The following is a 51439-nucleotide window of genomic DNA, read 5'->3' as shown; positions in this document are numbered from 1 at the left end:
ACAACAGCGGCTACCCCATGCCAGCCACACCCGACTCCCCTGGGTGTCCCGATCTTACGAATGACCCGAATCAACCCACGAAGAAAGGTATGGACCCTCATGGGCACCAAGTGGTCCGGTCTCGACTGGGAGCAGAAGGGCCTGTCGAACGAGCAGTACGCGATCCACGAGGACGCCGTCGCCGCCGGCCGGGCCGAGGAGCGAACTGCCGGACGGGACAAGGCACTTGAGCTGATCGACCGCTTCGTGGCCCAGCGTTGCACCGAGCAGGACGGCGCGACCGGCAGTTCGGAGAACTGGCGACCCCCGACGTGACCCGGGTCACCGCATTCCCGAGCGCGCTGTCCGGCTTCCGGGCAGATTCGCGCAAACGGCCGAACCGCAGGTCGGAGGCCTGCCGTCGACCCGGACAAGATCCATCCAACGGGGCGGATCGCGCACGTCATTACTCTGAGTAATTCACATGCCGTACGCAATCCGTCTTTTCCTCCGAGAATCGCCACTCGCGGCATTCCTTCAGACACGCACCGCCACATTCGGCTGAATTTGATCTAAGACAGGTGCATGAAGGCCTCAAGCCCCTTAGGGGAACAGGTATTTCTCAGGATGCGGACACTATTCACCGTTACCAAATGTCCGTTGTGTCCACACTCCCGCCACACATTCTTGGCCTTGGCATAACAAGAGCGTCACATCCTCCTTTCCCGCCTCCCGGTGCTCGCCACCTCGGGCCTAGAGTCACGGCCAGTCACCGCGCCGCAGGGCGCAATCAGCACGGCCGTGGACCTCCCAGTGCGGCCCGGCGACCCAACGGCACCTCTCTTGAGGGAGCCGCGCCAGGGAAAGGAAGAATCGTGCGACACCGTTCTTTGCTCGTCCTCACCACCGTGATCACCACGGGAGCACTGACCCTCACCGCTTGCGGATCGCGCGACGGAGACTCCAAGGACAACGGCGGCGGCAAGAAGACCGTCGTGGTCATCGGCGTGGACGCCCCGCTCACCGGCTCGCTCTCCGCTCTCGGCCAGGGCATCAAGAACTCCGTCGACCTCGCGGCCAAGACGGCCAACAAGAACAACGAGGTCCCGGGCATCGAGTTCAAGGTCGAGGCCCTCGACGACCAGGCCGTCCCCGCCTCCGGTCAGGCCAACGCCACCAAGCTCGTCGGCAACAAGGACGTCCTCGGCGTCGTCGGCCCGCTGAACTCCGGCGTCGCCCAGCAGATGCAGGGCGTCTTCGCCTCCGCCAACCTGGCGCAGGTCTCCCCCGCCAACACCAACCCCTCGCTCAGCCAGGGCGACAACTGGGGCAAGGGCGAGTTCAAGCGCGGCTTCAAGACCTACTTCCGCACCGCCGCCACCGACGTGGTCCAGGGCAAGTTCGCCGCCCAGTACCTCGCCAAGGACGCCGGCAAGAAGAAGGTCTTCATCGTCGACGACAAGCAGACCTACGGCGCCGGCCTCGCCGCGATCTTCGCCGACGAGTTCAAGAAGCTCGGCGGCGAGGTCGTCGGCACCGACCACGTCACCGTGAAGGAGACCGACTTCTCCTCCACCGCCGACAAGGTCAAGTCCTCCGGCGCCGACTCCGTCTACTTCGGCGGCCAGTACCCCGAGGGCGGCCTGCTCGCCGACCAGATCAAGAAGACCGGCGCCAACATCCCCCTCATGGGCGGCGACGGCATCCAGGACCCGGCCTTCATCAGCGCCTCCGGTGAGGCCAACGAGGGCGACCTCGCCACCTCCATCGGTTACCCGGTCGAGAAGCTGGACACCGCCAAGAAGTTCATCGAGGACTACAAGGCCGAGGGTTACAAGGACCCGTACGCCGCCTACGGTGGCTACTCCTACGACGCCGGCTGGGCCGTCATCCAGGCCGTCAAGGCCGCCGTCGCCGCCAACAGCGGCAAGCTGCCCGCCGACGCCCGCGCCAAGGTCGTCGAGGCGCTCGGCAAGGTCTCCTTCGAAGGCGTGACCGGCAAGGTCGCCTTCGACGAGTACGGCGACACCACCAACAAGCAGCTCACGGTCTACAAGGTCGAGGGCGGCAAGTGGGTCGACGTCAAGAGCGACACCTTCAACCAGTAAGCCCGTAGTCCCCAGCACCACCCGCACCACCTGAACCAATCGCCGCGCGAGGGCGCAAACAGCGCCCTCGCGCGGAGTCTTATCCGACACGCTCATCGGAGGCCCTGCGGTGCACGAACTGCCGCAACAGCTGGCCAACGGCCTGGCCCTCGGTGCTCTCTATGGCCTCATCGCCATCGGGTACACCATGGTCTACGGCATCGTCCAGCTCATCAACTTCGCCCACGGCGAGATCTTCATGATCGGCGGCTTCGGCGCCCTCAGCGCCTACGCCATCCTCCCGACCGGCACCTCCCTGCTGATCGCGATACCCGTCATGATCGTCGGAGGTGCCGCCACCTCCGTCGCCGTGGCCTGCGCAGCCGAACGCTTCGCCTACCGCCCCCTGCGCAGCGCCCCCCGGCTCGCACCCCTCATCACCGCAATCGGCCTCTCGATCGCGCTCCAGCAGCTCGTATGGCAGTTCTACCCGGACGCCAAGAAGGCAGTCAGCTTCCCCGAGTTCAAGGGCGCGGCCTTCAAGATCACCGACAGCCTGGCGATCCAGCGCGCGGACCTCTTCGTCCTCATCCTCGCCCCCCTCTGCATGCTCGCCCTCGGCATCTTCGTCCAGAAGAGCCGCAGCGGCCGCGCCATGCAGGCCACCGCGCAGGACCCGGACACCGCGAAGCTCATGGGCATCAACACCGACCGCATCATCGTCATGGCCTTCGCCATCGGTGCCGCGTTCGCCGCCGTCGCCGCCGTCGCCTACGGCCTCGACAAGGGCCAGATCAACTTCGAGATGGGCTTCATCCTCGGCCTCAAGGCCTTCACCGCAGCCGTCCTCGGCGGCATCGGCAACATCTACGGAGCCATGGTCGGCGGCGTCGTCCTCGGACTCGCCGAAGCCCTCTCGATCGCCTACATCGAAGAGATCCCCGGCATGCAGCAGCTCGGCGGTGGAGCCTGGTCCAACGTCTGGGCGTTCGTACTCCTCATCGTCGTCCTCCTCGTGCGGCCACAAGGCCTGCTCGGTGAGCGCGTCGCGGATCGGGCGTGACAACCATGACCACCAACACCACCCCGCAGACCGACACGGTCAAGCAGGCCCCCGCGCCCACCGCACTCCTCTACGCGGTCATCGGCGGCAGCCTCCTCACCATCGTCAGCGCCTTCCTCGCGTGGACGTGGACCGCCGAGTTCCCCGGCGACCTGACCTACTACGGCAGCCCCGCCGGCCTCCAGTACGTCACCCTCGCCGGAGCAGCCCTCACCCTCGCCTACGCGCTCTCCGCGCTCGGCATCAAGGGCCTCGGCTGGCTCGCCCCCACCGGCTCCCGCAAGGCCATCTGGTTCCTGGCCCTCGGCAGCCTCGCCGCCACCTGGTTCACGGTCATCTCCATCACCGTCGTCCTCGGCGGAGTGATCAACCTCGAACCCGGCGCCTACATCGCCCTCGTCGGCTCGCTCGTCCCGGCCCTCGCCGCGTACAAGCTCCCCGACGACACCCGCAAGGCGGCCCCCGCCAAGCAGCTGCCCTCCTGGGCCGAAATCCTCATCATCACCGGCGTCTTCGCCCTCGGCCTCTTCGTCATCACCTTCGGCATCGACACCGATGACAAGGAACCGCAGCTCTTCGTCGCCTACCTGATCACCGTCGGCTTCGTCGCCCTCGCCCTGAACAAGGCAGGCCTCTTCGCCCGCCTCGGCGGCATCACCGCCAAGCACCGCCAGGTCACCCTCATCGGAACCGCGGCCGCCGCGATCGCCTTCCCGTTCATCCAGCAGAGCGGCGACACCTACACCCTCATCGCGGTCAACATCCTGATCTTCGCGACCGTCGCCCTCGGCCTCAACGTCGTCGTCGGCCTCGCCGGCCTCCTCGACCTCGGCTACGTCGCCTTCCTCGGCGTCGGCGCCTACGCCGCGGCCCTGGTCTCCGGAAGCACCGCATCCGCCTTCGGCATCCACCTCCCCTTCTGGGCAGCGGTCATCGTCGGCGCCCTCGCCTCGCTCATCTTCGGCGTGGTCATCGGAGCCCCGACCCTGCGCCTGCGCGGCGACTACCTCGCCATCGTCACCCTCGGCTTCGGAGAAATCTTCCGCATCGCCATGGGCAACCTCGACGGCACCTCCGGCCCGGACATCACCAACGGCCCCAACGGCATCCCCAACATCCCCCACCTCGAAATCCTCGGGTGGAACTTCGGGGAATCCCACGTGGTCGGCGGCATCACCCTCGGCGCCTACGCCAACTACTACTTCCTGATGCTGCTCGTCATGGCCCTGGTCGTCGTGGTCTTCGCCCGCGCCGGCAGCAGCCGCATCGGCCGCGCCTGGGTCGCCATCCGCGAGGACGAGACCGCCGCCGAAGCCATGGGCATCAACGGCTTCAAGGTCAAGCTCATCGCCTTCGCCCTCGGCGCCACCCTCGCCGGCCTCGCCGGCACCGTCCAGGCACACGTCAACAGCACGGTCGTCCCCGAGAACTACGTCTTCGCCGGGCCCGTCCCGCCGAACTCCGCGTTCCTCCTCGCCGCCGTCATCCTCGGCGGCATGGGCACCATCCGCGGCCCCATCCTCGGCGCCGCACTCCTCTTCCTGATCCCGGCGAAGCTGGCCTTCCTCCAGGACTACCAGCTCCTCGCCTTCGGCATCGCCCTCATCCTGCTCATGCGCTTCCGCCCCGAAGGCCTCATCGCCAACAAGCGCGCGCAGCTCGAGTTCCACGACGACACCGCTGACCAGGCCCCCACGGACCTGGCCACCGCCAAGGCGGGGGCGTGAACGACATGACAACCACCACCGACACCACCACGACCACCAAGACCACGGTGCTCGAAGCCAAGGGCGTCACCATGCGCTTCGGCGGCCTCACCGCCGTCAAGGGCGTCGACCTCCAGGTCAACGCCGGCGAGATCGTCGGACTCATCGGCCCCAACGGCGCCGGCAAGACCACCTTCTTCAACTGCCTCACCGGGCTGTACGTCCCCACCGAGGGCTCCGTCAGCTACAAGGGCACGGTCCTGCCTCCCAAGCCCCACAAGGTCACCGAAGCCGGCATCGCCCGCACCTTCCAGAACATCCGGCTCTTCCACAACATGACCGTGCTGGAGAACGTCCTCGTCGGACGCCACACCCGCACCAAGGAAGGCCTCTGGTCCGCCCTCCTGCGCGGCCCCGGCTTCAAGAAGGCCGAAGCCGCCAGCGAAGCGCGCGCCATGGAACTCCTGGAGTTCATCGGCCTGGAGAACAAGGCCCAGCACCTGGCCAAGAACCTCCCCTACGGCGAGCAGCGCAAGCTGGAGATCGCCCGCGCCCTCGCCAGCGACCCCGGCCTCATCCTCCTGGACGAGCCCACCGCCGGCATGAACCCGCAGGAAACCCGCGCTGCCGAAGAACTCATCTTCGCCATCCGCGACATGGGCATCGCCGTCCTCGTCATCGAGCACGACATGCGCTTCATCTTCAACCTCTGCGACCGCGTCGCCTGCCTCGTCCAGGGCGAGAAGCTCATCGAAGGCACCGCGTCCGAGGTCCAGGGCGACGAGCGCGTCATCGCCGCCTACCTGGGCGAGCCCTTCGAGGGCGACCCGGGCGCCGCCGAGGACGCCGAGGTCGAAGCCGCCGAAGCCGCGGCGGCCGCCGCGACCGCGGACGCGGACGCCGAGACGGACGCCGAGGCCACCACCGACGCGGAGGCGGAGGCCGAGGCCGAGGCCGAGGAGGAGGCCGAGGAGGAGCCCGAGGCGGAGACGGACGCCGACGCCGACACCGACGCCCCGGCCGACACCGACTCGGACAGCACCACCCGCACCACCAGCACGGAAGGAGAGGCCAAGTGACCGCACTGCTCAAGGTCGAGGACCTCAAGGTCGCCTACGGCAAGATCGAAGCCGTCAAGGGAATCTCCTTCGAAGTCAACGAAGGCGAGATCGTCTGCCTCGTCGGCACCAACGGCGCCGGCAAGACGACCACCCTGCGCACCCTCTCCGGGCTCATCAAGCCCAAGAGCGGCAGCGTCACCTTCGACGGCAAGCCCCTCGCCAGCGTCCCCGCCCACAAGATCGTCTCCCTGGGCCTCGCCCACTCCCCCGAGGGACGCCACATCTTCCCCCGGCTGACGATCGCCGAAAACCTCCAGCTCGGCGCCTTCCTGCGCACCGACAAAGAGGGCATCGAGAAGGACATCGAGCGCGCCTACGAGATGTTCCCCATCCTGGGCGAACGTCGCAAGCAGGCCGCCGGCACCCTCTCGGGCGGTGAGCAGCAGATGCTCGCCATGGGCCGCGCGCTCATGTCCCAGCCCAAGCTGCTCATGCTGGACGAGCCCTCCATGGGCCTCTCCCCGCTGATGATGCAGAAGATCATGGCGACCATCAAGGACCTGAAGGCCGCCGGCATGACGATCCTGCTCGTCGAGCAGAACGCCCAGGCGGCGCTCTCCCTCGCCGACCACGCGCACGTCATGGAGATCGGCAAGGTCGTCCTCTCCGGCACCGGCCGGGACCTCCTCCACAACGAGGACGTCCGCAAGGCCTACCTCGGCGAGGACTGAGCCCTCCCGTACGCGTGAGGCCCGTCTCCCCTCGGGGGGAGACGGGCCTCACGCATGCGCCGGGCGGACCGGCGGCCCTACTTGCCGCTTTCCTTCTTCTTCGCCTCGGCGTCCTCGATGACCACCTCGGCGACCTGCTGCATGGACATCCGGCGGTCCATGGACGACTTCTGGATCCAGCGGAACGCCGCCGGCTCCGTCAGCCCGTACTGCGTCTGCAGGATGCTCTTCGCCCGGTCCACCAGCTTGCGGGTCTCCAGCCGCTGGGAGAGGTCCGCGACCTCCTGCTCCAGCGCGCGCAGCTCCGCGAATCGGGAGACGGCCATCTCGATGGCGGGCACCACGTCGCTCTTGCTGAACGGCTTCACGAGGTACGCCATGGCCCCGGCGTCCCGGGCCCGCTCGACGAGGTCGCGCTGCGAGAACGCGGTGAGCATGAGCACGGGGGCGATGGACTCCTCCGCGATCTTCTCGGCGGCGGAGATCCCGTCCAGGACGGGCATCTTCACGTCGAGGATCACCAGGTCGGGCCGGTGCTCGCGCGCGAGCTCGACGGCCGTCTGCCCGTCCCCGGCCTCGCCGACGACGGAGTACCCCTCCTCCTCCAGCATCTCTTTCAGGTCCAGGCGGATGAGCGCCTCGTCCTCGGCGATGACGACGCGGGTCGTCAGCGGCGGAACGTGCGACTGGTCGGCGTCGGGCGTGGGCGTCGACTCGTGCTCGGCGGTCACGGGGGCTCCTCTTTGCGGGGCATAACAAGCTCCCCCGAGCCTACCGAGCTCCTGTAAGGTGGTGTCACGCAGGGTTCCTGGAAACCTGCGTTTCTTAGGCCCCAGTACTCCAACTGGTTAGAGAGGCCGCTCTCAAACAGCGGACAGTGTGGGTTCGAATCCCACCTGGGGCACCTTTCCTTGAATTCCAAGGTCGCACCCCACCTCGCAGCCTCCCCCTTTCGGGGGAATGTGTCGCAATCCGCACGCACCTCCAGCGGATTTTCCCCACTGTCGGCCGTATGTACGATCTGGCGACTCGACGGCATGCACTGAACCTTCTCGGCGACGGCCGCAGCATGAACTCTGTCAGTAAGGAAACGGGGATATCCCGGTCTGCCATCCGCGCATGGAAGGGGCGCATCGAACCGCTCCCTCGCGTGGAACAGACACGGTGCTCGGGGCCGGGCGACGCGGCAGCGTACGCCTACCTTCTCGGCCTCTACCTCGGTGACGGCTGCATCAGTCGTCACCCGAAGGGTGGCCAATACCTACGCATCGCCTGCGCAGACGCATGGCCCGGCCTCATCGAGCAATGTCGGGCCGCGATCCTGACGGTGCGTCCATCCGACAAGGTGTACGTGTTGCAGCGCCAAGGTTGTGTCAACGTCACCAGCTACGGGCGGCACTGGACGTGCCTGTTCCCGCAGCACGGGCCGGGCAGGAAGCACGAGCGGCGCATCGTCCTCGAAGGGTGGCAGCAGGAGATCGTCGACGCCTACCCGTGGGAGTTCCTGCGGGGGCTGATCCACTCCGACGGGTGCCGCATCACCAATTGGACGGTCCGCAACGGCAAGCGGTACGAGTACCCGCGGTACTTCTTCACCAACAAGTCGGACGACATCCGCACGCTGTGCACGGACACGCTCACCAAGGTCGGGGTCGAGTGGACGGTCCTCGCGCGCGGAGGCAACCCGCTGAACGTGTCCGTCGCCCGGCGGGAGTCCGTGGCGCTGATGGACGCCTATATCGGGCCCAAGCACTGAGTCCGCGGGCCGGCCGGGTCGGCTGCCGGCCCGTCGGGTCGGCTGACGCACCGGTCCGTCGACGGGTGCGCGGGGGAGGTCGGTGTTGTCGCCGGGGGCCTGTGTGCTGACCGGATGGCCTCGGGCTAGGTTGAGGTCGATGACGATGAGGGGATCCCGTGATGAGTGAGAAGGCCCGGAAGCTGTTCGACGCGCTCGATCTGAACGAGGACGGTCGGCTGACGCGGGTGGAGGTGATCTCGGCCCTGCGGTCGAAGGGGCCGACGCTGGCGGCGCGTGGGGATCTGCCGTTCTGGGGTCTGGGGGACGCGGACGCGTCGTCGGCCTTGTTCGATGCGGCGGACGCGAACGGGGACGCGGTGTTGACCTTCGAGGAGTTCGCGGCCGTGGTCGACCGGCGCTTCGGCTGGTAGGGCCGGGGGCGGGTGACCGCGTCGGGCCGGTGGGTGGTGCCCGACGCGGTGCGTGTCGTGCGTGTGGTGCCGGAGCCGCGGCTGCCGCGGCGGGCGGGTTCAGCGGACCGCGTCGCCGATGTGGTGGATGCGGACGAGGTTGGTGGATCCGGTGACGCCGGGGGGCGAGCCGGCGGTGATGACGACGGTGTCGCCGGGGACGCAGCGGCCGATCCGCAGGAGCTCTTCTTCGACTTGGGCGACCATGGCGTCGGTGGAGTCGACGTGGGGGCCGAGGAAGGTTTCCACGCCCCAGGTGAGGTTGAGCTGGGAGCGGGTGGCGGGGTCGGGGGTGAAGGCGAGCAGGGGGATGGGTGAGCGGTAGCGGGAGAGCCGGCGGACGGTGTCTCCGCTCTGGGTGAAGGCGACGAGGAATTTGGCGTCGAGGAAGTCGCCCATTTCGGCGGCTGCGCGGGCGACGGCTCCGCCCTGGGTGCGGGGCTTGTTGCGGTCGGTCAGGGGCGGCAGGCCCTTGGCGAGGATGTCTTCTTCGGCGGCTTCGACGATGCGGGACATGGTCCGCACGGTTTCGACGGGGTATTTGCCGACGCTGGTCTCGCCGGACAGCATGACGGCGTCGGTGCCGTCGATGACGGCGTTGGCGACGTCGGAGGCTTCGGCGCGGGTGGGCCGGGAGTTCTCGATCATGGAGTCGAGCATCTGGGTCGCGACGATGACGGGCTTCGCGTTGCGCTTGGCGAGTTTGACGGCTCGCTTCTGGACGATCGGGACTTGTTCCAGGGGCATTTCGACGCCGAGGTCGCCGCGGGCGACCATGATGCCGTCGAAGGCGGCGACGATGTCGTCGATGTTCTCGACGGCCTGGGGCTTTTCGATCTTGGCGATGACGGGGAGGCGGCGGTCTTCCTCGTCCATGATTCGGTGGACGTCTTCGATGTCGTGGCCGCTGCGCACGAAGGAGAGGGCGATGATGTCGGCGCCGGTGCGCAGGGCCCAGCGGAGGTCTTCGATGTCCTTCTCGGAGAGGGCGGGGACGGAGACGGCCACGCCGGGGAGGTTGAGGCCCTTGTGGTCGGAGACCATGCCGCCTTCGATGACGCGGGTGTGGACGCGGGGTCCGTCGACCGCGGTGACTTCGAGGGTGACGCGGCCGTCGTCGACGAGGATGCGTTCGCCGGTGGTGACGTCGGTGGCGAGTCCCTTGTAGGTGGTGCCGCAGGTGTGGCGGTCGCCTTCGTGTTCTTCGACGGTGATGGTGAAGTCGTCGCCGCGTTCAAGGAGTACGGGTCCTTCGCGGAAGCGGCCGAGGCGGATCTTCGGGCCTTGAAGGTCGGCGAGGATGCCGACGCTGCGGCCGGTTTCGTCGGAGGCCTTGCGTACGCGCTGGTAACGCTCCTCGTGTTCGGCGTAGGTGCCGTGGCTGAGGTTGAGGCGGGCGATGTCCATTCCGGCTTCGACCAGGGCCTTGATCTGGTCGTATGAGTCGGTGGCGGGGCCCAGGGTACATACGATTTTCGCTCGACGCATGAGGCGAGCGTATTCCCCTACCAGAGAGTAGGTAATCGCTTCCGGGTGTCCACTCAACAACCTTTGAGCAAAAGGTTGTTGACAACTGTTGAATGTGCATGGGGGTGCTCTGATGAGCACCCCCGGGGTGTTGGTCGGGCGGGTTCTTCAGAGCCGCGGCGGGGTCATGGTGAAGCGGGCGTTCACCTGGGCGTGCACGGTCTGGCGCTGCGGTTCGAGGTCGAGCGGCGGGGGGCCGGCGTCCTCGGCGGCGCTGAAGGCCATGGTGCGCATGCCGCCGCCGGCGGCGGGGAAGGGGTTGGCGTCTTCGGCGCCGAGGTCCGCCAGTTCGACGAGGGCGGCGAGTTGGGCACCGAGCGCGTCGGCGTATTCGCGGGCGCGCTGGACGGCTTCGAGCACGGCTTGGCGGCGGGCCTGGCCGTGGGCGGGCGAGGTGGGTCGCAGGGCCCACCAGGGGCCGTCGACCTGGGTGAGTTCGAGGTCGGCGAGGCGGGTGGTGAGTTCGCCGAGGGCGGTGAAGTCGCTGACCTCGGCGGTGATGTGCACGCGGCCGTGGTAGGCGCGGACGCGTTCGGCGCGGCCGTGGCGGGTGAGTTCGGGGGTGATGGAGAAGGCGCCGGTTTCGAGTTTTTCGACGGGGTCGCCGTAGCTCTTGATGAGGTCGAGGACGGTGTTGTTGCGGCGGGTGAGGTCTTCGAGTGCGGAGCGGCGGTCGGCGCCGCGGGCACTGACGGTGACGCCGATCCGGGCGATTTCGGGGTCGACTTCGATGCGGGCTTCGCCGCGGACTGCGACGCGGGGTACTTCGGGGGTGCCGTAGGGCTGGTGCGATGCGTCCTGGGTCATGGATTCACTCTCGCACTGTCGCCCGTACGGGTGTGGTCATCGGATCGAAACCTGACGGGGGTGTTGTCGCGTGTTACCGGTGGGTCAGAATCTACGCGCGTTGTTCACGCCTCAAAAGGGGAGATGGCATGGCGTTCGACCGCAGGACTTTTCTGGGGACCACGGCCGCGACAGGTGCGGCCGTCGCGCTGGCGGGGGCCACGAGCACCCCGGCCGCCGCGCAGCAGCAGGAGCAGGAGCAGCAGGAGGTGAGGGGTTCGGCGCCGCGGACGTACGCGTTCACGGTGATGGGCACGACCGACCTGCACGGGAACGTCTTCAACTGGGACTACTTCACGGACAAGGAGTTCGACGACAAGGCGCACAACGACGTCGGCCTGGCGAAGATCTCCACGCTGGTGAACCAGGTGCGGGCGGAGAAGGGGCGGCGCAACACGCTGCTGATCGATGCCGGCGACACGATCCAGGGCACGCAGTTGTCCTACTACTACGCCAAGGTGGATCCGATCACGGCGCGGCGGGGTCCGGTGCACCCGATGGCGCAGGCGATGAACGCGATCGGTTATGACGCGGCGGCGCTGGGGAACCACGAGTTCAATTACGGGATACCGGTGCTGCGGAAGTTCGAGGAGCAGTGCGACTTCCCGCTGTTGGGGGCGAACGCCCTGGACGCGAAGACGCTGCGGCCGGCGTTCGCGCCGTACAGCATGCACCGGCTGCGGACGCCCTGTGGGCGGGACGTGAAGGTGGCGGTGCTGGGGTTGACGAACCCGGGGATCGCGATCTGGGACAAGGCGAACGTGCAGGGCAGGATGACGTTCCCGGGGCTGGAGGAGCAGGCGGCGAAGTACGTGCCGAAGCTGCGTTCCATGGGGGCCGACGTGGTGATCGTGTCGGCGCACTCGGGGTCGAGCGGTACGTCGTCGTACGGGGACCAGCTGCCGCACATCGAGAACGCGGCCGGGCTGGTGGCGGAGCAGGTGCCGGGGATCGACGCGATCCTGGTGGGGCACGCGCACACGGAGATTCCCGAGTACCGGGTGAAGAACAAGGCGACCGGCAAGGACGTGGTGCTGTCGGAGCCGTTGAAGTGGGGGCAGCGGCTGACGCTGTTCGACTTCGAGCTGACGTGGGTGAAGGGCCGTTGGTCGGTGGCGAAGGTCGCGGCGAAGGTGCTGAACTCCAATACGGTGGCGGAGGATCCGAAGATCACGGGGCTGCTGTCGGACGAGCACCGCAAGGTCGTGGCGTACGTGAACCAGGTGATCGGTACGTCCACGCAGGCGATGTCCTCGGCCGAGGGTCCGGTGAAGGACGTGGCGATCATCGATCTGATCAACCACGTGCAGGCGGAGACGGTGAGGGCGGCGCTGGCGGGTTCGCAGTGGGCGGCGCTTCCGGTGCTGTCGCAGGCGTCGTGCTTCTCGCGGACGGCGGCGATCCCGGCGGGTCAGGTGACGATCAAGGACGCGGCGGGGCTGTACCCGTTCGAGAACACGATGGAGGCGCGGCTGCTGACGGGTGCGCAGCTGAAGGACTACCTGGAGTACTCGGCGCGGTACTTCGTGCGGACGGCGCCGGGTGACGTGGTGGATCCGGCGAAGCTGACGAACGCCGAGAGCATTCCGGACTACAACTACGACGCTGTGTACGGGCTGGCGTACGACATCGACATCGCGCAGCCGGTGGGTTCGCGGATCACGGGGCTGACCTTCCAGGGGAAGGCCGTGGATCCGGCGGCGCAGTTCGTGTTCGCGGTGAACAACTACCGGGCGTCGGGCGGTGGGAACTTCCCGCACGTGCCGCAGGCCCGGCAGGTGTGGTCGAACTCGGACGAGATCCGGAACACGATCATCCAGTGGGTGAAGGCGAAGGGGACGATCGATCCGGCGCAGTTCGCCTCGGTGGACTGGCGGCTGACGCGGGGCGGCGTGCCGGTGTTCTAGTCCGTTAGCGGGGGTGCGGCCGGGACCTGCCGGGCGGGTTCCGGCCGCTGTGCGTGGGGCGGGTCCCGGCCGTCGGCGGGGGGGGTCAGCACTGCCAGAGGAATGCCGCGCGGCCGCAGGGGGTGCAGGTGTGTGCGTAGGCGCGGCCGGAGCCGAAGTTCATGGCGGTGATCGGGTCGGGGCCCTCCGTCAGCTCGGCGGTGAAGTCCATGGGGTGTGCGCAGTCGGGGCAGTCGGGTGTCTCGTCGTGTTGGAGCCAGTGGGGGGTGCCGCCGAGCCGGCCCAGGATCGTCGCGGTGGCGGGCGCCGTGTGGGCGGGGACCGCGGCGCGGACGGCTCCGAGTCCGAGGAGGTCCGGATCCGCCGCGTCGGGGGCCGGTACGGGTTCCAGGCGGTCGGCGGGGAGGAGCAGGGCGAGGTTGCCGCCCGCGGTGGGGCTCCACTGCTCGCACCGCCCGGGGCGGTTCGCGCACATGAAGAGGGCCAGGACGCCCGGGGTGGGGGCGGTGGGGCCGGGGAGGTCGCCGAGGTGGATCTGGGCGAGGAACTGCAGGGGCGCCGCGCATGCCGCGCAGGTCGGCCATGCGGTGCCGGCGGGGGCCCGGGGTGTGCCGCCGGTGCGGGTCACCGGGGCGTCCGGGGCGACCGGCCCGCCGTCGAGGAGGAGCGTCGTCATGCGGGGAATGTATGCGCGGTGGTGCGGCGGGCCGGGCGGTGGGGTCAGGGGTGTTCGACCAGCGGGAGGAGTTCGCCTGCGGGGCGGGGGCGGGTGTGCTCGCGCTGGTCGAGGCCGAAGGTGGTGAAGGCCGTGCGCGCGGGCTGCGGGTAGGGGTCCTTGCCGGTGAGGGTGTTCAGGATGGCGGCGCTGCGCCAGGCGGCGAGGCCGAGGTCCGGGGCTCCGACGCCGTGGGTGTGGCGTTCGCCGTTCTGGACGAAGATGCTGCCGGTCACGGTGGGGTCGAGGATCATCCGGTGGCGCTCGTCGATGCGCGGTCGGCCGGCGGAGTCCTTGCGCAGGTAGGGGTCGAGGCCTGCGAGGAGGCCGCTGATGGGGCGTTCCCGGTAGCCGGTGGCGAGGACGACGGCGTCGGTGGTGAGGCGGGAGCGGGTGCCCTGCTCGACGTGTTCGAGGTGGAGTTCGACTTTGGTGGTGGCGACGCGGCCGGCGGTGCGGACGCTGACGCCGGGGGTGAGGACGGCGTCGGGCCAGCCGCCGTCGAGGGTGCGGCGGTAGAGCTCTTCGTGGATGGCGGCGATGGTGGCGGCGTCGATGCCCTTGTGGAGTTGCCATTGGGCGGGGACGAGTTGGTTGCGTACGGGCTCGGGGAGGGAGTGGAAGTAGCGGGTGTAGTCGGGGGTGAAGTGTTCGAGGCCGAGCTTGGAGTACTCCATGGGGGCGAAGGCGGGGGTCCGGGCGAGCCAGGTGAGGCGTTCGCGGCCGGCGGGGCGGGAGCGGAGGAGGTCGAGGAAGACCTCGGCGCCGGATTGGCCGGATCCGATGACGGTGACGTGGTCGGCGGCGAGGATGCGCGGGCGGTTGTCGAGATAGTCGGCGGAGTGGATGACGGGGACGGTGGGGGCTTCGGCGAGGGGGCGCAGGGGTTCGGGGACGTATGGGGCGGTGCCGATGCCGAGGGCGAGGTGGCGGGTGTGGGTGCGGCCGAGGGCTTCGACTTCGCCGGTGGCGTCGAGCTGGGTGAAGTCGACTTCGAAGAGGTCGCGTTCGTGGTTCCAGCGGACGGCGTCTACCTGGTGGCCGAAGTGGAGTCCGGGGAGGCGGCCGGCGACCCAGCGGCAGTAGGCGTCGTATTCGGCGCGGTGGATGTGGAACTGCTCGGCGAAGTAGAAGGGGAAGAGCCGTTCCTTGTGCCTCAGGTAGCTGAGGAAGCTCCAGGGGCTGGTGGGGTCGGCGAGGGTGACGAGGTCGGCGAGGAAGGGGACTTGGAGGGTGGCTCCTTCGATGAGGAGTCCCGGGTGCCAGCGGAAGTCGTGGCGCTGGTCGTAGAAGGCGGTGGCGAGTTCGCCTGCGCCCTGCTGCGGCAGGCCGTGGGCGAGGGCCGCGAGGGACAGGTTGAAGGGGCCGATGCCGATTCCGACGAGGTCGTGGGGGGCATCGAGCTGGGCGGTCATCGGTGGGTGCTGCCTTCCAGGAGGGCGATGAGGGCGTTCATGTCCCCCGCGGTGGTGTGCGGGTTGAGCAGCGTGGCCTTGAGCCACAGGCGGCCGTCGGCGTGGGTGCGGCCGAGGACGGCGCGGCCTTCGTGCAGGAGGGTGCGGCGCAGGGTGGCGAGCTGGTCGTCGTCGGCGTGGGTGGGCCGGAAGAGGACGGTGGTGATGGTGGGGCCGGAGTGGAGTTCGAAGCCGGGGTGGGCGTCGAGAAGTCCGGCGAGTTCGTGGGCGAGTTCGCAGGTGCGGTCGATGAGGCGGGCGAGGCCGTCCCGGCCGAGTGAGCGCAGGGTGGTGGCGATCTTGAGGGCGTCGGGGCGTCGGGTGGTGCGCAGGGAACGGCCGAGCAGGTCGGGGAGGCCGGCTTCGGTGTCGTCGGTGGCGTTGAGGTAGTCGGCCTGGTGGGCGAGGGGGGCGAGCAGGGCTCGGTCGGGGACGGCGAGGAGTCCTGCGGCGACCGGCTGCCAGCCGAGTTTGTGGAGGTCGATGGTGAGGGAGCGGGCGCGGCCGAGTCCGGCGAGCTTGTCGCGGTGGCGGGGGCTGAGGGCGAGGAGGCCCCCGTACGCGGCGTCGATGTGGAGGTCGGCGCCGTAGCGGTCGCAGAGGTCGGCGATGCGGTGGAGGGGGTCGATCAGTCCGGCGTCGGTGGTGCCGGCGGTGGCGGTGACGAGGGTGGGGCCGGGGGTCGCGGCGAGTTCTTCGGCGAGGCGGGCGGGGTCGAGTACGCCTGTGGGGGTGGGGAGTGCGGTGGCCGGGCGCAGGCCGAGGAGCCAGGCGGCGCGCGGGATGGAGTGGTGGGCGTTGGCTCCGTGGAGGACGGTCAGGGCGGGGCCGTGGCGTTCGCGGGCGAGGAGCAGGGCGAGCTGGTTGGCTTCGGTGCCGCCGGTGGTGACGAGGGCGTCGGCGTGGGGGGTGTCGTAGAACTCGGTGGCGAGGGCCCGGGTGAGGAGGGCTTCGACGGCGGAGGCGGCGGGCGCCTGGTCCCAGGAGTCGAGGGAGGGGTTGAGGGCGCTGGCGGCGAGGTCGGCGGCGGCCGCGACGGCGAGCGGCGGGCAGTGCAGGTGGGCGGCGCAGAGCGGGTCGGCGGGGTCGGCGGCGCCCGCGGCGAGGGTGTGCACGAGGGTGCGGAGCGCTTCGTGGTCGCCGGTTCCGTGGGCGGGCAGTACGTCGCCCAGTGCGGCCCGGACGCGGGCGGCCTGGGCGTCGGGGCCGCCGGCGGGCAGCGGCCCGCCACGGTCCCGGGCGCCGGCCTGGAGGGCGTCGAGGACGGTGTCGAGGAGGGGCCGCAGGGCCGCGGGGCCGGTGGCTCCGCCGGCGAGCGGGGGCGGTGTGCCTGTGCCTGGGCCGGGCGGCGCGGTCATCGGTCCTCCGGTGCTGGGAGGGGTGCGGGGCGGGGCACCCTGCCAGTACAACGATCCGACCCGAATGGGGTAACCGCCGGGGTTTGTCCGGTGTTTCCGGTCGGTGCGGCGAGGCTGGGGGGGGGCAGCCTCGCCGCCGTTCGGGACGCGGGGTCGGACGTGGGGGCCGGGGCGGAGCCCTGGGAGCCGGGGGCCGGGGGCGGGGGCCGGTCAGCCCATGCGGATGCGGAGGGCGCGCGCGAGGTCGTCGAGCTGGTCGACGAGTTTGCGGCGCAGGAGGGGGAGGATGTCCGGGTCGGCGAGGCAGGCGTGGCCCGCCCGGAGGTTGGCCTCGTCGATCGCGTAGGCGGGGAAGGCCCAGCGGCCGGCTGCTTCGCCGATGGCGGGGCCGCGGCGCGCGGCGAGGGCGACGGCGTCGGGGTAGTAGCGGGGCACGTACTCCTCGACGAGTTCGCTCTGTTCGGGCTGCCAGAAGCCCTGGGCGGTGGCGCTGAAGAGGTAGTTGGACAGGCTGTCGTCGTGGAAGAGCCGCTCCCAGGCGGCGGCCTTGGCCTCCGGGGTGGGCAGGGAGGCGTGGCAGCGGGCCGCGCCTTCCTCGCCGGTGGCGCTGGGGTCGGCGGCGAGGGCGGCGTCGATGTCGCTCTCCTCGATGGTGCCGAGGACGGCGAGGCGGGCGAGGATGCGCCAGCGCAGCTCGGGGTCGAGGGCGGGGCCGCCGGGGACGGTGTCGTCGGCGAGCCAGGAGTCGATCGTGTCGGGCCGGGTGGCGCTGTCGATGAGGGTGCGTACGGCGGTCAGGCGCAGGCCGGGCTCCGAGCCGTCCTCGGTGCGGCGGATCAGGTCGCGGGCGATGGTGGTGAGGGTGGCCAGGGCGGCGGTCCGCTCCGCGGGGGCGACGTAGCGCACGGCGATCTGGGTGCGGGCGAAGGAGAGCACGCCCTGGACGATCGCGAGGTCGTGTTCGTGCGGCAGGTGTGCCTCGGCCGTCAGCAGGTAGTCCCGCGGGTCCAGTTCGCCGTCGCGGACCATGTCGCGCAGGGCGTTCCAGACGACGGCGCGGGTCAGGGCGTCGGGGATGCCGGACAGGCCGCGCAGGACCGTTTCGAGGGAGGTGTCGTCGAACCGGACCTTGGCGTAGGTGTAGTCCCCGTCGTTGAGGAGGAGCAGTGCCGGGCGGGGGCCGCTCACCGAGACGACCTCGTCGGAGGGGATGTCGAGGGCGAGGGGCTCGCGGGGTTCCAGGGTGCGGCCGTCGGCGGGGTCGCGGTCGTAGACGCCGACGGTGATGTGGTGCGGGCGGCTGCCGGCGCGGTCGACGGTGAGGGTCCAGCCGGCGGCTCCGTCGGCGCCGTGCGCGGCTTCCTCGATGCGCGGGGTGAGGGTGTCGATGCCGGTGGTGCGCAGCCAGATGTCGGCCCAGGCGCGGACGTCGCGTTCGGTGTGGGCGGCGAGGGAGTCGATGAAGTCGTCGAGGGAGGCGTTGGCGAACTTGTGGCGGGCGAAGTGGGTGTTGATGCCGGCCAGGAAGTCCTTCTCGCCGAGCCAGGCGACGAGCTGGCGCAGGGCGGAGGCGCCCTTGGCGTAGGAGATGCCGTCGAAGTTGAGGAGGGCGGAGGCGGTGTCGGGGACGTCGTCGGGGGCGGGGGCGACGGGGTGGGTGGAGGGCCGCTGGTCGGCGTCGTAGCCCCAGGGCTTGCGGGTGACGCCGAAGTCGGTCCAGGTGTCGGTGAAGCGGGTGGCTTCGGTGAGGGTCTGGTAGCCCATGTACTCGGCGAAGGACTCGTTGAGCCAGATGTCGTCGAACCAGGCGAGGGTGACGAGGTCGCCGAACCACATGTGGGCCATCTCGTGGGCGATGACCATGGCCCGCGACTGGCGTTCGGTGTCGGTGACGGCGGAGCGGTAGATGTACTCGTCGCGGAAGGTGACGAGCCCGGGGTTCTCCATGGCGCCGGCGTTGAACTCGGGTACGAAGGCCTGGTCGTACGAGTCGAAGGGGTACGGCTCGCCGAACTTCTCCTGGTAGCGGTCGAAGCAGTCCTTGGTGATGGACAGGATCTCGTCGGCGTCGGCGTCCATGTGGGGTGCGAGGGACCGGCGGCAGTGGATGCCGAAGGGCAGTCCGGCGTGTTCGGTGGTCACGCTGTGCCAGGGGCCGGCGGCGACGGCGGCGAGGTAGGTGGAGATGACGGGGGTGGGGGCGGAGGTCCAGACGCCGGCGCCGTCCCTGTCGCGGTCGCCGGGGCGGGGGGTGGTGCGGGTGGTGGTGCGGGTCGTGATGCCGTTGGCGAGGACGGTCCAGTGGGCGGGGGCGGTGACGGTGAACTCGAAGACGGCCTTGAGGTCGGGCTGGTCGAAGGCCGGGAAGACGCGCTGGACGTCGTCCATGAACATCTGGCTGTAGACGTACGTCTCCCCGTCCGCGGGATCGGTGAAGCGGTGCAGGCCCTCACCGGTGCGGGAGTAGCGCATGCGCGTGTCGAGGTGCAGCTCGTGGGGGCCCTGGGTGAGGCCGGTGAGCGGGAGGCGGTTGTCTTCGAGGGCGGCCGGGTCGAGGGGGCGGCCGTCGAGGGTGACGGAGCGCAGCTCCTGCGGTTTCAGCTCGACGAAGGTGTCACCGGCGGTGCGGGCGGTGAACCGGATGACGGTGGTCGAGTCGAAGGTTTCGTCGTCGTCGCCGGTGAGGTCGAGGGTGACGGCGTAGTGGTGGACGTCGAGGAGCCGGGCTCGGAGCTGCGCTTCGTTGCGCGTCAGTGCGGACATGGGGCCCATGCTGCCCCAGCGGGCGACGGGGCCCGGACTTCCGGTGGCGCCGGGGGCGCTGCCGTCTGCGCTGCCGTTTGCGCTGCCGTTTGCGCTGCGCGGGTGCTGCTCCGGTCCACGGCTCCCCTGCGGCGGCTACTCCTCGCCCGCGGCGATCGTCTCGTGGTGGCGGATGACCTCGGCGATGATGAAGTTGAGGAGCTTCTCGGCGAAGGCGGGGTCGAGCTTGGCGTTCTCGGCGAGCTGGCGCAGCCGGGCGATCTGGCTGGCCTCGCGGCTCGGGTCGGCGGGCGGCAGCTGGTGCCGGGCCTTGAGGTGGCCGACCTGCTGGGTGCACTTGAAGCGTTCGGCGAGCATGTGGACCACGGCCGCGTCGATGTTGTCGATGCTGTCCCGCAGGCGGGCGAGCTCGGCGGTGACGCTCTCGTCGATGCCGCCGTCGGCGCCCTTGCCGGTGCCCGCGCCCGGGCCCGCGCCGTTGTCGAGGTCGCTGATGTTCATGGTCCCCGAGAATACGTGGCGCCGGCCGGTGAGTCTCCGGGCAGCCGATCTGTGAGACGGGGTGGGTGGTGGGGCGCGGTTTGGCTGCCGGTTGGCTGCGCCGCTTGGGCGGGGTCGGGGTGGGGGCCGGTTGGGGTGGGGGCCCCTTTGGCTGCGCCGCGCTTGCGGGGTCGGGGTGCGGCCCCGTTGGCTGCGCCGCTTGGGCGGAGTCGGCTGGGGGCCGGTTGTGGTGGGGGCGGGCGCGCGCCGGGGCGTCTCCTCGGGCGCCGAACGTGACGACAGGTCGGACACCTCGGCGGCAGTGCGTTCGGCACCCTGCGGGGATCACCCCGACACACACCCACCCCCACCCCACCCGACCCGGCTGCCATCCAGTGCCGCCGCCCCATCCAGCCCCGCCGCGCCATCCGGCTCCGCCGCACCAATTCAGCCTCGCCGGCGTTTGAGGCGCGGGGTCCGGGGCGGAGCCCCGATCTGTCTGTAAGCCGCAGAGTCCTGGTGTGCCGCACCAATTCAGCCTCGCCGGCGTTTGAGGCGCGGGGTCCGGGGCGGAGCCCCGGTCTGTAAGCCGCACCGTCCAGCTCCGCCGCACAAGTCCAGCCCCGCCGGCGATTGAGGCGGGGGTGCGGGGCGGAGCCCCGATCAGTGAGCCGCGCCATCCGCCTCCGCCGCAGGACTCTGGCCTCCGCCGCGCAAATTCAGCCTCGCCGGCGATTGAGGCGCGGGGTCCGGGGCGGAGCCCCGGGCTTTGAGCCGCACCGCTTCAGCCTCGCCGGCGATTGAGGCGTGGGTGGCGGGAGGGTGCGACCCGGGCTTGCGTGGGCCTTGGTCTAGGGGGCGGGTCGCCTGGGACAGGGCCGCGCGGGGCGGTTCAACCCGCGCGGCCCGGCCGGCGTCCTTCAGGACGTACCCGTCGAGGTGGAAGGTGGTGCCCATGACGATGCGCCGGGTCAGGACGCCGGTGTCCGGCGCCACGCGCCACCTGGTGGCGGCCCGTGGGACCGGTCCTTCCGGTCGGATCGCGCCGTGCGCGCCCGGCCGGAAGGACGACGGGGTGCTACATGCTCGCCGCGGCGCTCTGGATCGCGGCGGCGAAGGTCGAGACCTCGGTGTAGACGCCGGGGTAGTTCGGGCGGGCGCAGCCTTCGCCCCAGCTGACGATGCCGACCTGGATCCAGGCGTTGTTGTTGTCGCGGCGGAACATGGGGCCGCCGGAGTCGCCCTGGCAGGTGTCGACGCCGCCCTGGGGCAGGCCGGCGCAGATCTCCTCACTGGGGACGAGGTCGCTGCCGTAGGAGGACTGGCAGCTGGCGTCGGAGACGAAGGGGACGGTGGCCTTCATCAGGTAGCGCTGCTGGCCGCCGCCCTCGCGGGTGGCGCCCCAGCCGGCGACGGTGAAGGTGCCGTTGTCGTAGGCCTTCGTGTCGGCGATCTTGAGGGTGGGGAGGTTGATGGGCTTGGCGAGCTTGATGAGGGCCCAGTCCTTGCCCTTGCCGTTGTAGCCGGGGGCCTGGAGGACCTTGGTGGACTTGACCTTGATGGCGCTGGAGCTGTTGAGGTCGACGACTCCGGCGGTGGCGGTGATGGAGGTGTTGTTGCCGGAGCCGTTCACACAGTGGGCGGCGGTGAGGACGATCTGCTGGGTGTAGAGGGCGCCGCCGCAGCCCATGGAGAGGCGCACCATGAAGGGGAACTCGCCCTGGGCGGCGCGGGTGCCGCCGACGACGGGGGCCGTACCGGCGGAGGCGGAGCCGGGTTGGAGGCTGACCGCCGCGAGGGCGACGGCTCCGACGGCGAGGCTGCGCTTCATGAACTGCACAAGGGTGGTCACAGTCAACACACTGCCTTTCGTGGGGGGTTGGGCCGTGCGCGTCATCGGGTGAATGACGGGTCCATGACACATCAGCGCTATGGACGCCATCAAGAACGCATTTTCGGCCAATCATTCGTTCGGACGGCAGGGATTGCGGTGAAGAGGACGCGATGACGCAGAACCGTGGGCCGGGAGCTCCGATCGAGCACGGATTTCCGCATCTGGCGACGGTGCGGGCCTCGATCACCGCGCTCTTCCGGTGCCTGTCGGCGGAGGGGATCCGCGCGTACGCCGCGAGCGTGACGCCCGCCGACGCCGCCTTCGACGCCGCCGACGACCTGCACCTGGGCGCGCAGCGGGTGGCCTCGGCGATGGTGCGCGCCCTCCGGCTGCCCGATGCGCGCATCGTGGTCGCCTTCCGGCCGATGGAGCAGGCGGCCACCGTGGAACTGGCCGCGGGTCCCGAGTACTTCGTCGAGGTCAGCGACCGCTTCCGCACCCACCGCCGGGACCTGGCGGCGGCCCTGTCCCACGAGGTCGCCCACGTCCTGCTGCACCGGCTCGGCCTGAGCCTGCCCGGCACCGAGGAGAACGAGATCCTCACCGACACCGCCGCCGTCTACCTCGGTGCGGGCTGGCTGCTGCTCGACGCCTACCGCGAGGACGCGCTCACGCACCAGAAGTTCGGCTACCTCACGCCGGAGGAGTTCGGCTACGTCCTCGCCAAACGGGCCGCCCTGTTCGGCGAGGACCCGTCCACCTGGTTCACCAGCCCGCAGGCGTACGAGGCGTACGTGCGCGGGCGCGCGCAGGCCGAGCGGGACCACCGGCGGCCCCCGCTGGCGGCCGCGGGCCCCCTGGCGCGCCGCCGCTACGCGAAGGCCCGGCGCACCGGGCTCGCCCCGGCGGACGGCCCGGCCTACCGCTTCGAGCGCGGTGACTCCGGGCCCGGGCCCGGACTGCGGGTGAGCTTCCCCTGTCCGGTGTGCGGGCAGCGGTTGCGGCTGCCGGTGCGCGGGCGCCTGCGGGCCCGGTGCGGGCTGTGCCGCACCGTCCTGGACTGCGAGACCTAGCGACCCGGGGGATCCTGACGATCTTCATTCACCGGTCGGCCACGAAAAGTTTCTTACCGGCCAGTAGACATGGGGGCGGATCTCGCCAACTCTGGTCGCGTACACGTCAATTCGTGACCGAGGAGCGCCCCCACATGCGCAGCACCCGCCGCACCCGTATGTCCCGTACCACCGCCGTCGGCGTGGCCGCGGCAGCCGCCGTCCTGACGCTGGTTCCGGCCACCACCGCCGATGCGGCCCCCGCCGCCGCTCCGGCGCCCGCGACCGTCTCCGCCTCCGCTCCCGGCGGCAACGCGGCGATCCTCGGCATCGACTACGCCACCTGGCAGCGGGACGTGGCCGCCGCCGTCGACGCGGCCCGCCCCGCCATCGAGCAGCGCATCGCCGCCTCGCCCGCGGGCGAGAAGCCGGCGCTCGTCCTCGACATCGACAACACCTCGCTGGAGACGGACTTCCACTGGTTCTGGACCTTCCCGACCCCGGCGATCACCAAGGTGCGCGACCTGACCCAGTACGCGAACGCCCACGGCGTCGCCGTCTTCTTCGTCACCGCCCGCCCGGGGATCATCCACTCCCTCACCGAGCGCAACCTCAAGGCCGTCGGCTACCCGGTCTCCGGGCTCTACGTCCGTGACCTGCCCGACCTGTTCGACGAGGTGAGCGCCTACAAGACGGGCAAGCGCGCGGAGATCGAGGGCCGCGGCTACACGATCATCGCGAACATCGGCAACAGCGCGACCGACCTCGTCGGCGGTCACGCCGAGCGGACCGTCAAGCTGCCGGACTACAACGGCAAGCTGTCCTGACCCGAGGGGTGCCGCCCCGAGGGTTCGAGCGCGCGGAGCGGCCGGCGATCGGCCGCAGGACCTGGAGCGGCGGTCTCGGGAGGGACGAGGGACAAAACATGAGGGGCCGGCTGCGGTTCAGCGAGTGGGTGTAGCGGGTAGTCATGTCCCACCGCAGGAAACGAAGACCCGGTCCCGACCCCTCGCCAGGGGGCCGGGCCCGCTTCGTTAGGGCCCCCGAATCAGAGCGCCGGCTCCCCTGGCTCCACGAGCTCCACCGTGCCGGAGCAGCGGGCCCGTTCGGCGGCCAGGACCGTCAGGTGGCTGGTGAGCGACTCCCGCGGGCCCGACCTGACCAGGCCCCGGTCGCCGGTGGCGACGGCGGCGACGAAGGCGTCCATGAGGCCGGCGTCGCCGCCGCCGTGGCCGCCCGCGGCGTCCATCGGGCCGCCGGCGGCGATGGCGACCCGCTCCTCGGTGCGGGTCAGGAAGTCGTAGACCGTGAGGGCGCGGCCGTCGCCCCGCAGTTCGCCGCGGGTTCCGAAGATCCGGGTCTGGCGGTCCGCCTGCTCGGTGAAGGCGGTCATGGTGAAGGTGGCCGTCGCCCCCGAGGCGAACTCCATGGCCACCACCTGGTGGTCGACGACGTCGTTGTCGCACGCGTACACGCACCGCCCGTAGGGCCCCTCCCGCAGGGCGGTCTCCAGGGCCCGTGGGGTGAACTCGTCGATCAGCACGCTCAGCGGCCACCTGTGGCGGCCGTCGGCCAGCCGGTCCCCGTACTCGCGTGCCGCGGAGTACGGGCAGTCGGGCTCCACCGCGCAGTCCAGGCAGCGGTCCGCCGCACCCGGCGGCCGGTTCTCGGGCCGAAAGTGGGAGAGGCGACCGAAACTGGAGACCCGGACGGGCGGGCGCCCCAGCACGTACTGGAGCCAGTCCAGGTCGTGGCAGGACTTGGCCATCAGCATGGTCGTCGCCTCGTCGGCGCGCCGCCAGTTGCCCCGTACGAACGAGTGGGCCTGGTGCCAGAAACCGACCGGCTCCAGGTGCTGGACGCTGACGACGTCGCCGATGCGGCCGGAGTCGACGAGGGCCTTGAGGGTCCGCGTGTAGGGCGTGTAGCGCAGGACGTGCCCGACGGAGAGGATGACGCCGGCCCGTTCGACGGCGTCGACGATGCGCCGGCACTCGTCCTCCGTGAGGGCCATCGGCTTCTCCAGCATGATGTGGTAGCCGAGCGCGGCGAACGCGAGGACCGGCTCCAGGTGGTCGCGGTCCAGGGTGCAGACGAGCACGGCGTCGGCGATCCGGCCGAGGGCGGCCAACTCCCGCCAGTCGCCGAGCGCGTGCCGGGCGTCGATGCCGTGGGCGGCGGCGAGCCGCTCCCGCCGGGGCGCGCGCGGTTCGGCGACCGCGACCACCCGGGCCCGGTCCCGATGGGCCAGCGCCCACCGGGCGTAGCCGCTCCCCCGCTCCCCCGCCCCGACGACGGCGAGCGTGATGGTGTCGGACATGGGACCAGCCCCGCTTCCCGAACCGATTGCCCTGCGCAGCAAGCGCTTTCCCCGCAGAAGCTAGCGGCCGGGCGTCCTGCCCGACACCCCCTTCACCCGTACGTGAGCCGCACGGCGGGGCCGAGCGGGAGGGCCTGACCCGGCAGGAGTACGGCGCCGGCAGGCCCGCGGCGAGCAGCGGATCGGGCAGGGGGGTCCCGTCGGGCCAGGGCGCGGCGTGCCGGCGAGGCGTACCGCAGCCGCGCGGAGCGTGGTCTGGCCGGCGTTCATCAGCGGGCCGGGCCCGCACAGTCGGCGCTGCCGCGCTCCGTTAACTCCATGGTCCAACGACCGTTTCGATTGCGTTAAGGGCTGTCAGTAGGCCCCTGACCTGGCTTTCGATCGTTACTAAACTCTGTTAAGTTTTCTTCTGCCGATAACTCCTGAGGAGGGGGAAATGGCCACAACTCTGGGCCCTGCCATGCCCGTAGCGGACGATCTCCGGTCCGTGATGCGCCTGTTCCCGACCGGCGTCACCGTGCTGTCGTCGGGACAGGGCGCGCACGCGGTGGCGATGACCGCCAACTCGTTCGTCTCCATCTCGCTCGAACCGCCCCGCGTCCTGGTCTCCGTCATGAAGTCCTCCCGGACCTACCCGGCGATCGACACGACCGGGGAGTTCCAGGTCCACCTGCTCTCCGACCGACAGGGCGACCTGGCGCGGCTGTTCGCCTCCCGCGACAAGCCGTTCGGTCAGGAGCTGGACGCGCACTTCACCACCGAGGGCGAGGGCGTGGACGCCCGCCCGTACCTGCCCGGCGCCCTGGCCTCCCTCGGCTGCCGGATCGAGGAGCGGTTCCCCGGCGGGGACCACACGCTCTTCCTCGGGCGCGTCGAACACGTGCGCCCCGGCGAGGACACCGGAGGGGCGCTCCTGTTCCACCGGGGCCGGCTGACCCCCGCCCCGGCGGGCGCGGAGTGAGCCCCGGGGCCGCGTCCGGACCGGCCGCGTCCGGACCGGCCGCGCCGTCGGCCGCGCACGCCGTGCCCGCGGTACGTGCCGTTCGCGGCGCGACCATGGTGGCCGAGGACACTCCCCGGCACATCGCCGCCGCCACCCGCGCGCTCGTCGGCGAACTCCTGGCCCGCAACGGCCTGGAGCGCGAGGCCGTCATCAGCCTGCTGTTCACCTGCAGCCCGGACCTCACCAGCGACACCCCGGCCCTCGCCCTGCGCGAGGAGGGCTGGGAGGTGCCCGCGCTGTGCGCGGCCGACACCGCCTGGGCCGGCGCGCCGGCCCGCACCGTACGCGTCCTGGCCCACGTCACCTCGTGCGGCCCGCTCGCGCCCGTCTACCTCGGCGACTCCGCGCCCACCCGTCCCGCGCAGTCCCCCGGGTAGTCAGTCCCCCCAGTCGTCCACCTCACCGACCACCCACATCACGATCGAGGTCGAGGCATGCCAGACCCGTACCTGTACCCGGATCTCAAGGCCGTGCTGGAAGAACTCCGGCAGGCCCTCGGCGCGGAGCGCGTGCGGCACGACGCCGCCGCCGCACCGCTGCCGCCGGACCCCAACGTCTCCGCGTTCGCCCCGCGCGACACCCGTGCCGTCCTGCGCCCCGGCTCCGTCGCCGACGTGCGCGCCCTGGTCGGCGCCTTCCACCACGCCAAGGCCTCGGGCGCCGAACTCCCCGGCCTCCAGCCCGTCTCCACCGGCCGCAACTGGGGACTCGGCTCCAAGGAGCCGGCCGCGGGCCCCGTCGTACGCGTCGAACTGGACGAGCTCGACGCCCTGCGCACGCTCGACACCGAAGCGGGCTACGCGGTCGTCGAGCCGGGCGTGACCCAGAAGGAACTCTCCGAACTGCTCGCCGGCACCGGGCGGATGCTGAACGTCACCGCGTCCTCCGGCCACACCAGCGTCCTCGGCAACACCGTGGACCGCGGGGTGGGCCTGCGCCACCAGCGCACCGAGGACCTGCTCGGCCTGGAGGTCGTCCTGCCCGACGGCGCGGTCGCGCACATCGGCTGGTGGCCCGGCGACGCCGCGCACGGCAAGGGCGACGGCTTCAACCCGCTGGGCCTCGGCCCCAGCCTGCTGCACCTGTTCACCCAGTCCGACCTCGGTATCGTCACCGCCGCCGTGGTCCGGCTGCTGCCCCGCCCGCAGCGCCAGAGCACCGTCCGCGCGGGGTTCCACCGCGAGACGCTGCACCGGGCCGTCGACGCGCTGCGCGTCTGGAAGGCGAACGGCCTCATCGCCGGCGTGATCAAGGTGTACGACACCGCCTCGACCGCCACGTACGGCGGCGGGGACACCGCCGGCGGCTACGTCGCCCACCTGAGCGTGGAGGGCACCGAGCGCTCGGCCGCCGCCCTCAAGGCGGCCCTGCTGGCCGAGATGGCCGAGACGGGCCTGTTCACCTCGGTCACCTCCAGCGACGAGGAGCCGCCCGCCGACGGGGACGTCGTCGCCCACGTGGTGCACGCGGCCTACAGCGGCTCGGTCGCGCACAACGAGCGGATGCTCGCCTCGGCCACCGGCGCCACCGCCGAGCGGGTGGACGCCGACGGCAACGGCTGGCTGTTCTTCCTGCCGTTCCTGCCCTTCGACGGCGCCGCGGTGGTCCGGGCCCTGGACATCCTCGACCGCATCCACCTGGCCACCGGTATCCGGCCCGGTTCCACGGTCAACGCCCTCGACGCCGACGTCATCGACCTCGTCGTGTCCTTCCCCTTCGACCGCGGCGCGCAGACCGGGGCCGCCCACCGGGCGCTCGACCTCGCCCACCTCTGGTTCGGCGAGGCGGGCCTGCGCCCCTACCGGCTCGACTCCGGCCATGCCCGGGCCGCCGCCGGTACGGCCGACACCCCCGAGACCGCCCTCCAGCGCGCCCTGCGCGCGGCCGTCGACCCGCACGGGGTCATGGCCGCCGGCCGCTACGCATGACCGCCGCCCCGTCCCACCCGCCCCGCACCCCTGATGAGAACGTGATGACGACGACGCCGTACGTACCCGACACCGCCGAAGCGATCCTGGACCGCGCCCGTGCGCTCGTGCCCGTCCTGCGGGAGAACTCCCCGCGCATCGAGGCCGAGCGCCGGCTGCCCGAGGACATCGTCGAGCTGCTGCGCGGGGCCGGGGTGTTCCGCGCCGCCATGCCCAAGACCTGGGGCGGCCCGGAGCTGACCTCGATGCAGCAGGCCGAGCTCCTGGAGATCCTCTCCGCCGGCGACGTCTCCGTCGGCTGGTGCGCGATGATCGGCATGGACTCCGGCATCTACTCCGGCTACCTCGACGACGAGGTCGCCCGCGGCATGTGGCCCACCCTCGACATGGCCAACTCCGGCTGGATCTATCCGCAGGGCAAGGCGGTCCGGGTGCCCGGCGGGTTCCGGGTCACCGGCCGCTGGAAGTTCGGCTCCGGCTCCTCGCACTGCGACTGGCTGGGCGCCGGCGTCCACGTCGTCGGCGAGGACGGCGAGCCGGAGGCCGACCCGGTGACCGGCGCCGCGCGCCACTGGCGGGTGATGATCGCCCGCCCCGGCGACTACGAGTTCCACGACACCTGGCACACCACCGGCCTGGCCGGCTCCGGTTCGCAGGACTACTCCTGCACCGACCTGTTCGTGCCCGAGGAGCGCTCCTTCTCCTTCTCCGAGCCCAAACGGACCGGCCCGCTGCACGCCACCCCGGACGCCATCCTGCGCAAGATGCCGGGCATCCCGCTCGGGATGGCGCGCGCCGCGCTGGACCACGTACGCGAGCTGGCCGCGCAGCGGACCGACCGCGAGACCGGCGTCCCGTGGCGCGAGGACTACCGGATCCAGTCGGCGATCGCCCGTCTGGAGGGCGAGCTGATCGCCGCCCGCGCCGGTGTGTACAGCACCCTGCGGGTGCAGTGGGACGCGCTCGCCTGCGGTGACGTGCTGAGCGACGACGCCCGCGTGGCCACGGCCATCGCCCGGCGCCACGCGTTCCGGACGGCGCGCTCCATCGTCCACGAGCTCTTCGACCTCGTCGGCGGGTCGTCCGTCTACAAGCCCAACCCGCTGGACCGGTGGCTGCGCGACGCCAACACCATGTGCCAGCACGCCGTCGCCCAGGACTCCGTCCTCCAGCTCACGGGCAACGTCCTGCTGGGCGGCTCCTCCACCTCCCCGTTCTTCTAAAAACAGAGACGAGAGAAGCGTCCGACCGTCATGGATTCCATACGTGTTGTGCTGTTCACCGAAGTCAACTCCAAACTCGGATCACCCTTCCTGAGCATCCTGCACGGCCACCCGAACGTGGAGCTGGCCGCCCTGGTCACCTCGCCGCCCGGGAAGCTGTGCGCGTACTTCACCGATGACGAGGAAGCCGTCGACGTCGCCGACCAGGCGCGCGCCCTGGGCGTACGCGTCCTGCGCCCGCGCTCGGTGAACGACCCCGACGCCGTGGAGGCACTCGCCGCCCTGGAGACCGACTACTTCCTCGTCGGCAACTTCCAGCAGCTGCTGAAGGCTCCGCTGCTGGCGCTGCCGCGCCGCACCGCGGTCAACTTCCACCCCTCGCCGCTGCCGGAGTTCGCGGGGCTGGCGCCCTTCTACTGGATGGTCCGCGAGGGGGCCGCGGAGAGCTCCGTCTCCGCCATCGAGATGGGCGTCGAACTCGACGACGGTGACCTGCTGATGCAGCACCACATCCCGCTCTCGGGCCGGGAGACCGGCCTGGAGCTGCGCACCATGCAGGAACGCGCCAACGTCCTGATGCTGCTCGACCTGATCCCGCACCTGGTGGAGGGCACCCTGGAGCGCACGCCCCAGGACCTGTCCCGCCGCTCCTACTACGGGCGGCCCCGCGACGAGCACTACCGGCTCGACTTCAGCCGGCCGGCCGCCGTGGTGGAACGCCACGTACGGGCCGCCTACCGCAACCCCGGTGCCTGGTTCACCGCCCCCGGCGGGCAGCGCATCCGGCTGCTGTCGGCGGCGTACGGGGAGGGCGGCGGCCCCGAGACGGGTGATCAGCAGCCCGGAACGCTGGTGCGCCACGGCGGCGGGCTGTACGTGGCGTGCGCGGACGGCGAGTGGCTGCGGCTGGTCACGGTGGAATGCGGTGGACGTGAGGTGGCGGTCGACGACCCGGCCCTCGCGCTCCTCGGCGAAGCGACGACGGTGGGTTGAGAGATGTCCTTGTTCGAAGCGACCCAGCAGGCCGAGGTGCCCACCGAGGTGCGGCGGGTCCTGCACGTTCCGGCCGGCGGCGGCAAGGCCACCTGGCTGTCCGGTGACGTCTACAGCGTCAAGGCGGGCGCGGTCGAGACCGGTGGTTCCATCGCCGTGCTGGAGGCGTCCGTACCGCCCGGTGGCGGGCCTCCGCCGCACCGCCACGCCGACGAGGACGAGGCCTTCTACGTCCTGGACGGCCGGCTGACCATCCGCGTCGGCGAGAACACGTACGAGGCGGCCACCGGCGACTTCGTGTTCGTGCCGCGCGGCACGGCGCACCAGTTCCACAACCACTCCCTGCACTCGGCGAAGCTGCTGCTGATCTTCACGCCGGGTGGGGTGGAGAACTTCTTCCTGGAAGCCGGTACGGAGCCCACCGCGGGTGTGCCGGTGCCGGTGGAGGACCCGCCGGGCGTGGCCGAGGTGGGGGCGCGCTACGGCGTGGTTCCGGCCAGTTTCGATTGAGCCGGGACGGTCGCGCCGCCTTTCTGAAACGAACGGTTGGGAATGGGGTAGCCTCGTGCTCATGGCAAGGCCCAAGGAGTTCGACCCGCAGACCGCCCTGGTGGCGGCCATGGAGCTCTTCCGCCGCCAGGGGTACGAGGCCACCTCGATCCAGGACCTGGTGGACGCGCTGGGCATCAACCGCTCCAGCATGTACGCCGCCTACGGCTCCAAGCACGACCTCTACCTCAAGGCGCTGGACCTGTACTGCGCCGTCGAGGCGGACCGGGCCCGGCACAGCCTCGCCGAGTCCGACGAGGGTCCCGCCCTGCCGGTCCTGCGCGCCTTCCTCCTCTCCTACGTCGACTCCGCGCTGGCCGATCCGCTGCGCGGCGGGTGCATGGTCACGCACGGCGTGCTGGAGCGGCTGCCGGGGGACGCGAAGGCCGCCGAACGGCTCGGCGGGGCGCTGGGCTCGCTGGAGGAGGCCTTCGCCTACCTCCTGCTGCGGGCCCGGGTGGCCGGGGAGCTCGCGCCCGGCACCGACGTGCGCTCCACCGCCCGCCTCCTCGTCACCCTCACCCAGGGGCTGCGCGTCATGGAGCGGGCGGCGGACCGGGCCTACCTGACCCAGGTCGTCGACGAGGCCCTCAAGGGCCTGTCCTGTACCGGCTGACACCCGTCCGACGTCCGGCCCCCCGGACCGACTGCCCTGCAACCCCTTTGTCGAACCGAGGAGTTGCGCGTACCCAAGTTCTGGAACGATCGTTTAGTTATAGAAAGGTGGTGACGGCCGTGCCCAAGGCCGTGTACGTCCTCGCCCTCGGCATCTTCGCCATGGTCACCAGCGAATTCGTGGTGGCCGGCCTGATGCCCCAGATCTCCGAAGGACTCGGGGCCACCATCCCCCAAGTCGGTTACCTGATCACCGCGTTCGCCGTGGCGATGGCCCTCGGCGGACCGTTCCTGGCCACCGCCGTCCTCAAACTCCCGCACAAGAGCGCCCTGATGGTGCTCTTCGCGGTCTTCCTCGCCGGCAACGTGCTGGCCGCCCTGTCCACCGGCTACGTGACGATGGCCATCGGGCGCGTCATCACGGGTGTCGCCTCCTCCGCCTTCTTCGGCGTCTCGCTCTCGGTCGTCGCCGTGATCACCAAGCCGGAGACGCGCGGCAAGGCGATCGGCGCCGCGATGAACGGGCTGATGCTCGGCACCCTGCTCGGCCTGCCCATCTCCACCTTCGTCGGCGGCCAGTTCGGCTGGCGGGCTGCGTTCTGGGCGATCTCGGGGCTGACCGTGCTCGCGGCCATCGCCACGATGGTCGGCGTCCCCTCCGTGACCGGCGCCGAGGGGGAGGAGGGCCCCTCCGTGCGCGAGGAGATGCGCGCCTTCAAGAACCCCCGGCTGTGGCTGGTGTTCTCCACCTCCACGCTGATCATCGGCGCCACCTTCTCCGCCTTCAGCTACTTCACGCCGATCCTCACCGAGCTCACCGGCTTCAGCGAGGGCTCGGTGCCCTGGCTGCTGGTCGCCTACGGAGCCGCGACCGTCGTCGGCAACACCATCGTCGGGCGCTTCGCCGACAAGCACACCATCGTGACCCAGCTCATCGGGCTCGGCCTCAACATGGTCTTCCTGGCCGGCTTCGCCGTCTTCGCGGAGGTCACCGCGCCCGCGCTGATCTTCATGATGGGCATCGGCCTGGTCGGCGTCACGATGAACCCCTGCATGATCACCCGGGTCCAGCGCACCGCGAACGCCCGCCCGCTGGTCAACACCGTGCACTCCTCCTTCATCACCCTCGGCATTGTCATCGGCTCCTGGCTCGGCGGTGTCGGCATCAACGCCTACGGGCTCCGGGCCCCGCTCGTACTCGGCGTGATCATGGCCTTCCTCGGCCTGTTCACCCTCCTGCCGGACCTGCGCGCCAAGAAGGACGGCGACGGCGGCGCCACCACGGCCGCCCCCGAGCCGCAGCCCGCCACGGCCTGAGCCCGCCCCCCTTTCCCCTCACCCCACTCCCCCGCACAGAAACGGAATCAATGTGACCACCACCCTCCACGGCACGGCCCTCGTGACCGGCGGCTCGCGCGGCATCGGCGCCGAGATCGCCCGTACGCTCGCCGCCCACGGCGCCGACGTGGCGATCACCTACCGCTCCAACAAGGAACAGGCCGAAGAGGTCGCCGATCAGGTACGGGCCCTCGGGCGGCGCGCCGTGGCCGTCGAGGCCGACGCCGCCGACGCCGGGGCCGTGACGGCCGCGGTGGAGCAGGTCGTACGCGAACTCGGCCCCGTGCGCATCCTCGTCAACAACGCCGGCTACGCGGACATGACCTGCCCGCCGCTCGCGGAGGTGTCGCTGGCCACCCTCGACCGGACGCTGGACGTCAACGTCCGCGGCGCCTTCCTGACCGCGCAGGCCGTCTCCGCGGCCATGCCCGACGGCGGCCGCATCGTCAACGTCGGCTCCTGCCTCGCCACGCAGGTCCCCGCCCCGGGCTTCACCCCGTACGCCATGTCGAAGGCGGCCATCCACGGCCTGACCGTGGGCCTCGCCCGCGACCTGGGCGAGCGCGCCATCACCGTCAACCAGGTGGCGCCCGGCTCCATCGACACCGACATGAACCCGGCCGACGGCCCCTCCGCCGACTTCCAGCGCGGCCTGAACGTCTTCGGCCGCTACGGCCGGGCCGCGGAGATCGCGAGCGCGGTCCTCTACCTGGCGAGCGACGAGGCCTCCTTCGTCACGGGCACCACGCTGACCGTCGACGGCGGCGCCAACGCCTGACCGTCAGGCGAAACACCCCCTGGACGCCGGGCCCCGCAGGCGCATCGAGCCCCCCGCTCCCCTGCGGGGCCCGGCCCCCGCCCCGTCCCTCCGGACCTCCACCGCACCGCCCCGTACCGCTCTCGCGCCACGCAAGGGAACCTGTCATGCCGCAACTGGACCGCCGCGGATTCCTCGCCGCCTCGGCCGTCGCCGCGGGCGCCGGGATCGCCGGCCCCCTCACCGCCACGGACGCTGCCGCCGCCCCCGCCCCGGCGGCGGCGGGCCCGAGGATCCTGCCCTCCGACGCCCGCTACCCCTCCCTCCGCACAGGCATCAACCGCCGCTACGTGGCCGCCCCCGAGCACGTCAAGATGGTCCGCTCGGCCCGCGACGCCGAGAACGCGCTCCGCGAGGCGATCGCCGGCGGCAAGCGGGTCTCCGTCCGCTCCGGCGGCCACTGCCTGGCCGACTTCACCTGCAACCCGGAGGTGGAGGTCCTCCTCGACTTCTCCGAGATGACCGGCGTCGGATACGACGAGCGCCGCCGCGCCTTCTTCGTGGAGCCCGGCGCCCACCTCATGGCCGTCTACGAGGCCCTCTACAAGGGCTGGGGCGTCACCCTGCCCGGCGGGGTCTGCCACTCCGTCGGCGCCGGCGGCCACATCAGCGGCGGCGGCTACGGACTCCTCTCCCGCGACTTCGGCCTGGTGGTGGACCACCTGTACGCCGTCGAGGTGGTCGTCCCGGGCAGCGGCGGCCGCCCCCGCACGGTCGTGGCCACCCGCGAGGCCGGCGATCCGCACCGCGAGCTGTGGTGGGCCCACACCGGAGGCGGCGGCGGCAACTTCGGGCTGATCACCCGCTACTGGTTCCGCACCCCCGGCACCGAACACGCGCCCCCGGAGCGGCAGCTGCCCGCCCCGCCGGCCCGGCTGCACGCCTCGGCGATCGAGCTGTCCTGGAGCGAGCTCACCGAGGACCGCTTCGTGCGGCTCCTGCGGAACTACGGCGCCTGGCACGAGCGCAACTCCGGCCCCGACTCGGCTGGCCGCCACCTGTCCACCCTCTTCAACGCCAACGCTCGCCGCTTCGGCTCGCTCGCCCACTACGCCCAGTCCTCCTCCCGGGCCACCCTCGACGCGTACCTGGCCGCCCTGCTGGAGGGCACCGGCCTGACCCCGCGCCCCGTCGGACGGCCCAGTGGCGAACTGGCGGCCATGCCGAACCTGTTCACCCCCCGCGAGCTGCCCTGGCTCGACGCGGCCCGCATGGTCGGCTCGCCCAATCCGGTCTGGGCCAACCCGCTGGCCCGGGTCGGCCTCAAGTCCGCCTACCACAAGCGCGACTTCACCGAGCGGCAGCTGAAGGCCGCGTACCGGCACCTGGCGCGGACCGACAACCCGGACACCTCCATGGTCCTGCTCTCCTACGGCGGCGCCATCAACGCCCACGGCGAGGCGGACACCGCCGCCGCCCAGCGCGACTCCGTCTTCAAGGTCCTCTACCAGTCGATCTGGTCGGCCCCGCAGGACGACGAGAAGGAGACGGCCCGGCTGCGCGCCTTCTACGGCGACGTCTACGCCGAGACCGGCGGCGTCCCGGTGACCGGCGCCGGGACCGACGGCTGCTACATCAACTACCCGGACACCGACCTGGCCGACCCGGCGGTCAACACCTCCGGCGTCCCCTGGCACGAGCTCTTCTACAAGGGGAACTACGAGCGGCTGCGCGCGGTCAAGCGCGCCTACGACCCGCACGCCGTGTTCCGGCACAAGCTCTCGGTCGCGCCGTGACGACCGACGGCGGGCAGGTCTTCCGCGGCCGCCACCTGACCATGATGGCCATGGGCGGTGCGGTCGGCACCGGTCTCTTCGTCGGTTCGGCGCAGACCATCCGGGCCGCCGGCCCCGCCGCCCTCGTCAGCTACGCGCTGGCCGGGCTGCTGGTGCTGCTGGTCATGCGGATGCTCGGGGAGATGGTCGCCGCCCGCCCGATGGCCGGGTCCTTCGCCGACTACGCCCGCCTCGCCCTCGGCGACTGGGCGGGCTTCACGGTCGGCTGGCTCTACTGGTACGCCTTCGTGGCGATCGTGGCCATCGAGGCGATCGCGGGCGGGCAGATCGTCCACGCCTGGCTGCCGCAGGTGCCGGCCTGGACCTACAGCCTCTTCCTCCTCGGCGGGCTGACGGCGGTGAACCTCCGCTCCTCCCGGTCCTTCGGCAACGCCGAGTTCTGGTTCGCGGTCGTCAAGATCGGCGCGATCCTGGCCTTCCTGGCCCTGGGGACCGCGTACCTGCTGGGCGGGGGCCCGTCCGGTCCGCCGCTGGGGAACCTCACGGCGTACGGGGGCTTCGCCCCGCACGGTTTCGGCGCGGTCCTCACCGCCACCGTCGGCGTCGTCTTCGCCTTCGGCGGTACCGAGATCGTGGCGGTCGCGGCCGCCGAATGCCCCGACCCGGGCCGGGCCGTGGCCCGCGCCACCCGCCAGATCGTCTGGCGGATCCTGGTGTTCTTCCTCGGCTCGGTCCTGCTGGTGCTCGCGATCGTGCCCTGGCCGCAGATCCGCGGCGGCGAGAGCCCGTACGTGACGGCCCTGACCCGCATCGGGGTGCCCTTCGCCGGCACCGCCATGAGGGTGGTGATCCTGACCGCGCTGCTGTCGGTGCTGGGCTCCACGCTGTACGCCTCCTCGCGCATGCTGGCCACCCTCGCCGGGCACGGCGACGCGCCCCGGTGGGCGGCGGTGCCCCGGCGCGCGGTCCTGCTCGGCACCGTGGCGGGCTGCGGGGCCGTCGCCGCCCAGGCGGTCAGCCCCGGGCGGACGTTCCCGTTCCTGCTCAACTCGACCGGCGCGGTGCTGATCATCATGTACCTGGGGATCGCCGTCTCCCAGTTCGTCCTGCGGATCCGCGCCGAGCGCACCGACCCCGGCCGGCCGACCTTCCGCATGTGGGGGTTCCCGTACCTGACGCTGCTGGTCATCGCGGCCTTCTCGGCCATCCTGTGCTCGATGCTGTTCACCGCGCAGACCCGCCCCCAGCTGCTGATGAGCCTGGGCAGCCTCGCCGTGGTGCTGGTGGCGTGCGCCCTCACCAAGGGCCGCAGGAGGGCCGCCGAGTTGCGGCTCGTCAACACGGTAAGGTAAGTAAACGGTGTTTGTACGGGGGTAGAAGACACTCTCGCCGTGTCCCTGAGGAGGAGCCCCCGCCATGCAGACCCTGTCGCGCCGTGAACGCCTTCGGATCGAGACCACCGCCGAGATCAAGGAGGTGGCGCTCGCCCTGCTCGCGTCCGGCGACGTCGCCGGGATCACCCTGCGCGGCATCGCGCGCGAGATGGGCATGACCGCCGCGGCCCTGTACGGCTACTTCGACACCCGCGACGACCTGCTCGCCACCCTGGCGGCCGACACCTACAACCGGCTCGCCGACCAGCAGGAGCTGGCCCGCGACGCGCTCCCCGAGGAGGCGACCGCGGCCCGGCTCCTCGCGGTCGCGGACACCTTCCGGGAGTGGGCCCGCACCCGCCCCGCGGAGTTCCGCCTCACCTACGGGGACAGCTCCCCCGGGTACGCCCCGACCCACGACGCCGTCGTGGCGGCGGCCCGCCGATGTTGCATGATCCTCCTCGGCCTGGTCGATGCCGCCTGGCCCGCCGCTCCCGAGCAGCTCAAGCGGGCCGAGGCGCAGTGGAGCGACTTCGTCCCCTCCCTCGCCGCCCTCGCCCGCGAGTGCTTCCCCCACCTCCCGCCGCAGGCGCTGCTGGCCTCGCTGCGGGTGTGGGGCCGGATGTACGGTCCCGTCGCGCTGGAGGTCTACGGTCAGTTCGGCCCCGAGGCCAATCCCCGCCGGCTGTTCCAGGCGGAGATGGACTCGGCCCTGGAGATGCTCGGCCTGGAGCAGCCCGGGGCGGGCGAGGCCGGGGCCTGAGCCCGTCCCGTCACCCGCCCGCGCTGGGCGGGGCCGCGACGTTCAGCTGCCAGGAGACGCCGAAGCGGTCGTTGACCCAGCCGAACCGGTGGCTGAATCCGTACGAGCCCAGGGGCATCAGCTCCTGTCCCTGCTCGGCGAGCGCGCCGTAGAGGCGGTCGATCTCGGCCTCGTCCGCGCACTGGACGTACAGCGACACCGCGGGCGTGAAACCGAACGCGTGCTTGGCCGGGCTGTCGATGCACATGAACTGCTGGCCGGCCAGGGAGAAGGTCGCGTGCCGCACGGACCCCTCGGGCCCCGCCCCGGGTCCGGGCTCGTCGGGGCCGTAGCGGCTGATGGAGAGCACCTCCGCGTCGTCGAAGAGCGAGACGTAGAAGCCCATGGCTTCCTCGGCTCGCCCCTCGAACATCAGGAACGTGGTGATCTTCTGCGGGGTCGGTGTGACGGCCATCGTCGGTTCGTGTCCCTTCGGCTCGTGTCCCGGACAGGAACCCTAGCCTCCGCCCCCGCCGCCGGGACCGGACCGGACCGCTACCGCGCGCCGTACACCGGCGGCGGGGCCTGCGCCGCGGCGAGGAGTTCCAGCGTGGCCTCGCCCGCCTCGGCGGGGGTCCAGCGGGAGTCCCGGTCGGCCGTGGGGCCGGGCCGCCAGCCCTCCATGACCGTGATCCGGCCGCCCTCCGCCTCGAAGACCCGGCCCGTGACCCCGGCCGAGGCCTCGGAGCCCAGCCACACCACCAGCGGGGACACGTTCTCCGGAGCCATCGCGTCGAAGGCGCCCTCCTGCGGGGCGGCCATGGTCTGCGCGAAGGTCTGCTCCGTCATCCGGGTCCGGGCCGCCGGGGCGATCGCGTTGACCTGGACCCCGTACCGGCCCATCTCCGCCGAGGCGACCAGGGTGAGGCCGAGGATCCCGGCCTTGGCCGCGCTGTAGTTGCCCTGGCCGACCGAGCCCAGCAGCCCGGCCCCCGAGGAGGTGTTGACCACCCGGGCCGCGACCTGCCGGCCGGCCTTCGCCTCCGCCCGCCACCACAGGGCCGCCGCCCGCATCGGCAGGAAGTGCCCCTTCAGGTGGACGCGCACGACCGCGTCCCAGTCGTCCTCGTCCAGGTTGACCAGCATCCGGTCCCGCAGGAACCCCGCGTTGTTGACCAGGGTGTCCAGGCGCCCGAAGGCGCCGAGCGCCCTCTCCACCAGCGAGGTCGCGCCCGCGGAGGTCGCGATGTCCCCGCCGTGCGCCACCGCCTCCCCGCCGAGCGCCTCGATCTCGGCGACCACCCGCGCCGCCGGACCGTCCGGCCCGGGCAGCCCGTCCAGGCCGACGCCCAGGTCGTTGACGACGACCCGGGCCCCCTCGGCCGCGAAGGCCAGCGCATGGGCCCGGCCCAGCCCCCGGCCCGCGCCCGTCACGACCACGACCCGGCCCTCGCACAGTCCCGCCATCTCAGCTCTCCCTGTTCACAGTTGCCGCATCCAGAAACGCCGGGCGCTCCCCGCCGCCGTGCACCAGCAGGCTCGCCCCGCTCACGTACGCCGCCCGCCCGGAGGCCAGGAACACCGCCGCCTCCCCCACGTCCGAGGGCTGTGCCAGCCGCCCGAGCGGGACGGTCGCGGCCACGGCCGCGACCCCGGCCTCGTCCCCGTAGTGCAGGTGCGCCAGCTCGGTCCGCACCATGCCCAGGACCAGCGAGTTCACCCGTACCTCGGGCGCCCACTCCACCGCCATGGACCGGGCCAGGTTCTCCAGGCCGGCCTTCGCCGCCCCGTACGCCGCCGTCCCCGGCGAGGGCCGGGTCCCGCTGACGCTGCCGATCATCACCACCGAGCCGCGGGCCTCCCGCAGCCACGGGTACGCCGCGAGCGAGGCCGTCATCGGCGCCACCAGGTTCAGTTCGACGACCCGCGCGTGGCGTTCCGCCGCGCCCTCCCCCAGCAGCCGGTACGGGGTGCCGCCCGCGTTGTTGACCAGGCAGTCGAGGCGTCCGTACCGGCTGGCGACCGCGCCGAAGAAGGCGTGTACGGCGGCGGGTTCGCGCAGGTCGACGGCGTCGAAGGAGGCCTTGCGGCCATCCGCCGAGACCGGTTCCTCCGGCGGCCGCCGGGCGCAGACGACGACCTGCGCGCCGGCCGCGAGGAACGACCGGGCGATCCCGGCGCCGACGCCCCGGGTTCCTCCGGTGACGACGACCACCCTCCCGTCGAGCTCCATGGGCTGCTACCTTCCTCACCTAACAAATGTTTGGTGGAAAGGTAGCTGATCCGCTCATGGGTGTCTCCACCTCACGCCCGGACAAGGGCATCGCACTCGTCACAGTCGACTTCCCGCCCGTCAACGCGCTGCCCGTGCAGGGCTGGTACGACCTCGCCGACGCCCTCCGCGCCGCCGGCCGCGACCCCGAGGTCCGCTGCGTCGTCCTCGCCGCCGAAGGCCGCGGGTTCAACGCCGGGGTCGACATCAAGGAGATGCAGCGCGACCGCGGTCACGCCGCCCTCATCGGCGCCAACCGGGGCTGTTACGAGGCCTTCGCCGCCGTCTACGAGTGCGAGGTGCCGGTCGTCGCGGCCGTGAACGGGTTCTGCCTGGGCGGCGGCATCGGCCTCGTCGGCAACGCCGACGCGATCGTCGCCTCCGACGACGCCGCCTTCGGCCTGCCGGAGCTGGACCGGGGCGCGCTCGGCGCCGCCACCCACCTGGCCCGCCTGGTCCCGCAGCACCTGATGCGGGCCCTGTACTACACCTCGCGCACCGCCACCGCCGCCGAACTCCACGCGCACGGCTCGGTCTGGAAGGTGGTCCCGCCGGGCGAACTGCGCGCCGCCGCGATGGAACTGGCCGCCGAGATCGCCCGGAAGGACGGCTACCTGATCCGGCTGGCCAAGGCCGCCATCAACGGCATCGACCCCGTGGACGTCCGCCGCAGCTACCGCTTCGAGCAGGGCTTCACCTTCGAGGCCAACCTCAGCGGGGTGGCCGACCGGGTCCGCGACACCTTCGGGAAGGGAGAGCGCTCATGACGGACAAGTCCATGACCCCCGAGGAGGTGGTCGGACAGCTGCGCAGCGGGATGACCGTCGGCATCGGCGGCTGGGGATCCCGGCGCAAGCCCATGGCCCTGGTGCGGGCACTGCTCCGCTCCGAGATCACCGATCTCACCGTGATCTCGTACGGCGGCCCCGACGTCGGGCTGCTGGCCGCAGCCGGCCGCATCCGCCACCTCGTCGCCCCCTTCGCCACCCTCGACTCCATCCCCCTGGAGCCCCACTTCCGGGCCGCCCGCGAGCGCGCCGCCTTCACCCTCACCGAGCTCGACGAGGCCATGTTCATGTGGGGCCTGCACGCCGCCGCCAACCGGCTCCCCTTCCTCCCCGTCCGCGCCGGCCTCGGCTCCGACGTGATGCGGGTCAACCCCGAGCTGCGCACGGTCACCTCCCCCTACGCCGACGGCGAGGAGCTCGTCGCCGTCCCCGCGCTGCGGATGGACGCCGCCCTGGTCCACCTGAACCGGGCCGACCGCCTCGGCAACGCCCAGTACCTGGGCCCGGACCCCTACTTCGACGACCTCTTCTGCGAAGCCGCCGACTGCGCCTACGTCTCCTGCGAGCAGCTCGTCGAGACCGCCGAGCTCGCCAAGGCCGGCCCCCCGCAGTCCCTGCTCGTCAGCCGCCACTCCGTCACCGGGGTCGTGGAGACCCCGAACGGCGCGCACTTCACCTCCTGCGCCCCCGACTACGGCCGCGACGAACCCTTCCAGAAGCTCTACGCGACCACCCCCTGGCCCGAGTTCTCGGCACGCTTCCTCTCCGGGGCGGGCGAGCACGCCTACCAGTCCGCCGTACGGACCTGGCACGAGGAGCAGCAGCCGTGACCACCACGCCGACCACCGCGGCCGTCACCCGCGCCGAATACTGCGTGATCGCCTGCGCCGAGGCCTGGCGCGACAACGGCGAGGTCCTCGCCAGCCCGATGGGCCTGATCCCCTCCTTCGGGGCCCGGCTCGCGAAGCGGACCTTCTCCCCCGACCTGCTGCTGACCGACGGCGAGGCCCTGCTCGTCGGCCTCGACGGCACGACCGAGGGCTGGCTCCCGTACCGGCGCCACCTGACCATGGTCACCGGCGGCAGGCGGCACGTGATGATGGGCGCCAGCCAGATCGACCGCTTCGGCAACCAGAACATCTCCTGCATCGGCGACTGGGAACGGCCGGCCCGCCAGCTCCTCGGGGTGCGCGGGGCTCCCGTCAACACCTTGAACAACGCGGTGAGTTACTGGGTCCCCAAGCACTCCACCCGGGTCTTCGTCGCGCGCGTGGACATGGTCAGCGGGGTCGGCTACGACCGCGCCGAGGCGGCCGGGGTGACCCGCTTCCACCACCTCCCCCGGGTGGTCAGCGATCTCGGCGTCCTCGACTTCGGCGGACCCGGCCACACGATGCGGCTGGTCTCGGTGCACCCCGGGGTCACCGCCCGGGAGGTCAGGGCGGCCACCGGGTTCGAGCTGGCCGCCGCCGAGGAGGTCCCGTACACGCGGGACCCGACGCCGGACGAGCTGCGGCTGATCCGCGAGGTGATCGACCCCGACGGGCTGCGCGAGCGCGAAGTGCGGGGCTGATCCGATGGAGACGGCATTCACCAGGCTCGTCGGCGTCGAGCACCCGATCGTGCAGACCGGCATGGGCTGGGTCGCCGGCCCCCGCCTGGTGTCGGGCGCGGCGAACGCGGGGGCGCTGGGGATCCTGGCCTCGGCGACGATGACCGTGGACCAGCTGCGGTCGGCGGTCCACGAGGTCAAGTCCCGCGTCCCGGAGGGAACGCCCTTCGGGGTCAACCTGCGCGCGGACGCCGGGGACGCGGCCGAGCGCGCCCAACTGATCATCGACGAGGGGGTGCGGGTCGCCTCCTTCGCGCTCGCGCCCTCCCGGGAGCTGATCGGGCGGCTCAAGGAGGCGGGGGTGGTCGTCATCCCCTCGATCGGGGCCCGGCGGCACGCCGAGAAGGTCGCGGCCTGGGGCGCCGACGCGGTGATCGTCCAGGGCGGCGAGGGCGGCGGGCACACCGGGGACGTGGCCACGACCGTGCTGTTGCCCCAGGTGGTGGACGCCGTGGACATCCCGGTGATCGCGGCGGGCGGCTTCAGCGACGGCCGCGGACTGGTCGCGGCCTTGTCGTACGGGGCCGCGGGCATCGCCATGGGCACCCGGTTCCTGCTGACCTCCGACTCCACCGTCCCGGACGCCGTGAAGGCCGAGTACCTGAGGGCCACGGTCAAGGACGTCACCGTCACCACCGCCGTGGACGGGCTGCCGCACCGGATGCTGCGCACCGCGCTGGTCGACTCCCTGGAGCGGGCGGGCCGCACCCGGGCCCTGGCCCGGGCGGTCCGGCACGCGGCCGGCTTCCGGAAGCTGTCGGGGCTGAGCTGGCCGCGGATGGTCCGCGACGGCCTCGCGATGAAACACGGCAAGGACCTGTCCTGGAGCCAGGTCCTGCTCGCCGCGAACACCCCCATGCTCCTCAAGGCGTCCATGGTCGAGGGTCGTACGGACCTCGGCGTCATGGCATCGGGCCAGGTCGCGGGGGTGATCGACGATCTCCCCTCCTGCGCGGAGCTCGTCTCCCGCGTCATGGCCGAGGCACAACAGGCACTCGAAGCACTGCACTCGCTCCGCACCCTGCCACCACCAGGGTGATCCCCCTTCTCCGTCACAGGAGTCGCCTCCATGAGCCGTGCCCGAATCCGCCTGGCGACCGCGGCGGCCGCCGCCGCTCTCGCCATCGGGACCCTGCCCGCCTCCGCGTACGCGGCGGCGGCGCCCGGAGCCGGGGTCAGTGCCCGGCACCACCAGGCCCAGCCCCAAGCAGAAACGATTCGCCAGATTCCCCTCCAGGGCGCCGTCAACGTCCGTGACATCGGCGGCTACCGCACCTGGACCGGCGGCAGGGTCCGCCAGGGGCTCGTCTACCGCTCCGACGCACTGAGCAAGCTGACCGACGCCGACGTCACCACCGTCTCCGGTCTCGGCCTCACGAAGGTCGTCGATTTCCGCATCCCCATGGAGCTCCAGTACGACGGCGCCGACCGGCTGCCGTCCGGGCTCACCGCCACCTCGCGCCCGGTCAGCGACCTGGGCCTCTACGGAACCCTCGTCGGCGCGATCGCCAGCGGCGACCCCGTCACGCAGGAGCAGATGCTCGGCGGCGGCCGAGCCGAGGCCTACATGCGCGACATCTACCGGACGTTCGTGACCGGCCCCGAGAACCGGGCGCAGTTCGCGGCGACCCTGCGGGAGATCGCGGACGGCGGCCAGGGGCCCTTCCTCTACCACTGCACGTCCGGCAAGGACCGGACCGGCTGGATGAGTTACGTCCTGCTGCGCGCGCTGGCCGTCCCCGAGGACACCGCCGCGCGCGACTACCTGGCGTCGAACACCTTCCGCGCCGCCTACGACGCCCGGCTGCGGGCGGGCCTGAAGCAGTCGGGGCGCATGCAGAACCCGGACCTGCTGATCCCGCTCCAGGAGGTCCGGCAGGACTATCTGGACGCGGCGACGGCCCGGATGGAGGCCGACTACGGCAGCTTCTACGGCTACCTGACCGACGGCCTCGGCCTGGACCTGCGGACCCTGGCGAAGCTCCAGGACAAGCTGGTCCGCTAGCGGACAGCACGACGCCGGGCCGTGCGAGTAGCACGGCCCGGCGTCGTGGTCACCGAGTACGTCAGACCGCGCGGCGGCGGCCCTGCCCGCCCGAGCCGACGCGGCTGCGGGCCGAGGCCGCGGCCGCACCACCGGAGGGGGCGCCGCCACCGGTACGCCGGCCGCGCTCGCCGGAGCCGGCGGCCGCGCCGCCGCCCTGGCCGCCGCGGCGGGCCTGGCCCGACCCGGAGGCCGCCGGAGCCTGCCCGGAGGCACCGCCGCCGGAACGGCGGCCACGGCCGGCGGCCGGCTGGGCGCCGGCCGTGGCGGAGCCGGTGCGCGGACCGCCCGAACGGCGGCGCGAGCCGGAGCCCGCACCGGACCCGGAGCCGCTGCGCGGCTTCGGCGCGGTCGGCTGCGGCACGTCCAGCACCACCGGGATGCCCGAGGGCTCCTTGGCGCCGGTGAGCCGGGACAGCTCCGCGTCGGAGGACTTGATCTGCGCGGTGCGCGGGGAGATCCCGGCGTCCGACATCAGACGGGTCATGTCCCGCTTCTGGTCGGGCAGCACCAGGGTGACCACGCTGCCGGACTCGCCGGCACGGGCGGTACGGCCGCCGCGGTGCAGGTAGTCCTTGTGGTCGGTGGGCGGGTCCACGTTGACGACGAGGTCGAGGTCGTCGATGTGGATGCCGCGCGCGGCGACGTTCGTCGCCACCAGCGCGGTGACCTCGCCCGTCTTGAACCAGTCCAGGGTGCGGTTGCGCTGCGGCTGGGAGCGGCCGCCGTGCAGGCCGGAGGCGCGGACGCCGTCCGCGAGGAGCTTCTTGACCATGCGGTCGACCCCGCGCTTGGTGTCCACGAACATGATCACCCGGCCGTCGCGAGCGGCTATACGCGTCGCCACGGCCTTCTTGTCGGTCTCGTCCATGACGTACAGGACGTGGTGCTCCATCGTGCTGACCGCGCCGGCGGACGGGTCGACGGAGAAGGCGACCGGGTCGCTCAGGAACATCTTGACGAGCTTGTCGATGTTCTTGTCGAGCGTCGCCGAGAAGAGCATGGTCTGGCCCTCGGGCCGTACCTGCTTGAGCAGCGCGGTGACCTGCGGCATGAAGCCCATGTCGGTCATCTGGTCGGCCTCGTCGAGGACGGTGATGCCCACCTGCGAGAGGTCGGCGTCACCGCGGTCGATGAGGTCCTTCAGACGGCCGGGGGTGGCGACGAGCACCTCGGCGCCGCGGCGCAGGGCGCCGGACTGCCGGTTGATCGACATGCCGCCGACGACGGTCGCGATGCGGAGGTTGACGGCCGTGGCGTACGGGGCCAGGGCGTCGGTGACCTGCTGCGCGAGCTCACGGGTCGGTACGAGGACCAACGCGAGCGGCTGCTTCGGCTGCGCGCGGTGGCCGGCGGTCCGGGCCAGCAGCGCCAGGCCGAAGGCCAGCGTCTTGCCGGAGCCGGTGCGGCCGCGGCCGAGCAGGTCGCGGGCGGCGAGCGAGTTCGGCAGCGTCGCGGCCTGGATCGGGAACGGCTCGGTGACGCCCTGGGCGGCGAGGGTCTTCAGCAACGCCTCGGGCATGTCCATGTCCTCGAACGCGGCGACCGGCGGGAGCGCCGGGGTCAGCGGTTCGGGCATGGTGAATTCCTGCGGCCTGGCAACGGGGGCGGACTTCTGCCGTCCCGCACCAGCCTTCGGACGTCCCTGGGCCGCGCCTCGGCCCCGGGTGGGGCGGCGGCTGGGTCGTGCGGAGCTGGAGCTGGTCATGCGGAAATGCCCTCCTGAAACCGGCAGGTACTACTAGGTCGAAACAGCAGACAAGCCGGGGTCCGCACCTCACGGTGCGGACCCCGGCATGCTGAAGGAATTAGGCGGGGACGATGTTCTCCGCCTGGGGGCCCTTCTGACCCTGGGTGACGTCGAAGGACACGCGCTGGCCCTCCTGGAGCTCACGGAAGCCCTGGGTGGCGATGTTCGAGTAGTGGGCGAAGACGTCCGGGCCGCCACCGTCCTGCTCGATGAAGCCGAAGCCCTTTTCCGAGTTGAACCACTTCACGGTGCCAAGTGCCATTTTGAATCTCCTGAATAGGCGGCAAAGGGCCCCATCCGGAGATTCCGGCAAAACAATAAAAGCGCCTGAGGATCATTCCCGTCAGGCGCACATAAAGTTCATGGGTACCACAACTGCAACGAGCTCTAAGCTAGCACACCTCCGCGCGACGGTGTGACCGCGACCGTGTGACCTGCGCCGTTCGTGTGAAAAGTCCCGGTGGGGCCCCGGTTCCGCCGGGGGTGTCGGGGCCCCTCCACGGCCGGGGTCAGAGCCGCTCGATGATCGTCACGTTGGCCTGGCCGCCGCCTTCGCACATCGTCTGGAGGCCGTAGCGGCCTCCGGTGCGCTCCAGCTCGTGCAGGAGCGTGGTCATCAGCTTCACCCCTGTCGCGCCCAGGGGGTGGCCCAGGGCGATCGCGCCGCCGTTGACGTTGACCCGCTCCGGGTCGGCTCCGGTCTCCTTGAGCCAGGCCAGCACCACCGGGGCGAAGGCCTCGTTGATCTCCACCAGGTCGATGTCGGCCAGCGACATGCCGGTCTTCTTCAGCGCGTACGCCGTCGCCGGGATCGGCGCGGACAGCATGCGGATCGGGTCCTCGCCGCGGACGGAGAGGTGGTGGATGCGGGCGCGGGGCCGCAGGCCGTGTTCCCGTACGGCCCGCTCGGAGGCGATCAGCAGGGCCGCCGCGCCGTCGGAGACCTGGGAGGAGACCGCGGCGGTGATGGTGCCGCCCTCGACCACCGGCTTGAGGGTCGCCATCTTCTCCAGTGTGGTGTCCCGGCGCGGGCCCTCGTCCACGCTCACGTCCCCGTACGCCACGGTCTCGCGGGCGAAGCGGCCCTCGTCGATGGCCCGGATCGCCCGCCGGTGGGAGCGGAGCGCGAACTCCTCCATGTCCTGGCGGCTGATCCCCCACTTCCGCGCGATGAGCTGGGCGCCGTGGAACTGGTTGACCGGGGCGTCGCCGTACCGGGCCCGCCAGCCCGCCGATCCGGCGTACGGGCCCTCGGTGAGCCCCAGGGGTTCCGCCGCCTGCCGCGAGGCGAAGGCGATCGGGATCATCGACATGTTCTGGGTGCCGCCGGCGACGACCAGGTCCTGGGTGCCGGAGAGCACCCCCTGCGCCGCGAAGTGCACGGCCTGCTGCGAGGACCCGCACTGGCGGTCGACGGTGACCCCGGGCACCTCCTCCGGGAGGCCCGCGGCCAGCCAGGCCGTCCGCGCGATGTCGCCGGCCTGCGGACCGACCGTGTCGAGGCAGCCGAACACCACGTCCTCCACGGCGGCCGGGTCCACCCCGGACCGCTCGACCAGCGCCTTCAGGACGTGCGCACCCAGGTCGGCCGGGTGCACGGCGGACAGTCCGCCCTTGCGCCGACCCACGGGGGTGCGGACCGCGTCGACTATGTAGGCCTCGGGCATCGGGACTCCTCGGATCGGCTCTGTCACGTGGGGCGGAGGGCGATCCCGTCCAGCACCATCGACAGGTACTGGCGGGCGATCTCCTCGGGGCTGTGCTGTCCGCCCGGCCGGTACCAGGACGCCGCCACCCACACCGTGTCGCGCACGAAGCGGTAGGTGAGGCGGACGTCGAGGTCGGCGCGGAAGACCCGGGCGGCGACCCCCCGCTCCAGCGTCCCCAGCCAGGCCTTCTCGAACTTCTGCTGCGAGTCGGACAGGTAGTGGAAGCGGGGCTGGGCGGAGAGGGTGCGGGACTCCTTCTGGTAGATCGCGACGGCGGCGCGGTGCCTGTCGATCTCCCGGAAGGACTCGGTGACGAGGGCCTCGATGGTCTCCCTGGGGCCGAGACCGGCGGCGAGGACGGTGTCGTACCCCTCCCACAGTTCGGTGAGGAAGGCGGAGAGGATCTCGTCGAGCATCGATTCCTTGGAATCGAAGTGGTAGTAGAGGCTGCCGGCGAGCATGCCGGCGGCGTCGGCGATCTTGCGGACGGTGGTGGCGTTGTAGCCCTGCGCGGCGAAGACCTCGGCGGCGGTGTCGAGGAGTTCACGGCGCCGCTCGGGCGAGGCCGTCACCTGCGGCTTCTTCTTGGGTGTCGGCTGGTTCGTTGGCACGCGTCCATTCTCGGCCACGGCATCCGCTAGGCGTGCTGGCTGCTGACCGACACGGTCTCGCCCGTCATGTACGAGGAATAGCCGCTGGCCAGGAAGACGATGACGTTGGCGACCTCCCAGGGTTCGGCGTACCGGCCGAAGGCCTCGCGGGCGGTGAGCTCGGCCAGCAGCTCCGCACTGGTGACCTTCACCAGGTGCGGGTGCATGGCCAGGCTCGGGGCGACGGCGTTGATCCGTACGCCGAACTCCGCGGCCTCCAGGGCCGCGCAGCGGGTCAGGGCCATCACCCCGGCCTTGGCGGCGGCGTAGTGGGCCTGGCCGGTCTGGGCCCGCCAGCCGACGACGGAGGCGTTGTTGACGATGACCCCGCCCCCGCCGGACGCCCGGAACGAGCGCAGTGCGGCGCGGGTGCAGCGGAAGGTTCCGTTCAGGGTGACGTCGAGAACCTTGCCCCACTGTTCGTCGGTCATGTCGACGAGGGCGGCGGTGCCGCCGAGTCCGGCGTTGTTGACGACGAGGTCGAGGCGGCCGTGGGTCTGTTCGGCGAGCGCGAAGAGGGCGGCGACCTGGTCCTCGTCGGTGACGTCGCAGGGCAGGGAGGCGACCTTGTCCGCCCCGAACTCGGCGGCGAGCGCCTCCTGCGTCTCCTTGAGGCGGCGGGCGTGGGCGTCGCCGATGACGACGCGGGCCCCCTCTTCCAGGAAGCGGCGGGCGGTGGCCCCGCCGATCCCGGCCCCGGCGGCCGCGGTGATGACGGCGGTGCGGTCCTCCAGCAGTCCGTGCCCGGGGACGTAGTGGGGGGTGCTCACGCCCGCACCTCCTGGGGAAGGCCGAGGATCCGCTCGGCGATGGGGAACTCCTCGACGCTGCTCATGGCCGTACGTTAACCTACCAAACACTTGTTAGGGAAGGATCGGGCACTAGCTCGGCGGCATCAACGTGTCCGCCGTGCAGAGCGCCGCCCTGAAGGAGGCGAACGGCTGATGGAGCTGGTGCACACGGCGGACACGGAGGCCTTCCGGGCCGAGGCCCGCGCCTGGCTGGCCGAGCACGTCCCGGCGCGGCCGCTGCCCTCCCTGGAGACGCGGGAGGGCTTCGCGGCCCACCGGGAGTGGGAGGCGCTGCTGCACGCCGACCGCTGGTCGGTGGTGTCCTGGCCCGAGGAGTACGGGGGCCGGGGCGCGGACCTCGTGACGTGGCTGGTCTTCGAGGAGGAGTACTGGGCGGCGGGCGCGCCCGGCCGGGTCTCGCAGAACGGCATCAACCTCCTCGCGCCGACCCTCTTCGACCACGCGACGGCGCAGCAGCGGGCCCGGGTGCTGCCGTCGATGGCGAGCGGCGAGGTGATCTGGGCACAGGCCTGGTCGGAGCCGGAGTCGGGCTCCGACCTGGCCTCGCTGAAGTCGCGGGCGGTACGGACGGAGGGCGGCTGGCTGCTGTCCGGGCAGAAGACCTGGTCCTCGCGGGCGGCCTTCGCCGACCGCGCGTTCGGGATCTTCCGCACCGACCCGGACGCCCCCAAACCGCACCAGGGACTGACGTACCTGATGTTCGACCTGCGGGGGCCGGGGGTCACGGTGCGGCCCATCGGCCGCCTCGACGGCAAGCCGGCCTTCGCGGAGCTCTTCCTGGACGAGGTCTTCGTACCGGACGAGGACGTGATCGGGGAACCGGGACAGGGCTGGCGGATCGCGATGTCGACGACCGGGAACGAGCGGGGGCTGACCCTGCGCTCCCCCGGCCGCTTCCTGGCGGCGGCGGACCGGCTGTCCGGGCTGTGGCGCGCGCAGGGGGACCCCCGCGACACCGCGCTGCGGGACCGGGTGGCGGACGCGGTGGTCGGGGCGCGCGCGTACGAGCTGTTCACCTGGGCCAACGCCGCCCGGTTCGCGGCGGGCGAGAAGATCGGCGCCGAGTCCAGTCTGAACAAGGTGTTCTGGTCGGAGTACGACATCGCCCTGCACGAGACGGCGCTGGACCTGCTGGGCGCGGACGCGGAGCTCGCCGAGGGCGAGTGGGCCGAGCCGTGGGTCTTCTCCCTGGCCGGGCCGATCTACGCGGGGACGAACGAGATCCAGCGCGACATCATCGCCGAGCGGCTGCTCGGCCTCCCGAAGGGCCGCCGCTGATGCGTTTCCTGCCGACCGACGAGCAGTCGGACTTCGCGCGTACCCTGCGGTCCCTGCTGGGCGCGGCGCAGGTCCCGGCGACAGTACGGGCCTGGGCGGGCGGCGAGCACGGGCCGGGGCGGGAGCTGCGGTCCCGGCTCGCGGGGACGGGCCTGTTCGCGCTGGCCGCGCCGGAGCCGTACGAGGGCCTCGGGCTGCTCCCGGTGGAGCTGTCGCTCGGCTTCGTGGAGCTGGGCCGGGCGGGGGTGCCGGGGCCGGTGGTGGAGAGCGCGGCCGTGTCGGTCCTCCTGTCGGAACTGGGTGACGAAGGGCTGGCGAAACGGTTCGTCCCGGGCCTCGTGGCGGGCGAGGCCTCGGCCACGCTGACCCTGCCGGGCGGCGGTCCGTACGCCCTGGACGCGGACGCGGCGACGCACTGCTTCACCGTGTCGCCGGCGGGCGAGCTACGGCTGGCGGGCGGGTGCGGGGAACTGCTGGCGTCGACGGACCCGGCGCGGCGGCTGTTCCGGCCGGACCCGGACGGCGAACTGCTGGCCGCGGGCCCGGCGGTGGTGGCGGCGGCGGACGTCGCCCTGCGGTGGGCGCGCCTGCTGACGGCGGCCCAGTGCCTGGGGGTCGGCGAGGCGCTGCTGGCGAGGACGGTGGAGTACGCGAAGCAGCGCACGCAGTTCGGCGCCCCGATCGGGTCCTTCCAGGCGGTCAAGCACCGCCTGGCGGACACCCTGCTCGCGCTGGAGTTCGCCCGCCCGCTGGTGTGGGCGGCGGCCCTGTCGCCGGCCGCGCCGGACGTGGCGGCGGCGAAGCTGTCGGCCGGCGAAGCCTGCCACCGGGCCGCGATGACCGCACTCCAACTGCACGGCGCGGTCGGCTACACGGAGGAACTGGACCTCTCCCTGTGGCTGCGCAAGTCCCGCCCCCTCCGAGACGCGTGGGGCACCCCGTCGACCTGCCGAGCGGAGGTCCTCCGGCGGCGGGAGGGATAGGGGGGCCTTTTGGCTGCGCCGCTTGGGCGGGGTCGGGGGTGGGGGCCGGTTGTGGTGGGGGCGGGCGCGCGCCGGGGTGTCTCCTCGGGCGCCGAACGTGACGACAGGTCGGACACCTCGGCGGCAGTGCGTT

Annotated in this window: 48 protein-coding genes and 1 tRNA gene; 31 read left to right on the top strand and 18 right to left on the bottom strand. The window is 71.7% G+C overall.

Annotated features, from left to right (window positions below; all coding sequences use genetic code 11):
* Positions 1 to 99: 99 nt before the first annotated feature.
* The 6 genes from ACFYP3_RS31535 to ACFYP3_RS31510 all read left to right on the top strand — a co-directional run bounded on the left by ACFYP3_RS31535 (position 100) and on the right by ACFYP3_RS31510 (position 6627).
* On the top strand, positions 100 to 315 hold the full coding sequence (locus ACFYP3_RS31535) for a hypothetical protein (protein ID WP_388839992.1): 216 nt from the start codon (positions 100 to 102) through the stop codon (positions 313 to 315).
* Between the two features lie 539 nt (positions 316 to 854).
* Entirely contained in the window at positions 855 to 2087 is a 1233-nt protein-coding gene (locus tag ACFYP3_RS31530) for a branched-chain amino acid ABC transporter substrate-binding protein (RefSeq protein WP_388839989.1), read from the top strand.
* 109 nt (positions 2088 to 2196) lie between these two features.
* Positions 2197 to 3129 carry a branched-chain amino acid ABC transporter permease gene (locus tag ACFYP3_RS31525; RefSeq protein ID WP_030707127.1) on the top strand — a complete coding sequence of 311 codons (933 nt, stop codon included), beginning with the start codon at positions 2197 to 2199 and terminating at the stop codon, positions 3127 to 3129.
* Between the two features lie 5 nt (positions 3130 to 3134).
* Complete coding sequence (locus tag ACFYP3_RS31520) at positions 3135 to 4856, top strand: branched-chain amino acid ABC transporter permease (protein WP_388840005.1); 1722 nt, start codon at positions 3135 to 3137, stop codon at positions 4854 to 4856.
* Positions 4857 to 4861: 5 nt separating this feature from the next.
* Positions 4862 to 5914: an ABC transporter ATP-binding protein gene (locus ACFYP3_RS31515; RefSeq protein WP_388840002.1), complete on the top strand. Its 1053-nt coding sequence runs from the start codon at positions 4862 to 4864 to the stop codon at positions 5912 to 5914.
* Entirely contained in the window at positions 5911 to 6627 is a 717-nt protein-coding gene (locus tag ACFYP3_RS31510) for an ABC transporter ATP-binding protein (RefSeq protein WP_388839986.1), read from the top strand. Before ACFYP3_RS31515 ends, ACFYP3_RS31510 begins: the two co-directional genes overlap by 4 nt.
* 77 nt (positions 6628 to 6704) lie before the next feature.
* Here ACFYP3_RS31510 and ACFYP3_RS31505 read toward each other — a convergent pair whose 3' ends face one another.
* Positions 6705 to 7358, bottom strand: a complete 654-nt coding sequence (locus ACFYP3_RS31505; RefSeq protein WP_030008501.1) for an ANTAR domain-containing response regulator — start codon at positions 7356 to 7358, stop codon at positions 6705 to 6707.
* Positions 7359 to 7456: 98 nt separating this feature from the next.
* Here ACFYP3_RS31505 and ACFYP3_RS31500 point away from each other — a divergent pair.
* The 3 genes from ACFYP3_RS31500 (at position 7457) to ACFYP3_RS31490 (ending at position 8796) form a co-directional block, all read left to right on the top strand.
* A tRNA-Leu gene (locus tag ACFYP3_RS31500) sits at positions 7457 to 7531 on the top strand.
* Positions 7532 to 7639: 108 nt separating this feature from the next.
* The gene (locus ACFYP3_RS31495) at positions 7640 to 8383 is read left to right on the top strand and encodes a transcriptional regulator (RefSeq protein ID WP_388839983.1); all 744 of its coding nucleotides are present in this window, start codon (positions 7640 to 7642) and stop codon (positions 8381 to 8383) included.
* A gap of 161 nt (positions 8384 to 8544) precedes the next feature.
* Positions 8545 to 8796, top strand: coding sequence for an EF-hand domain-containing protein (locus ACFYP3_RS31490; RefSeq protein WP_388839980.1), 252 nt, complete (start codon positions 8545 to 8547; stop codon positions 8794 to 8796).
* Between the two features lie 99 nt (positions 8797 to 8895).
* Here the strand turns inward: ACFYP3_RS31490 and pyk are convergent, their stop codons facing one another.
* On the bottom strand, positions 8896 to 10323 hold the full coding sequence (gene pyk, locus ACFYP3_RS31485; RefSeq protein WP_388839977.1) for a pyruvate kinase: 1428 nt from the start codon (positions 10321 to 10323) through the stop codon (positions 8896 to 8898).
* A gap of 147 nt (positions 10324 to 10470) precedes the next feature.
* Positions 10471 to 11169: an SIMPL domain-containing protein gene (locus ACFYP3_RS31480; protein WP_388839974.1), complete on the bottom strand. Its 699-nt coding sequence runs from the start codon at positions 11167 to 11169 to the stop codon at positions 10471 to 10473.
* 128 nt (positions 11170 to 11297) lie between these two features.
* Here ACFYP3_RS31480 and ACFYP3_RS31475 point away from each other — a divergent pair, with 128 nt between their 5' ends.
* Positions 11298 to 13115 (top strand): bifunctional metallophosphatase/5'-nucleotidase, encoded by a 1818-nt coding sequence (locus ACFYP3_RS31475; protein WP_388839972.1) that lies wholly within the window; start codon positions 11298 to 11300, stop codon positions 13113 to 13115.
* Positions 13116 to 13200: 85 nt separating this feature from the next.
* On the opposite strand, the gene ACFYP3_RS31470 is transcribed toward ACFYP3_RS31475, so the two are convergent.
* The 6 genes from ACFYP3_RS31470 to ACFYP3_RS31445 all read right to left on the bottom strand — a co-directional run bounded on the left by ACFYP3_RS31470 (position 13201) and on the right by ACFYP3_RS31445 (position 21716).
* Entirely contained in the window at positions 13201 to 13791 is a 591-nt protein-coding gene (locus ACFYP3_RS31470; protein ID WP_388839969.1) for a DUF1963 domain-containing protein, read from the bottom strand.
* Positions 13792 to 13835: 44 nt separating this feature from the next.
* Positions 13836 to 15245: a lysine N(6)-hydroxylase/L-ornithine N(5)-oxygenase family protein gene (locus ACFYP3_RS31465; protein ID WP_388839966.1), complete on the bottom strand. Its 1410-nt coding sequence runs from the start codon at positions 15243 to 15245 to the stop codon at positions 13836 to 13838.
* Complete coding sequence (locus ACFYP3_RS31460) at positions 15242 to 16642, bottom strand: pyridoxal phosphate-dependent decarboxylase family protein (protein WP_388839963.1); 1401 nt, start codon at positions 16640 to 16642, stop codon at positions 15242 to 15244. Before ACFYP3_RS31460 ends, ACFYP3_RS31465 begins: the two co-directional genes overlap by 4 nt.
* 210 nt (positions 16643 to 16852) lie before the next feature.
* Entirely contained in the window at positions 16853 to 19405 is a 2553-nt protein-coding gene (pepN, locus tag ACFYP3_RS31455; RefSeq protein ID WP_388839960.1) for an aminopeptidase N, read from the bottom strand.
* Between the two features lie 135 nt (positions 19406 to 19540).
* The gene (locus tag ACFYP3_RS31450) at positions 19541 to 19906 is read right to left on the bottom strand and encodes a chorismate mutase (protein ID WP_388839957.1); all 366 of its coding nucleotides are present in this window, start codon (positions 19904 to 19906) and stop codon (positions 19541 to 19543) included.
* A gap of 1057 nt (positions 19907 to 20963) precedes the next feature.
* Complete coding sequence (locus ACFYP3_RS31445; RefSeq protein WP_388839999.1) at positions 20964 to 21716, bottom strand: serine protease; 753 nt, start codon at positions 21714 to 21716, stop codon at positions 20964 to 20966.
* Between the two features lie 173 nt (positions 21717 to 21889).
* Here ACFYP3_RS31445 and ACFYP3_RS31440 point away from each other — a divergent pair, with 173 nt between their 5' ends.
* Positions 21890 to 22792: a hypothetical protein gene (locus tag ACFYP3_RS31440; RefSeq protein WP_388839954.1), complete on the top strand. Its 903-nt coding sequence runs from the start codon at positions 21890 to 21892 to the stop codon at positions 22790 to 22792.
* Positions 22793 to 22926: 134 nt separating this feature from the next.
* A complete protein-coding gene (locus tag ACFYP3_RS31435; protein ID WP_388839951.1) occupies positions 22927 to 23598 on the top strand; it encodes an HAD family acid phosphatase in 672 nt (223 codons plus the stop codon).
* A 221-nt stretch (positions 23599 to 23819) separates the two neighbouring features.
* On the opposite strand, the gene ACFYP3_RS31430 is transcribed toward ACFYP3_RS31435, so the two are convergent.
* Complete coding sequence (locus tag ACFYP3_RS31430; RefSeq protein ID WP_388839948.1) at positions 23820 to 25091, bottom strand: Gfo/Idh/MocA family protein; 1272 nt, start codon at positions 25089 to 25091, stop codon at positions 23820 to 23822.
* A gap of 436 nt (positions 25092 to 25527) precedes the next feature.
* Here ACFYP3_RS31430 and ACFYP3_RS31425 point away from each other — a divergent pair, with 436 nt between their 5' ends.
* The 12 genes from ACFYP3_RS31425 to ACFYP3_RS31370 all read left to right on the top strand — a co-directional run bounded on the left by ACFYP3_RS31425 (position 25528) and on the right by ACFYP3_RS31370 (position 37429).
* Positions 25528 to 26052 (top strand): flavin reductase family protein, encoded by a 525-nt coding sequence (locus ACFYP3_RS31425; protein ID WP_388839945.1) that lies wholly within the window; start codon positions 25528 to 25530, stop codon positions 26050 to 26052.
* Positions 26049 to 26471, top strand: coding sequence for a chorismate mutase (locus ACFYP3_RS31420; protein WP_388839942.1), 423 nt, complete (start codon positions 26049 to 26051; stop codon positions 26469 to 26471). Before ACFYP3_RS31425 ends, ACFYP3_RS31420 begins: the two co-directional genes overlap by 4 nt.
* Positions 26472 to 26528: 57 nt before the next feature.
* A complete protein-coding gene (locus ACFYP3_RS31415; protein WP_388839939.1) occupies positions 26529 to 28022 on the top strand; it encodes an FAD-binding oxidoreductase in 1494 nt (497 codons plus the stop codon).
* 44 nt (positions 28023 to 28066) lie between these two features.
* Complete coding sequence (locus tag ACFYP3_RS31410; protein WP_388839936.1) at positions 28067 to 29245, top strand: acyl-CoA dehydrogenase family protein; 1179 nt, start codon at positions 28067 to 28069, stop codon at positions 29243 to 29245.
* 48 nt (positions 29246 to 29293) lie between these two features.
* Positions 29294 to 30238, top strand: coding sequence for a methionyl-tRNA formyltransferase (locus tag ACFYP3_RS31405; RefSeq protein WP_388839933.1), 945 nt, complete (start codon positions 29294 to 29296; stop codon positions 30236 to 30238).
* 3 nt (positions 30239 to 30241) lie between these two features.
* Positions 30242 to 30748, top strand: coding sequence for a cupin domain-containing protein (locus tag ACFYP3_RS31400; protein WP_388839930.1), 507 nt, complete (start codon positions 30242 to 30244; stop codon positions 30746 to 30748).
* A 61-nt stretch (positions 30749 to 30809) separates the two neighbouring features.
* Positions 30810 to 31403, top strand: coding sequence for a TetR/AcrR family transcriptional regulator (locus ACFYP3_RS31395; protein WP_388839927.1), 594 nt, complete (start codon positions 30810 to 30812; stop codon positions 31401 to 31403).
* A gap of 119 nt (positions 31404 to 31522) precedes the next feature.
* Complete coding sequence (locus ACFYP3_RS31390; RefSeq protein WP_388839924.1) at positions 31523 to 32719, top strand: MFS transporter; 1197 nt, start codon at positions 31523 to 31525, stop codon at positions 32717 to 32719.
* A 46-nt stretch (positions 32720 to 32765) separates the two neighbouring features.
* Positions 32766 to 33518, top strand: coding sequence for an SDR family NAD(P)-dependent oxidoreductase (locus ACFYP3_RS31385; protein ID WP_388839996.1), 753 nt, complete (start codon positions 32766 to 32768; stop codon positions 33516 to 33518).
* Between the two features lie 146 nt (positions 33519 to 33664).
* Positions 33665 to 35293: an FAD-binding oxidoreductase gene (locus tag ACFYP3_RS31380; RefSeq protein WP_388839921.1), complete on the top strand. Its 1629-nt coding sequence runs from the start codon at positions 33665 to 33667 to the stop codon at positions 35291 to 35293.
* Positions 35290 to 36645 carry an amino acid permease gene (locus tag ACFYP3_RS31375; protein ID WP_388839918.1) on the top strand — a complete coding sequence of 452 codons (1356 nt, stop codon included), beginning with the start codon at positions 35290 to 35292 and terminating at the stop codon, positions 36643 to 36645. Before ACFYP3_RS31380 ends, ACFYP3_RS31375 begins: the two co-directional genes overlap by 4 nt.
* 64 nt (positions 36646 to 36709) lie before the next feature.
* Positions 36710 to 37429, top strand: coding sequence for a TetR/AcrR family transcriptional regulator (locus ACFYP3_RS31370; RefSeq protein ID WP_388839915.1), 720 nt, complete (start codon positions 36710 to 36712; stop codon positions 37427 to 37429).
* Positions 37430 to 37439: 10 nt separating this feature from the next.
* On the opposite strand, the gene ACFYP3_RS31365 is transcribed toward ACFYP3_RS31370, so the two are convergent.
* From ACFYP3_RS31365 to ACFYP3_RS31355, 3 genes are all read right to left on the bottom strand, one after another.
* Positions 37440 to 37883, bottom strand: coding sequence for a VOC family protein (locus ACFYP3_RS31365; protein ID WP_388839912.1), 444 nt, complete (start codon positions 37881 to 37883; stop codon positions 37440 to 37442).
* Positions 37884 to 37963: 80 nt separating this feature from the next.
* Positions 37964 to 38875, bottom strand: a complete 912-nt coding sequence (locus ACFYP3_RS31360; protein ID WP_388839909.1) for an SDR family oxidoreductase — start codon at positions 38873 to 38875, stop codon at positions 37964 to 37966.
* 1 nt (position 38876) lies between these two features.
* Positions 38877 to 39641: an SDR family oxidoreductase gene (locus tag ACFYP3_RS31355; RefSeq protein ID WP_388839906.1), complete on the bottom strand. Its 765-nt coding sequence runs from the start codon at positions 39639 to 39641 to the stop codon at positions 38877 to 38879.
* A gap of 56 nt (positions 39642 to 39697) precedes the next feature.
* Between ACFYP3_RS31355 and ACFYP3_RS31350 the strand changes: the two genes are divergently transcribed.
* From ACFYP3_RS31350 to ACFYP3_RS31330, 5 genes are read left to right on the top strand one after another with little or no spacing between them, the layout of a single operon-like run.
* Complete coding sequence (locus ACFYP3_RS31350; protein WP_388839903.1) at positions 39698 to 40447, top strand: enoyl-CoA hydratase family protein; 750 nt, start codon at positions 39698 to 39700, stop codon at positions 40445 to 40447.
* Positions 40444 to 41298, top strand: a complete 855-nt coding sequence (locus tag ACFYP3_RS31345; RefSeq protein ID WP_388839900.1) for a CoA transferase subunit A — start codon at positions 40444 to 40446, stop codon at positions 41296 to 41298. The genes ACFYP3_RS31350 and ACFYP3_RS31345 overlap by 4 nt, the downstream gene beginning before the upstream one ends.
* Positions 41295 to 42041, top strand: a complete 747-nt coding sequence (locus tag ACFYP3_RS31340) for a CoA-transferase subunit beta (protein ID WP_388839898.1) — start codon at positions 41295 to 41297, stop codon at positions 42039 to 42041. Before ACFYP3_RS31345 ends, ACFYP3_RS31340 begins: the two co-directional genes overlap by 4 nt.
* Positions 42042 to 42045: 4 nt before the next feature.
* Complete coding sequence (locus tag ACFYP3_RS31335) at positions 42046 to 43119, top strand: NAD(P)H-dependent flavin oxidoreductase (protein ID WP_388839895.1); 1074 nt, start codon at positions 42046 to 42048, stop codon at positions 43117 to 43119.
* A 30-nt stretch (positions 43120 to 43149) separates the two neighbouring features.
* The gene (locus tag ACFYP3_RS31330) at positions 43150 to 44085 is read left to right on the top strand and encodes a tyrosine-protein phosphatase (RefSeq protein ID WP_388839892.1); all 936 of its coding nucleotides are present in this window, start codon (positions 43150 to 43152) and stop codon (positions 44083 to 44085) included.
* 61 nt (positions 44086 to 44146) lie between these two features.
* Here ACFYP3_RS31330 and ACFYP3_RS31325 read toward each other — a convergent pair whose 3' ends face one another.
* From ACFYP3_RS31325 to ACFYP3_RS31305, 5 genes are all read right to left on the bottom strand, one after another.
* Positions 44147 to 45832: a DEAD/DEAH box helicase gene (locus ACFYP3_RS31325; protein WP_388839889.1), complete on the bottom strand. Its 1686-nt coding sequence runs from the start codon at positions 45830 to 45832 to the stop codon at positions 44147 to 44149.
* A 100-nt stretch (positions 45833 to 45932) separates the two neighbouring features.
* On the bottom strand, positions 45933 to 46136 hold the full coding sequence (locus ACFYP3_RS31320; protein WP_052872633.1) for a cold-shock protein: 204 nt from the start codon (positions 46134 to 46136) through the stop codon (positions 45933 to 45935).
* A gap of 247 nt (positions 46137 to 46383) precedes the next feature.
* A complete protein-coding gene (locus ACFYP3_RS31315; RefSeq protein ID WP_388839885.1) occupies positions 46384 to 47541 on the bottom strand; it encodes an acetyl-CoA C-acetyltransferase in 1158 nt (385 codons plus the stop codon).
* Positions 47542 to 47564: 23 nt separating this feature from the next.
* Positions 47565 to 48194, bottom strand: coding sequence for a TetR/AcrR family transcriptional regulator (locus ACFYP3_RS31310; protein WP_388839882.1), 630 nt, complete (start codon positions 48192 to 48194; stop codon positions 47565 to 47567).
* A 26-nt stretch (positions 48195 to 48220) separates the two neighbouring features.
* Positions 48221 to 49003, bottom strand: coding sequence for an SDR family oxidoreductase (locus ACFYP3_RS31305; protein ID WP_388839880.1), 783 nt, complete (start codon positions 49001 to 49003; stop codon positions 48221 to 48223).
* Between the two features lie 174 nt (positions 49004 to 49177).
* On the opposite strand from ACFYP3_RS31305, the gene ACFYP3_RS31300 reads away from it, so the two are divergent.
* Together ACFYP3_RS31300 and ACFYP3_RS31295 are read left to right on the top strand one after the other, a co-directional pair.
* The gene (locus tag ACFYP3_RS31300) at positions 49178 to 50323 is read left to right on the top strand and encodes an acyl-CoA dehydrogenase family protein (protein ID WP_388839877.1); all 1146 of its coding nucleotides are present in this window, start codon (positions 49178 to 49180) and stop codon (positions 50321 to 50323) included.
* Positions 50323 to 51306: an acyl-CoA dehydrogenase family protein gene (locus ACFYP3_RS31295; RefSeq protein ID WP_388839874.1), complete on the top strand. Its 984-nt coding sequence runs from the start codon at positions 50323 to 50325 to the stop codon at positions 51304 to 51306. The genes ACFYP3_RS31300 and ACFYP3_RS31295 overlap by 1 nt, the downstream gene beginning before the upstream one ends.
* Positions 51307 to 51439: the final 133 nt, after the last annotated feature.

This window comes from Streptomyces sp. NPDC005533 (assembly GCF_042871845.1).
Classification (GTDB): Bacteria; Actinomycetota; Actinomycetes; order Streptomycetales; family Streptomycetaceae; genus Streptomyces.
Note: the sequence above shows the minus strand (reverse complement) of the source record. Positions and strands in the feature narration are given on the sequence as shown.

Excerpts from the sequence above, each read along its gene's own strand:
- ACFYP3_RS31535 (WP_388839992.1), top strand. The coding sequence starts at position 100 with ATGGGCACCAAGTGGTCCGGTCTCGACTGGGAGCAGAAGGGCCTGTCG.
- ACFYP3_RS31520 (WP_388840005.1), top strand. The coding sequence starts at position 3,135 with ATGACCACCAACACCACCCCGCAGACCGACACGGTCAAGCAGGCCCCC.
- ACFYP3_RS31515 (WP_388840002.1), top strand. The coding sequence starts at position 4,862 with ATGACAACCACCACCGACACCACCACGACCACCAAGACCACGGTGCTC.
- ACFYP3_RS31495 (WP_388839983.1), top strand. The coding sequence starts at position 7,640 with ATGTACGATCTGGCGACTCGACGGCATGCACTGAACCTTCTCGGCGAC.
- ACFYP3_RS31490 (WP_388839980.1), top strand. The coding sequence starts at position 8,545 with ATGAGTGAGAAGGCCCGGAAGCTGTTCGACGCGCTCGATCTGAACGAG.
- pyk (WP_388839977.1), bottom strand. The coding sequence starts at position 10,323 with ATGCGTCGAGCGAAAATCGTATGTACCCTGGGCCCCGCCACCGACTCA.
- ACFYP3_RS31480 (WP_388839974.1), bottom strand. The coding sequence starts at position 11,169 with ATGACCCAGGACGCATCGCACCAGCCCTACGGCACCCCCGAAGTACCC.
- ACFYP3_RS31475 (WP_388839972.1), top strand. The coding sequence starts at position 11,298 with ATGGCGTTCGACCGCAGGACTTTTCTGGGGACCACGGCCGCGACAGGT.
- ACFYP3_RS31470 (WP_388839969.1), bottom strand. The coding sequence starts at position 13,791 with ATGACGACGCTCCTCCTCGACGGCGGGCCGGTCGCCCCGGACGCCCCG.
- ACFYP3_RS31465 (WP_388839966.1), bottom strand. The coding sequence starts at position 15,245 with ATGACCGCCCAGCTCGATGCCCCCCACGACCTCGTCGGAATCGGCATC.
- ACFYP3_RS31460 (WP_388839963.1), bottom strand. The coding sequence starts at position 16,642 with ATGACCGCGCCGCCCGGCCCAGGCACAGGCACACCGCCCCCGCTCGCC.
- pepN (WP_388839960.1), bottom strand. The coding sequence starts at position 19,405 with ATGTCCGCACTGACGCGCAACGAAGCGCAGCTCCGAGCCCGGCTCCTC.
- ACFYP3_RS31450 (WP_388839957.1), bottom strand. The coding sequence starts at position 19,906 with ATGAACATCAGCGACCTCGACAACGGCGCGGGCCCGGGCGCGGGCACC.
- ACFYP3_RS31445 (WP_388839999.1), bottom strand. The coding sequence starts at position 21,716 with ATGAAGCGCAGCCTCGCCGTCGGAGCCGTCGCCCTCGCGGCGGTCAGC.
- ACFYP3_RS31440 (WP_388839954.1), top strand. The coding sequence starts at position 21,890 with ATGACGCAGAACCGTGGGCCGGGAGCTCCGATCGAGCACGGATTTCCG.
- ACFYP3_RS31435 (WP_388839951.1), top strand. The coding sequence starts at position 22,927 with ATGCGCAGCACCCGCCGCACCCGTATGTCCCGTACCACCGCCGTCGGC.
- ACFYP3_RS31430 (WP_388839948.1), bottom strand. The coding sequence starts at position 25,091 with ATGTCCGACACCATCACGCTCGCCGTCGTCGGGGCGGGGGAGCGGGGG.
- ACFYP3_RS31425 (WP_388839945.1), top strand. The coding sequence starts at position 25,528 with ATGGCCACAACTCTGGGCCCTGCCATGCCCGTAGCGGACGATCTCCGG.
- ACFYP3_RS31415 (WP_388839939.1), top strand. The coding sequence starts at position 26,529 with ATGCCAGACCCGTACCTGTACCCGGATCTCAAGGCCGTGCTGGAAGAA.
- ACFYP3_RS31410 (WP_388839936.1), top strand. The coding sequence starts at position 28,067 with ATGACGACGACGCCGTACGTACCCGACACCGCCGAAGCGATCCTGGAC.
- ACFYP3_RS31400 (WP_388839930.1), top strand. The coding sequence starts at position 30,242 with ATGTCCTTGTTCGAAGCGACCCAGCAGGCCGAGGTGCCCACCGAGGTG.
- ACFYP3_RS31395 (WP_388839927.1), top strand. The coding sequence starts at position 30,810 with ATGGCAAGGCCCAAGGAGTTCGACCCGCAGACCGCCCTGGTGGCGGCC.
- ACFYP3_RS31380 (WP_388839921.1), top strand. The coding sequence starts at position 33,665 with ATGCCGCAACTGGACCGCCGCGGATTCCTCGCCGCCTCGGCCGTCGCC.
- ACFYP3_RS31370 (WP_388839915.1), top strand. The coding sequence starts at position 36,710 with ATGCAGACCCTGTCGCGCCGTGAACGCCTTCGGATCGAGACCACCGCC.
- ACFYP3_RS31365 (WP_388839912.1), bottom strand. The coding sequence starts at position 37,883 with ATGGCCGTCACACCGACCCCGCAGAAGATCACCACGTTCCTGATGTTC.
- ACFYP3_RS31360 (WP_388839909.1), bottom strand. The coding sequence starts at position 38,875 with ATGGCGGGACTGTGCGAGGGCCGGGTCGTGGTCGTGACGGGCGCGGGC.
- ACFYP3_RS31355 (WP_388839906.1), bottom strand. The coding sequence starts at position 39,641 with ATGGAGCTCGACGGGAGGGTGGTCGTCGTCACCGGAGGAACCCGGGGC.
- ACFYP3_RS31350 (WP_388839903.1), top strand. The coding sequence starts at position 39,698 with ATGGGTGTCTCCACCTCACGCCCGGACAAGGGCATCGCACTCGTCACA.
- ACFYP3_RS31345 (WP_388839900.1), top strand. The coding sequence starts at position 40,444 with ATGACGGACAAGTCCATGACCCCCGAGGAGGTGGTCGGACAGCTGCGC.
- ACFYP3_RS31335 (WP_388839895.1), top strand. The coding sequence starts at position 42,046 with ATGGAGACGGCATTCACCAGGCTCGTCGGCGTCGAGCACCCGATCGTG.
- ACFYP3_RS31330 (WP_388839892.1), top strand. The coding sequence starts at position 43,150 with ATGAGCCGTGCCCGAATCCGCCTGGCGACCGCGGCGGCCGCCGCCGCT.
- ACFYP3_RS31325 (WP_388839889.1), bottom strand. The coding sequence starts at position 45,832 with ATGACCAGCTCCAGCTCCGCACGACCCAGCCGCCGCCCCACCCGGGGC.
- ACFYP3_RS31320 (WP_052872633.1), bottom strand. The coding sequence starts at position 46,136 with ATGGCACTTGGCACCGTGAAGTGGTTCAACTCGGAAAAGGGCTTCGGC.
- ACFYP3_RS31315 (WP_388839885.1), bottom strand. The coding sequence starts at position 47,541 with ATGCCCGAGGCCTACATAGTCGACGCGGTCCGCACCCCCGTGGGTCGG.
- ACFYP3_RS31300 (WP_388839877.1), top strand. The coding sequence starts at position 49,178 with ATGGAGCTGGTGCACACGGCGGACACGGAGGCCTTCCGGGCCGAGGCC.
- ACFYP3_RS31295 (WP_388839874.1), top strand. The coding sequence starts at position 50,323 with ATGCGTTTCCTGCCGACCGACGAGCAGTCGGACTTCGCGCGTACCCTG.